This window comes from Collinsella ihumii, assembly GCF_900046475.1.
GTDB lineage: Bacteria > Actinomycetota > Coriobacteriia > Coriobacteriales > Coriobacteriaceae > Collinsella > Collinsella ihumii.
This window is the reverse complement of the sequence record NZ_FCOU01000003.1, coordinates 230,687-288,357: the sequence shown is the minus strand read 5'-3', so window position 1 is coordinate 288,357 and position 57,671 is coordinate 230,687. Positions and strand designations below refer to the sequence as shown.

Below are 57,671 nucleotides of genomic sequence, written 5' to 3'. Positions count from 1 at the left end.
CTAATCCGTTGCGGCTGCAAGCGGGGTGCCTGCCTAGCTAACATAATGGACTCTCATGCCCTTGGGCAGCTTGCCGGGGTCCTTGCATCTGCCCGTGACGAGCGTCTCGCGGATAGTGACGATTTTTACGAGACGGTTACCGGCTCCGTAGTGCTGCCTTCTGGTGTGAGCGCGCCGTGTGTAGGGGGCGCTTATCGATTCGCCTCGGTGCAAGCGCGTCGATGGGGCAGCCGTGCCGCTAACGGTGCCGCTCGCGACCCTGTGCACCCGGTCGCTCGACTTGGTGCTCTGACCGTGCGGAGCACCGTTCCTTTGCGGCAGGCTCCTGTAATCCGTCGTCCCGTCGTCGTGCGGGCGCGGCCTGCAGAGGTTCTCGACGTAGGCGAGCATGTTGCGCGCGATGTCGGTAAGTCCTCTGCTGCCGATGGTGACGAGGATGATCTCGTCCCCGTCCTGCAGCGCGGCGACCCCCCAGCTCTCGCCTTCGTGGCCGGGTATGCGGACGAGTGTGGTTTTATAAGGGATATAGGTGAGCGGATCCTCACAGGCTGCCGCCTCATCTATGCACGACTCGGAGAAGACGAGGGTATGCTCGCTCTCCGCGAGGATGCAACGTGCCGCGTGACGCTTGGGGCCCGCAGTGTCCTCGCAGTGGTCGAGGGCCCAAGTGAGCGGTTCCGTCCCGTAGGTTGCGCCCATGTCCCCTGCGCGCTCGATCAGGCCCGCTAGGAAGTCGAAGCAAAACGTGCGAATGAAATTGCTTTGGCAGTAGAAGTTTCTCAAGCGGGCGGGGTCGGCATCGGGGGAGAACCCCCTCGGAAGGGTGAGCCCCGGTTGGAGCCCGGCGACGGTCATCACCCTAAGCACAACTCCCTCCATGGTTTTTCTTTTCAGAAGCTCTGCAACCTGTGCGCAGGCACCCTCCTCGTGGCGCTCCGTGACGTGGGCGAGCAGCTCTTCATCGCGGAGCCTAGCGTCCTTGCGAGACTCTTTTTTGACAAAGGGGACGGGGCCATCAACGGCGGGCGAAGAGACGGTGGGGCTTTGCGGGGTTGCCTCTGGGTGGAGCTGCCTGATTCTCTTCTCGCGCTGTGCCCGCTGCTTTTCCTTCTGCTTCAGCTCGCGCTTGCGGGCCTCCTGCATCGCCCCTTGGGAGTTGACTTCCCTCCACTGGCCATTCATGGGAGCGGGCCGCTTCTCCTGACGGGGTTCCTTGCGGGCAGTACCGGTGCGTTGGGCGCGCACCGTCTCCTGCTGGCTATCACCGGTTTTTTTCGCCTTTTGTTCGCGACGGCGCGCAAGGATCTCCTGGCGCTCGCGCTCCATCTCGGCGCGCAGCTCTTCGCTCGCCCGCTCTCGCTTCTCCAGCGCTTTGAGCTCGCTTTCGCTCAGCTGACGCCGACGTGACCTCTTAAGGCTGGGCTGCTTGCTAGGGTCTCCCAGCGTGGAGGTAGAACTGGTCCCTCGGCTTTGTTCGTTCCGCATCTGAGAGGGGCGTTCCCTGACGGTCTCTCGCTCGACATCGTTCCATGTTGGGGATTCGGATCCGGTGACGAGTCGTTGGAATCGCGACTGAAGCTGGCGCTTCCGTGCCCATCTGATGTCCTCGCGGCGGCGGATGGTCGAGTCGAGCTCGACCCCGAACTCGCGTTCGAAGGACTCGCCGTCCCAGAGACTGTAGGTGCCGTCCGTGTTCCTTATGTACCTCCAGCCGTTTTCGACGGTCATGTCGGCAGCCACTTCGTCTTCGACGAGGATCTGCGGGAGGTCGATGCACATGTGCCCGGCGAAGAGGCGCTCGGCCTCCTCGATACTGTAGTATCCGATGAATCGCCCAGATTCCGTGACCGCGGGATGCATTGCTCCTCCTGATATGGCGAATTGTCGTCGTCAACCATTCTAGGGACGTTGGAGGGTGACCGCTGCTACTTGTCGGCGAGCGCCCCTATGATGGCTCTCACTTGAGGTCCCCCGACGCGAGGCGCGAGGTCAACTCCTCGTCCGTGGCTGCGTCTAGTAGGCAAAGCGCTGCTGAAGGGCTCCGAAAAGATCTTGGAGAAGGCTGAGTCTCAGACCCGGATGCTGTGAGAAAACGGCGTTGCAGAGTGCCCCTTGGTCAAGGAGAGAATTAGGCCAAGAATCCCGGTGCCACCGCTACGCGCTGCGGTCGAGTCAAGCCGGTCATGCCGTTTGCGAGGTGAAGGAACCTTCTTACCATCTCAAATCGGATTTCTCGGGCCCAGTGGTTCCGAAGAGGTCGAGTGTGCGCTCGGGTACGTCGACGATGAGGAGGGCGTCTATCGCGTCGGTGCTGATTCAAAGATGGGCTATTAAGGCCTTGGTACAATGGTACAGCCATCAAGCAGCTTATGGAGAAGGGAGATCAGGTTGAGGACTTCGACGGCGTCCCGCTCATTGATGTCCCAATGGATTCTAAGCTCGTGTGCCGTTGGGTTGCGAAACAGGTGCATCACGCCGTTGAGCATTTCCCTGAGGCCATTTTGCTGATTACGTTCCGATTCAGTCCGCAGAGTGTTCAAGGCTATATACGGATCCTTGACGTTCAGCGCTTTGTCAAACAGTCTTGATCCATCGAGGTCGAGCGTGGACATTGCTTTTATACGGGCGCAAAGGCTCTTCGACGCTTCTAGGACGGCATGGAAGTAGTCATCAACGAGAAGTTCTTCGCGGCAGCAATTCAGGACCTCAGAATGGGCACCGGCTGCGACAAGCGCTTTCCTGAGGTTTTTAGTTCGGCGCCCAACTTCATTCAGCGTTTTCGCCACTTGGACTTTGTGCAACTTGCCGTCATCGCGCACTTCGATGCCTAAAAGCATGAGGACTTGATTCACTTCGTTCATCATCCATCTGTATCGCGTGCCGTTGTCGATGCCACGCGCAGGATCGAAACAATATTGTACGAGGCCATACACGGCAGTGGTCTTTCCGGTGCCGTTCGCTCTGTCGGCGAGCGCATTGTACAGTCTCTTCCATTTCGTATTGGAAGGGTCTGTATCCGCGATACTTAGTACGGAAAGCATTCTTCCAATTTCAGATCCAGTGAGGCCGTTGTGTGTATCGCCGAGAACTTTGCATATTTGCTCCACTTGGGCCGAGGTCGGTGCGGGCGCTATGGACATCGCAATCCCTTCTCTCGTCGGATGTTGGGGACAGGTTGCTCCTTCGTCAGAAGATTATCCCAGCAACCCGATGCCTTGATGCCGTTTTCATAAGCGTGCCGTACACAAAGACCTGGATGAGAACTTTGCATCCGAAGAGTTCGAGCAGTTTGGCGATGTGGTCGTGCTAATCCGTTCTGGTGCTTTTTCATGCGCCCCCGCGAGCATGCCGCCGCCTCCGCCTTCGCCGCCTCCCGCTCCTCGACGGGATAGGGCTCCCCGAACAGCCGGGAGCGCGACCCGCCCCACCTCCCGACGGCGACGAGCGCGATCAGCGCCGACAGCCGCTCCCGCGCCGCCCCCGGGCCCCGGAACCCCGAGTGCCAGGAGAACCAGTCGAGGTAGAGCTGCGCCCTGCGCGACGAGAGCCCCCTGAACCGGGCGAGGAACCCCTTCATCGCGCCGTGCACCGCGTTGAGGGGGTCGGGCCTCCGCTCCCCGGAGTAGCTCCTCGCCACCTCCATGCCGAGGGCCGCGGCCGCCGACCCGACGGACGACTGCATCTCGCACTCGATCCTCGCCGACAGGGGGACCGCCGAGCCGAGCTGGCGCATCGCCTCCCCGCGCCTGTCGCCGCGGACGAGGCTTGCGTAAGACCTCTCCGCCGGCGCCTTCCCCTTTCTGGCAATCCCGGCCCCCTCTCTCAACCTGCAAATCAAGTCACGAAGAGGCATGAGCCCCGCGATGCGTCTATCCTGTCCTTACCCGAGCAATCGGCTGATACAATGGAAGCGGTCAGATGGGTCCATTGCGATCAGGCACGAGGGGAGGCGCTCAAATTGACGAGGATTATCCCTAATCCCGAGGTAATTGCTTGGGCAATGGAGCGCGTCCGCAAAGAGCCGCGCGATTTCATTGGCATCAGCAAGTGCGCGGAGCAATGGGTTACCGGCGAGAAGGTTCCGACCGTAAAGCAGATGCAGAAGTTGGCGGGGAAAACGCATGTGCCGCTTGCGTACTTCTACGATGACACTGTTCCGAGCATGTCCCTGCAGATACCGGACTATCGCACCACCTATTCCGGCAGTGCGGAAGAGCCGAGCCCCGAGCTCTACGATACCATCAATCTCATGCAGTCCCGACAGGACTGGCTCAGTGCGTATCTGGAAGACTCCGGCAACGAGCCGGTGAGCTTCATGGGAACATGCGCTGGCGATCGAGATGCCAAGAGAGCCGTGTCTATGATTCGCTCCATCCTCTCCCTTGAGGACGGTTGGGCACGTTTCCTAAAGGCGGACGAGACGGTGAGGCTTCTGCGCAGGAAGATTGAATCCACCGGGGTGTACACGTGCGCCGGCAGCTTCTTTCATCATGGCAGCAGACCCTACGACGTGAACGAGTTCCGAGGCTTCGTGCTGGCGGATGATTACGCGCCTATCATCTTCCTCAATACCCAGGACGCAAGATCGGCCCAGCTCTTTACCCTCGTCCATGAGTTCGCGCACCTTCTCTTCAATGAGACGGGCGTAGACGACATGGTCTACGAGATGCCGGAGAAGGAGGATCTGTGCGACTCCGTGGCGGCGGAGGTGCTCGTTCCCGCCTCCCTCGTCTTCACCTTCTTCGATCAGGCGCCGACCGAGGAGGCGGTCGCCTCTCTCAGGAAGGCGACGAAGGCGAGCGAAATTGTCTGCCTGCGTAGAGCGCACGAGCTTGGATGCATAGCCCGTGACGATTTTTTCAGAATCTACGGCGCCTACAAGCGTAGGCTGGAGGATATCGGCTCTGCGAAGCAGAAGCAAACCGATCGAGGGCCTTCCTACTACATCGTTCAGAAGAGCATGTTGGGTGACCTTTTTGCCGACACCGTGTTCGAGGGTGTCAAGTCCGAGTGTCTGCTGTTTTCCGATGCCTACAGGCTCACCGATATGAATGCGAGCAGTTTCAAGAAGTTCTACGCCGAGGGAGGCAGGTACCTGTGACGCCATCATCCGAGGCGTTTCTCCTCGATACGAACGTGTTCATAGAACCCAAGAATACTTGGTACCCGTTTGACGTGGTTCCGGGGTATTGGGACTTTCTGCGGATGGAGCTCGGCAGTAAGCGCGTTCGGAGCATAGTTCCTGTCTATGAGGAACTCCAAGGGCATAAGGATGAGCTATCAGAGTGGGCGAAGGAACTGGGGAGGAATCGCTTCGAAGATTGCGTGGAGAACACAGCCGTCCTCGAACGCTACCTGGCGGTTGCTGCGTATGTTCGCTCGCTAGAAGGCAATGATCAAAGACAGAAGCGCCGCAGCGCTATCGAAGGCTTCCTCCATGAAGGCGTGGCTGACCCATGGCTCGTCGCACATGCAAGTGTTTACGGGGAGACGGTTGTCACCCATGAGGTCTCGCGCGCTTTGCGACCCACTAAGGTCTCGCTCCTCGACGTCTGCGATCACTTTGAGGTGCGGCATATCGAAGTGGTGCCTTTCCTGAAAAAGATGAGCGCTGCATTTGAGCTCAGGAGAACCGCGTGACGGATCCACCGCCGGAGATCCGCTCCCGTCAATCGGAAAGCAACTCGGCCTCGCCCAGGTAGTCCACGAACGAGTCGATGATCTCCGCTGTGCGCGCCTCGATATTCTCCTCGGTGAAGTCGTCGCGCGTCCCTGCCAGCTCGGCGAGCTCGCGGCCCTCAAGTACCAGGGCGAAGTGTCCGCAGCGGCCGACGAGAAGTCTTTCGGTGGCTTGTTGCAGTTCAAGAAGGTTCCTCTCAGAGAAGTGAGGGGCAAGCACATGTTCTTCAGGTAAGAAATCGACCCCATTGGTACCAGAAACCGCGATTCCCGAAGAGTGTGTCTCCTTGACCCGCGAAAACAAGATCGCCAGAACCAGAGCGGGCAATCGAGTGGGATTATTGTTCGGAGCGCGCCTCATAACAACTCCGCCACTGGTGCACTCGGATCGCAGCTGTCGCGCCTAATGACGTTGAGCAGGCCGTACGAGCACCAGCCCCGTTAAGTTTCTCGACTTACTGTGTGAGGAAATATACTTACCCTGAAGGACATGCGTCGAGTAAGGCGCCAAGCGCTCACAACAGGGCCGCCGGATGCAATTTGGGCGCGTAGCAGCATTGAAATATGAAAGGAGCGGGCACATGGGCCTGAGGACATTTATAGAGGAGAACAGTCTTTCCTCAGAGCAGCTGCACCGCTTCTTCAGGGGCGTAGGACGTAAGTTTGCCGAATTGCCTCTTGAAGAATTCGACGACAATTTCAGCGTTTTCAAGATGAAGCTTGCGAGGCATGCCGATACCGAGCTTTGCGGCGATGATCGCCTGGAGCTTTATCGTGAGGTGTATGATTTAGTGGTTGCCTTGCGTGGCGAGCGGCGTGGGGGCGCCGGCTCGACAGGACGACTCCGCATCAAGGCTACCTACGACTTGGAGAAGTCGTTTTTAAACGATGCCGAAATCAATCTGGCCATTCTGAAGGCTCTGCATACACCTATGACACAGGAGCAGATTGCACATGGTGTCCTGCGATGCACCCGGAACGCTATCGGAACCCGCCTCAGCGCGTTGCAGAATGGTTTTCGTCTGGGAGATATGCAGGTCAAAATCGCGCCCCCATGCCATAGACAATATGGGTCAACCGTGCACCCGATATTGCTGCCGCTTAATCTTACCGAGGTATATGTGCTGCTCAGCGTGCTTGGTGAGGCGTGGAGCGGAAGGGACAGTCTGGATCCGCATGCGGTCATCGCGCGCGATCTCGCCGAGAAAATATACTTTCAGCTCACCGACTATGCGCGTGGAAAGATCGATGCGCGCCTGGAGGAGCGCGGGGCAAAGCCGGAGAAGGGGGAGGCACCCTGGTATGACTTCGAGACGCATCGCGTTGGCGACAGAAAGAAGATGACAAAGGTCCGTCGTTCGAGAAATTGGATGTATCTCGAAAAAAGCAGGAGGCGTGTTTGCATTACGCTGGCTTGTGGCGATGCCGAAGCAGGGGATGATGAGCATGGCGAGAAGAGTACGGAGGCACCTAAAGTCTATGGTCGCCTTGCACCTGGGAAGGACCCTGCCTTCTATCTTAAGGACAAGAGCAAGAACCCTGCATTCTGTTTTGTCGTGGAGCTCGATGACGGTTCCCTCGTTTCGCTCAGCTGGGAGGACGTTGTCGATATCGAGGAGGCTTCTGAATAGGAGCCCTGTCCTGAACCGGACGGCTTGCCGGCGCGTGTGCGGGTGGAATCTGGCTGTACCCGCACGCGCGCCGCATGCAATGTCTACTTCAAATGCTCTGCAAGCAGAAGCTCCGGATCCTCGGCGCTGGCATAGCCGGGGAACGCTTCGCTCATGCCGAGGCGCATGGTGCTGAGGTACGCCTCGCTTGGAGCGTTGTGCGGACGCTTATCGGCGCTGGTAAACGTGAGCATGGGGATGCCTGCGCGCGTGCCCAGCTCCACCTCACGGCCATACCACTGGTCGCTGCGTCCCTCCTGGTCACGAACCTGCTCGTATTGCTCACGCGAGATGAGGTATGCGCGCGCGTGGGTGAAACCGGGGTTGTCGACGTCAAGAAACGCTACTCCCGCGCCGCCCCATGAGCGGCTTTCGTTGCCGAAATACACATCGTGGAAAAGGGGCATAGAAGCGGTGCAAATCGGGGGCGTAGGGTCACTGCATCCCTCATAGGTCCGACCGTTGTCCTTGCAGGTTCCGCCCGCAAGGTAGCACATAAAGCGCTCGTAGCTCATGCACGACCCGTACGCAACGTACCAAACATGTGTTTTGCGCAGGGCAATCGTACGGGACCACGGTTGCAGCTGCTCGGGCACGCGGGACGCACTCTCTACTTCACCGAGGTATTCGTAGGTCCAAGCCTGACATTTGTGGTCGTGCGCGTGGAGCATGCCCTGCATGACGACTTCGACCCCCGTTCGGCGGTACAGCTTGCCGTTATCCTCGAGCTCATCAAGCTTTTCCAGCGTGCGGGCGTCCACCATACGAACCTCACCAAGCGTGCATCCTCCGTCATCACTTGGTTTGATGCCGGGGAACGAGCCAAGGCTGTAGAGGGCGTATCCGTTCAGGCGCGCAGGGCCTCTGTGCGCGCAGCCTTTGAGTGTGCCCGCATTTCGCATCCCTTCCATAAGCGAGCCGTACACAAAGACGGGAATGAGGGCTTCGCGTCCGAAGAGTTCGAGCAGCTCGGCGACGCGGACGGTTATGTCGGTCCCAAACCCCACGATAGTGCGGCATCCCGACAAGCGCTGCTCGTATCCGGAGATAATCGATGCGACCATTGTGCAGAAGTCCGGGCATATGTCGGAGAGGCGGTCGGCGAATTCTGGATAGCCGGCGCTCGCGAAATTGCGGAGATCATCGATCTGTTGGACCTCGCTATCAAATCCGTGGCCCGCAAGTCCGCGCCCGCAGCAGAAGGTGAGCCCGCGCCGCAGCGCGTCGTAGAGGCCGGACTCAGGGCTCGGCGGTTCGTGCATAGCAAGAACGGCACGCATGAGAATCTGGCAGCACGCGTAGCTGGGACGGTAGACGAAATCGACGCGGCAGTCAGAATCCATACGGTAATCGCTGAAGTACGAGAAGCTTCCGTCTTCACGCTGGAAGTCTAGGATCTGGTCGAGTGCGGTCGCAAAATCATCGGAGTTCACGGGCTCGCTATCACGGAAATGGGCGAGCGCGGCGTCCATGCGGTCTATCTGCTCGGTATCGGGGCGGCGGTACATCTTTTCCTGGGGGCCAGCGGAATTGACTTGAATGAAGGGGTCGCGGATGAGCTTGAGTTCCATGGTGAATCCTTTCAGTCTTGGGGTGATAGCCGGCGCGCCTTTGCTGATTACATTTTCTGGCAGATGCGCGTTTGTGGCTGCCAAGCGGTGCTTGGCAATTTGAATAACGAGCAAATGGGTCTCTGTTGGTGACTGTGCGGTGCTTGTCGCCTTCGGTATGTACACCGCATTGCTTACGAGAAGGGGCGTACTGCGAGTAGGGATGCGTCAGGCGAGGGGCGATACTTGCCGTTTGGTCAGCTAGATGCATCAAAGAGATGGAATGCATAGGCTGATATGACATGGTTTTGTTTCTGTTGCGATAGAGGGTAGAAGGATCGCGCACAGCGATGAGTGCTAGGGGCGCTCCAAGTTCCTTCAGAGCTTTTCGGCTGGACGGTGGCTGGGCGGGTACTTGTTTTTAGCAATTGAGTTTTTGCGCCTCGCGGGGTGGGGACGAGGGTTGTTAAGCTGATCCTGCCGTGGTGGCGCCGCTATTCGTTGGACGTCTTGCGAGGGCGACAGACCTGCGGGAGGGGGCATTCCCGGACCCATCGCGCGCATCTTGCCCGCTTACGCAGGATTTATATGGGAGCTCCTGGGGCGCAAGGATGCGCGCCTGCTGTGCTCCAGCACTTCCGATGCGGTCGCAAGTTGCGGCGAGGGGCATGGAGCTCCTCCCGCCCAGGGAAGCGCCGTTTTACTGGCCAATACGGCGTGCGGCCTTCCGGGGGCGCGCCTTTCGCGCCTCGACAGCGTGACGGGCTGATCTCGAGGCTCCGTATACGCGGTGGGAAGACCGCGCCTCGCCTACAGCAGAATGGAAATTTCTAGCCACTTTCGCCCGGGAGGACGGTGCCGTTGGTCGGCGCTTGCCCAGCAGGTTACCCGCTAACGGTACCCAGAACTGCGAGGGAGGGCTTCAAAATGGACCCTCTCTCGCAGTTCTGGGTACCGTTAGCGGGTGTTCAACACTGTGGCATGTCACGGGCGGGAGGGCGTCCGTGATGTGCCACCTTTCCTCAAACTCGCTATAACGCGCTCAGCAGATCGTATAGAGCGGTCGAGCTCGACGATTTCCAAGCATTGATGATTCCGACTGTCTGTTCAAAAGGCGGTTCATGTGCCATATATCCTCCTTTTACCGCCATTATTTAACCGCCACTGGCGGTAAAGATGGCTCCGAGCAGCCGTCCCTGGTAGTGCGGAGCTGGCGCCCGCAATGCAATGTGCCGCGCATCATCGGGCGGGCTCGTCATGAGATGGAAACATAGCGCGTGTACACTAGCACCCTATGGCTTCGCCCATGACCTGCATAACGGGACCTGCCGAGGGGAAATACATGTTCGATTCCATCATGTCCGTACTCGCCACGCTGAACAACAATGTGCTGTGGGGCATCCCCATGGTTGTGCTGATGATCGGAACAGGCGTGTTCCTGCTCGTCGTCACCAAGGGCGTCGTCTTCACGCGCTTCAACGTCGTGATGCGCTACACCACCAAGACGCTTTTCCATCGTCCCAACAAGGACGAGCTGGAGCACGGTGCCATCTCGCCGTTCCAGGCGGTGTGCACCGCGCTTGCGGCGACGCTCGGCACGGGCAATATCGTGGGCGTGGCGCTCGCGGTGGCGACGGGCGGCCCGGGGGCGATCTTCTGGCTGTGGCTGAGCGCGCTTGCGGGCATGGTCATCAAGTACTGCGAGGTCACGCTTTCGGTTGCCTATCGGACCCGCAACGAGCGCGGCGAGATCGTCGGCGGTCCCATGTACTACATCTCCCGAGGCCTGGGAACCGGCTGGCTCGCGGTGCTCTTCGCCATCTTCGGCTTCCTGGCGTCGTTCGGAATCGGGGCGAGCGTGCAGGCGAACTCGCTCGCCGGCAGCGTGAACGCGACGTTCGGCATCCCGCTGCCCGTCATCGGCGCCGTCGTGGCGGTGCTCGCCGGACTCGTCCTCATCGGCGGCATCAAGCGCATCTCGCATATCACCGAGGTGCTGGTACCTTTCGCCGCCGTGTTCTACCTCATCGCGGCCTTCGTGGTGCTCGTCATCAACGCGGCCGAGATCCCGGCGGCCATCGGCATGATCTTCCGCGACGCCTTCACCGGCACGGCGGCCACGGGCGGCTTCGTGGGCGCCACGGTCATGTACGCCTGCCGCGTCGGCATGTCGCGCGGCGTGTTCACCCACGAGGCGGGCATGGGCTCGGCGCCCATCGCGCACGCCTCCGCCGACACCGACCATCCTGCGCGCCAAGGCCTGTGGGGCACGTTCGAGGTGTTTTTCGACAGCATCGTCATGTGCACCATCACCGGGCTGGTGATTCTCACCTCGGGGCTCTGGTGCGCCGACCCCATGATGTCCGAGGGCGCCATGAGCTCTGCGGCCTTCGGGCAGAGCATCCCGGGCGGTCAGTACGTGGTGACGGTGGGGCTGATGCTTTTCGCCTTCGCGACGCTCATCGCGTGGTACTACTACGGCGAGAAGTGCGTGGAGTACCTGCTCCGCGGACGTCGGGGCGGTCGCGTGGCGATCCGCATCTACCAGGTCGCCTATGTGGCCATGGTGTTCGCGGGCTGCGTGGCGAACCTCGATGCCGTGTGGGAGTTCGCCGATTGCTTCAACGGCCTGATGGCGATTCCGAACCTGATTGCGCTCATCGCGCTTTCGCCCGTGATCAAGCGCCTCTCGCAGGATTTCTTCCGCGATCCCGACCTCCGTCGCCCGCGCAACGAAGACTACAGCGATCTGCTGACGTTCCGCGAGAAGTAGTGCGGGTGCGCCGGGTGCGGCGCCCCTCGCGTATTCCTGAAGAAAGGGCAGGGGGTTAATGACACAGAGCGGGCCGCTTGGCACTCTAAGGGCTTTTACAGACCCCCTTTAGCGTGCCAAGCGGCCCGCTCTGTGTCATTAACCCCTCATCGCTCACCATGCTCGGTAAGCTCGGAGGGCGACTATAAGGCTCCCAGCCAGAGCGCCTTACATGACGCATACCGTTATTCTGCCTGCTCAAAGCCCCTTCCATATCCTGGTCAACAGGGTAGCCTTGTTCTTGAAAGTCGAAGGAGGGCAAGGCTTCATGTCAGACAGGTTCGAGCGATTCGAGAATCTTCCCGAGGACCGCAGGCGCGCCGTCGTTGACGCCGCTGCCGAGGTGTTCGGTGACGAGGATTACGCCCGCGCGTCCACGGCGGACATCGCCAGGCGCGCCGGCGTGTCGAAAAGCCAGCTCTTCTTCTACTTCAGAAACAAGCGCGATCTCTATCTCTACGTGCTCACGGCGCTCACGAGGCGCGTTGCGGACGCGGTGGTCGACGATCGCTGGTACGAGATCGACGACTTCTTCGAGATCATGCGCTACGCCGCGACGCGGAAAGCCGGGCTCGTGGGTTCGAGCCCGCGCATCATGGACTTTTTCGTCCGCGCGTTCTACCTCGGCCATCGCGACGTCTCGGGGGTGCTCGACGCGTTCATGACGGATGCGGTGCCCGCTATGGTGCAGACGTATCTGGGCCACGTGCGCTGGGAGCGCTTCCGAGAGGACGTCGACCCCATGCGCGCGGTGCGCATGCTCGTGTGGTGCGGCGACGGCTACCTGCACGAACAGCTGCGCGGTGGAGGCGAGTTTGACTTGGAGGCGATGCTTTCCGAATTTCTCGTCTGGCTCGATTGGCTGAAACGGGCCACGTACAAGGAGGAATACCTATGACAGCGAACGGCACGGCGCCCGCGATCAGCGTGCGCGGGCTCACGAAGGATTACGGCCGCGGCCGCGGCGTCTTCGACGTCAGCCTCGAGGTGGCGGCGGGCGAGGTGCTCGGCTTTCTCGGCCCCAACGGGGCGGGGAAGACGGTCACGATGCGCCATCTCATGGGGTTCGTCAGGCCGCAAAAGGGGACGGCCGAGGTCCTCGGGTACGACTGCTTCCGCGAACGGCCGTCGGTGCAGACGCATCTGGGCTACCTTCCAGGGGAAAGCTCGTGCATGCGGGAGATGACCGCGCAGTCCTTCCTCGACCTCATGGCGGGTATGCGGGGTATGCGCGACCGTTCCCGGATGCTGGAACTCGCCGATATCTTCGGGCTGGATCTCCGTGCGCGGATCGGCGGGATGTCCAAGGGGAATCGGCAGAAGGTTGCCATCGTGGCGGCGTTCATGGCCCGTCCGGACGTGCTTCTCCTCGACGAGCCCACGAGCGGTCTCGATCCGCTCATGCAGGAGCGCTTCCTCGATCTCGTGGAACAGGAACGAGCGCGGGGCGCCGCCATCCTGCTCTCTTCGCACATCTTCGAGGAGGTCGGGCGGGCGTGCGACCGGGTTGCGTTCATCCGTGCGGGGCGCGTGGTCATGACCTGCACCATGGACGAGGTGCGCTCGATGCGGGGCCGCGGCTACACGGTCGAGTTCTCGAGCGCGCGGGAGCGTTCGCGTTGGGAGCTCGCTCACGGGGATGGTCCCGCGGAAGGGGAGGCCCGCAGCGTCGAGATCCGCGACGTGCGCGACGTGAACGCGCTCATCCGCGAGCTCTCCTCATACGACGTGGCCGCGATCACGTCCCGCGAGCAGACGCTCGAGGAGCTGTTCTTGCACCTGTACGAGGGCGGCGAGCCCTCACGGCACAACTAGGGGGTTTCGATGATCCTTCCTCTGTTCAAACACGAGCTCCGCTCCTGCTTGCTCCCGACCTCCATCATCGCCGCAGTGGTCGTCCTCTACGCCGTCGTCATCATCGGCATGTACGATCCCGAGCTCGGGGAGTCGCTCGCCCTTATGCGCGACGCCATGCCCGAGCTCTTCGCGGCCTTCGGTATGGCCGACCAGGGGACGACGCTGTTGGAGTTTGTCGTCAACTACCTGCACGGCTTTTTGCTTGTGGTGCTCCCCCTCGTTCTTGTGGCGGTCCTCGTCAGCCGGCTCGTGGTCCGACACATCGAGCGCGGCAGCATCTCCTACCTCCTCGCGCAGCCCGTAAGCCGCGCAAGGCTCATGCTCTCGCAGGCGGGCGTCCTTGCTCTCTGCCTCGTTCTTCTCATGGCGGTGCTGACCGCGTCCGAGCTGGCCTGCGCCTACGCCATGTTTCCCGGCGAGCTCGGTGCCGCCGATCTCGTTGCCGTCAACGTGGCGACGCTCTGCCTGTGGGTGTTTCTCTCGGGCGCATGCTGGGCGGGCGCCTGCGCCCTGCCGGGTGTCACGGCCGCGCGATGGGCGGGCGTCGCCGTGTGCTCGCTGTTCGTCCTCGTGCAGATGCTCTCAGGGGTAGGGGACGAGCTCTCATGGCTCGGCGACATCACGCCCCTTGCGCTTCTCGACCCTCTTGGGGTGGCCTCCGGGGAGGCCGGGGCCGTTGCGGGCGCGGTCGCGCTCGCCATGTCGGGGGTCGCGCTTTTCGCGTTGGGGATAGCCGCGTTTGCGCGCCGCGACCTGAGCGTGTAGAGGGCGTGCCGCCATCTTCCCGCCATGTCGGTTTTGCGTGCGGAAAAGTCGCTCTCTGTTGGTGGCTTCGGCATCCCCTCGGCTGGGATAATCCTTTTGGCAAACGATGAGGTCAAGCCGCATCGCGCGCTCCAAGGTGGTCGCGCGGCACGCGGAGAGGAGAAAACCACATGGTGCTCGGCAACAGTCTGTTTCACGCTCGAAAGAAGGCCGGCCTTATTCAGGAGGAGGTGGCCGAGCGTCTGGGTGTGTCCCGTCAGACGATTGGGAAATGGGAGGCCGACGAGACGCTGCCCGATATCCGCCAGTCCAAGCGCCTGGCCACGCTCTACGGCGTGACGCTCGACGAACTCATCGAGTTCGATCTCGACGTGAGCCAGGTTGAGGAGGCCATCGAGCGCTCGAGCGAGGAGCTTGAGGAAAAGATCGATTGGACGAGCGCCTGGGCAAAGAAGTACCCCATCCTTGCCAAGTACCAAGGTGAGGTCAACATCCCTCTGTACGCGCGCCGCATCCGCCAGATGCTCGACGAGCTCAAGGCGGAACACGGCTACAGCGAGCTCGATGCCATGCTCGCCTTGAAGGATATTCTCTATGGGGTCTGGAAGCAGGCCAAGGCGGCAGGGGAGAAGTAGGCCCCGCCTTCGCGTTTCGGCGGCGGGCGTCGCCGCCTCTTCGTGGCGGTAGGCTTCTCTATTATCCTATGTAAATGCGCAATCTCAGCACGTTTTATCCTCGGAATGCATCTGCTGCTGGCGAGATGCCCATTCGCTATTGGGTGAAATTTCGGTATAATTCAACCATAATTAGGAGGTAATTATGGCGACTTGCGTACCGATTAGTGAACTTAAGGACAGTGCGGCGTTTGCTGAGAAGGTAGCACGAGCGGGCGAGCCGGTCATCGTGACGAAAAACGGCTATGAGAAATTCGTCGTCATTGATGCTGACTTGTTTCGCGAGTATCGCCGAGAAACACCTGAAGAGCATCTGGAGCGTTTACTTCAAGAGGCGGATCGCGACATACGTGCTGGTCGCGTTTCCGATATGCGCGAGGGCTTAAGCGAGATTCGAGCCAAATATGGCCTGTGATGTTCTATGGACCGAGCGGGCTCAGCAGGACGTTGATGACATCATCGGCTACATCGCGGTCAAGCTGGCGAGTCCCCACGCTGCACGCGAGCACCTGATTGCGTTTGAGGATGCTGTAGATCGCATCTCGAATAACCCTAAGCTATACGCCATCTCTCGACAGCTGTCATGCGTTGTGCGCGGTCTACGTGCATGCTTTGTGAGGCGGTATGTCCTGCTCTATTCCTACAATGATAAAGATACCGTTTTTGTATATCGCGTGTTTTCTACCCTGCAAGACTACGGTTCGATTGTCGAGCGCGGCGACAATCGGCATGGCTCCGCGCTTTGACGGAGGTTTTGGAGGTTACCGCCTGCTTTTGAATTGCCCCCGCGACGCGGTTCTCGCCCAAGAACCATGACTCTCAGCTGGAATGCACCATATGCGACGTGCTCGTTTGACGTGACTACGGTGTTTCCGTCGGTGCTTTGCGAGCAGGTGAAGTCGACTTCGTGGCAAATGGACACGCGGGCAAGCTGCACGTAACGCAGGCGTACGAGCGCCACTCCAGTACAAAGCGGACCGTTTGGCGCGCTAAAGGGGGTCAATAAAAGCTCCTAGCGCGCCAAACGGTCCGTTTTGTGTCGCAGCCCTCCGTCGCATGTCATTCCCGGCGCAACGTCTCGCCCTCGTCGAGCGACGGGGCGGCGAGGGCGGAGATAGCGCGCCCGAGGCGTGCGAATCGCTCGGGGGCGAGCCGGTAATGGGACCAGCGCCCTTCTTTGCGCTGGAAGACCAGGCCCGCCTCGACGAGGATCTTCATATGGTGTGAGAGCGTGCTTTGGCTTACGGCGAGATGTTCGAGAAGCCTGCAGGCGCACAGCTCCCCCTCCCGCGAGAGGGCGGCGACGATTTCAAGGCGGGTCTCGTCCGCAAGCGCGCGCAGGACCGCCACGCTGAGCGTCCGGGACGCGAGCTCACCGGCTCTCAGGCGCTGGGCGAGATCGTCGACCCGTTCCTGAATGGCGAGCATGCACGCCTCCATCGCCGCATCCCCCTTTCCCGTCGGGTCGTCGAGCCCCCAGTCCTCTCGATGTTTGCACGGCAGGGTGGGGCAGCTGACGCCGCAGCCCATGGTCACCACGATATCGACTGCGGGAATCTCACCCAGCGCCTTGCTGCGAAGGCCTGCGGTGTCGACGCCGCGTGCGGCAAGCAGACGCAACGCATCGGGATGCGGGGCGTCCACGGGATCGGTTCCCGCCGAGTACGGCTCGATGATGTCCGAAGCGCGCAGGCGCGCGAGCGCCTCGGCTATCTGGCTTCGGCATGCGTTGTGCGTGCAGATGAACGCGACGCGGGTTCTAGCTGTCATGGTGCGCTCCTCCAAGACGGTTGGGTCAGCCAGATTGTATCCTATACATTGACGGACATCGATCTGACAGATAGGCTGACAGACATCGATATGAAGATGAGAGGGGCTGATCATGGAGCATAACGGGGCGTCGTGGGCGAAGGAGATCTGCCTGCGCAGCACGTCGACATGTCCTGCCGATCTGCTGGAGGAGCTGATGGCGGCGTCGGAGTGCCCCGCCTTCGGCCCCGTTCACCACTATCTTACTGGCGCGGCGCTGCTCGCCTGCGCCAAGCGCGCGGGAGCGGACGGAAGCCTCGAGGCCCAGCTCGACGAGCTGGAGGAGCGCTCCTCGGGTGTGCCGGGAGGGGCCTGCGCGCGCTGGGGCGTGTGCGGCGCGGCCGCCTCATGCGGCATGGCGCTCGCGATCGCGCAGGAAAACGCGCCGCTCAAGGAGGCGGGGTGGAGCGAGACCCAGCTCATGGTGGCAGATCTGCTCGAGAAGATCGCGCGTGCGGGGGCGCCGCGCTGCTGCAAGCGCGACTCCCGCATCGCGGTGCGCGAGGCGATACCGTGGTTCTCGCGCGCGATCGGCGTCGAGCTGGAGCTGCCCGCGTCGCGCCCCGTCTGCACGGTCTCGAGCAGCAACACCGTCTGCATCGGGAGCTCCTGCCCGTATTTCGGCTAAGCGCTCCACAGGGGCGTCGATTGGTTCGTTTTGCGCCCAGATGGGCACTTTTGGAACGGGGCGGCTTTCGCTCATCGTAAGGGCGAAAGCTGCCCCGATTCGGGATAATCCGTCCATCCGAAACCTGACCGATGGGCGCTCGTTCCACCTCGCATATGTTAGAATTAGCTAACTTTATAAGCGCCGAATCCGGGAGACCACCATGACGTCCGCAATTCCGCTCCTCGCAATCGGCCTCGTCGGTTCGCTCGTGATGTTCGCCGGCGACATGCTGCTGTACTTCACGCCCGGCGCCTACGACATGGATGGCACCTTGAGACCCTATGCGAGAATCATGCGCGACCTGCCCGAGGGGCGCGTGCGGCTGGGCGGCATGCTCGGGCCGGTCGCCTCCTTTTTCTATGTCGTCGGGTTCGCAGGGCTGCCGATGCTCGCGACAGGCGGGTTCTCTTGGCTGACCTGTGTGGTTGCCGCCCTGCTCGCTTTCGCGCTCATCTGTGGCGGCGCCTACCACGCCCAGTATCCGTATCTCGCCATTGCCGCGCGTACGGGGGATGACGGACTTGTCGATCGGGTAGCCGGCAACATCATGGCGCTCCAGCGTCTGGCCACCATCCCGATGTACGCGGCATTCGTGCTCCTCGGCATGCTCGTCGTGCTTGGCCAGACGCAGCTTCCGCCGTGGATGGTCGTGACCACGCCCCTTGTGACGTCGTTTCTCGGTTTCGCGTGGCTGCGTGTGCCCCAGCCGGCCCGCTGCGTACTGTTCGGCGGTTGGAGCAACCTCGTGTTCACGATCATGTTCGCGGCGATGATTGCCTTCGTCCTGCTGTAGGAGGGGGCGGTGCGCATGGAGTGCTTCGATGTCGGGCAAGACGGCTTTCACGGGTTCCTGCATACGCCTGCAGCAGATAGCGATCGTGCCACCCGCTTCGCCGGCAAGGCGCTCATCGTTATGGGCGGCAGCGAGGGCAACGAGAACATCCCGCGCGACCTCGGGGCGCGCTTCGCACATGAAGGCGTGACGGCGCTCGGGCTCTGCTATTGGAACGCGCCCGGTCTGCCGCGCGAACTCGTGGAGGTTCCCGTAGAAAGCGTCGAGCGCGCCGCGGGGCTCTTGCGGTCGCGGGGCTTCGAGAGGATCGGCGTCTACGGCATCTCCAAGGGCGGGGAGCTGGCGCTGCTCGCCGCCTCGCTTATGCCCGATATCTCATGCGCGGTGGCGCTCTCTCCGCTCGACCACGTGATGCCGGGTATCACGGGCAGCGGCAGTCTGCTGTCGAAAGGCGTGGCCGCGCGCTCAAGCTGGACGTGGCGCGATGAGCCGCTGCCCTGCGTCCCCGGCGGGATGCGTCTGCCCTACGCGAGCATCGTCCTACGGTCGCTTCGCGGGCGTCAGCTCGACATGCGCTTTGTGTACGAGCGGATGCTCGGCGGCGCGACGGAGCAATCCGCCATCAAGGTCGAGCTGATCCGCGGTCCCGTGCTGCTGGTGAGTCCTGCGCGCGACTCCATGTGGCCGAGCGACGAGGCGTGCTGTCGCATCGAGCTTCGCCTTCGCGCCCACAGCCATCCCTGGGAAGTCGAGCGCCTTTCCTATGGGCATGCGAGCCATATCATCGTGCCCATGGACACCGGCATGCTCAAGCTGTTTCGAGAGGAGCGGCAGTTTCCCCTGGAGTGCGCAGCCAGCCGCGAAGATGCGTTCAGCCGCGTCCTCGATTTCCTGGAGCGGTGGCGGTGATTCGGCCCGCATCATAATGGGTCATTTGGGGACGTGCTTGTTTCAACCCATCGGCGTGCAAGCGGCCACGTCCCAAAACGTGCTGCGCGTTGTTTCGGAGTCCCTACTTATCCATCGAGTGCCTGGGCGCCCCCGACGTTTACCGCCTGCAGGCGCGCAAGCTCTTTGAACTGCTGGGGCGACACACCGTACGCCCGTGCGAACGCCGCCGCGAAGCTCGTGGGGGAGCGATAGCCCGCAAGCTCCGCCGCCTCCCTGACCGTGCGCCCCGACGTGAGCAGCGACCGTGCCTCCTGCAGGCACATCTCGGTGAGGTACGCGCCCCATGAGCGCCCGGTCGCCCGCCGAAAGAGGCGCTTGAACTTGGTGAGGCCCATCCCCGCGACGGTTGCGGCCTCCTGCTGGTTCGCGCCGTCGCGCCACCGCGCGTGCGCGAGCTCGATGGCGGTGAGGATGCCTGCCCGGTCGCCTTGGTCTCTTGGCAGGGCCGCAGCCGTCGTTCCGACGAGCGCGCCGAGCAGCATCTTGGCGGCGCCCTCGTAGACGAGGGAGGCGCCGGGTGCCATCGGATCGGTACGGGCTATCTCGCCGAGCGCGGAGAGGACTCCCGGAGCCCAGCCCACGCTGCGGTGCATCTCAGCGAGAAGCGATGATATCTCGTCGATGGAGTCTCGGCCGAGCTCGGCGAACGCGTCGCGAAGGGCGTCCTCGAAGTACTCCACCTCCGTATAGGAAAAATGAGATCCCGCCAAAACGGGGGAGGTGACCCATCCCTTGCGCGTCTCGATGTAGGCGATCGCGGCGGCCTCCGTCGAGGCTTCGCGGTCATAAGGGCGCGCCATCGGGCCGCGCACGGTGAGATAGCGGCGCGTGTCGATGGCGAACAGCGTGTCCTCGAGAATGGTGAAATCGCAGGTGGCCACTGTGAAGTCCCCACAGGTCCAAGCGCGGTACCAGCCGTCTGCCCGAACCCCGTCGCCCGAAAAGAGCGTGCCGGCCCCCTCATCTTGCTTTGCGGGCAGCATCCCCATGCGCTCGAGCTCTGCCGCCTGGAAGAGCTCCGGCTCTCCGTCCGGTCGCACGGCTCTCGCGTTGGTCGTTTTCCCCATGGCCGTCTCCCCGTTCAACGCATCAGTTCAGAATGACTGTAAGTCTAATCTAACTTGTTGCGCCTGTACGGGGACTTCGTCCAGCCGCGACGGAAAGGGGGCCATATGGCACATCGGAAGGAGGATGCGGGCAAGGAGACGTCCTGGGTCGCCCGCGTCATCGGGTTCACGGGAGGCGGGAGGTGGCTCATCTACCTCTCCATGGTGCTTTCGGCGCTCTCCTCCCTCTGTTCGTTCGTGCCGTTCATCGCGGTGTACCTCGTGGTTGCGGATGTCGTTGCGATCTACCCCGATTTCGCGGCGCTGGACGCGGCGCGCATGGCCGGTTTCGGCTGGATGGCGATCGCGGGCGTGGTGGGGAACATCGGGCTCTACCTCGCCGCCCTGCTCTGCGCGCATTCCGCCGCTTTCGATGCCGAGTACAACCTCAAGCTGCAGATGGCCGAGCATCTGGCGCGCATCCCGTTGGGGCGGCTCGAGGCGCTTGGCAGTGGGCGCGTGGGCAAGGTCATGGACGAGAGCGTGGGCGCCATAGAGGGTTTCTTGGCCCATTCGCTGCCGGACACGGTGGCGGCGTTCACGGCGCCTGCGGCCATCGCGGTGCTGCTGTTCGTCTTCGACTGGCGCTTCGGCCTTGCCGCCGTGGCGTGCGTGGTGGCGGCTTTCGGCGTGGAGGCCGCCGGCTTCTCCAACAAAGCGGTCACGGAGAAGATGCGGCGCCACCTGGTCAACCAGGAGCACATGACCAACGCCACGGTGGAGTACGTGCGCGGCATGCCCGTGGTCAAGACGTTCGGTCAGACGGCGGAGTCGTTCGGGCGCCTTTCCGCCGCGGTGCGCGCCTATACGGACCTGGCGCTCGACGTGGCGCTGTTCTGGCAAAGCCTCATGCCCGCCTTCACGGCCATCATCAACAACGCCTACCTGTTCATCCTGCCGGTGGGCATCATCCTCGGTACGGGGCTTGCGGGCTCCGACTTTCGCGCCTTCGCGCTCGACTTCATCTTCTACCTGCTGTTCGTGCCCTCCATCGCGGGCGCGCTCAACAAGATGATGTACATCTCCGAGGACAGCATGATCATCGGCGCGCAGCTCGCGCGCATCGACGAGCTGCTCGGCATCGATCCGCTTCCCGCGCCGCGTCCCGAGGCGGTGCGCGCGCCCGAGCGTTTCGGCGTGGAGCTCGATTGCGTGTCGTTCGAATATGGCTCCGGTGGCGAGGAGGGCGAGGGCAGCGGCGCGCTCGCGCTCGACCGGGTGAGCCTTGCCGTGCCCGAGGGCACGACGCTCGCCATCGTAGGGCCTCCCGGCGCGGGCAAATCGACCGTGGCGAGCCTCGTGGCGCGCTTTTGGGACGTGGATGCCGGCGCGGTGCGCATCGGCGGCGTCGATGTGCGCGACATGGATCCCGACGACCTCATGGGCTGCGTGAGCATGGTGTTCCAGGGCGTGCACCTCTTTCGGACGAGCATGTTCGAGAACATCCGCATGGCTCGCCCCGACGCCACGCGCGAGGAGGTGGTCGAGGCTGCGCGCGCCGCGCAGGCCGACGGCTTCATCCGCGCGTTGCCCCAAGGCTACGACACGGTGTACGGCAGCGCGGGCGTGCATCTCTCCGGCGGAGAGGCGCAGCGCGTCTCCATCGCCCGCGCGATCCTGGCGGACCGTCCCATCGTGGTGCTCGACGAGGCGACCGCCTTCTCGGATCCCGAGAACGAGCATCTCATCCAACGCGCTTTCGAACGGCTCATGGCGGGCAAGACGGTCATCATGATCGCGCACCGGCTCTCCACCGTGGTGGGGGCCGACCAGATCGCCGTGATCGACGGCGGGCGCGTGGTGGAGCGTGGTCGCCATGGGGAGCTGCTCGCCGCGGGCGGCGCCTATGCGCGCATGTGGAAGCGCTACACGCAGGCCCTCTCGTGGGGTATCGGCTCGGATGTCAAGTCGGAGGGTCTGGACGCGCCGTGCGTTTCGGCCGACAAGGAGGTGGTCTAGATGATGGATGCGAACGGAAAGCCGCGGGTGCAGCGCGCGCTCGCGCTCACCGACGAGGGATACCGCAGCCTCAAGGGAGCCGTCGCGGCATGCACGCTCACCAACCTGGTGCTCATGGTGCCGTTTACCATCACGGTGATGGTTTTCGGCACGGTGCTCATGCGCCTCACGGGGCAGGATGTGGATTGGCAGGCGCTCTGGGGACTTTTCGCGGCTGGTGTTGTGGGGCTCGTCGCGGTCTTCCTTTGCGCGCGCAACGACTACCGACGCACCTATGTGACGGCCTACCGCGAGACGGAGGCCACGCGTATGGGCTTGGCCGAGCATCTGCGCCGATTGCCCATGTCCTTCTTCAACCAGCGCGACCTCTCGGAGCTCACCGAGAACCTTATGGGCGACGTGTCGAGCCGCGAGTCGCTCATGTCGAGCACGGTCCCGCAGCTCGTTGCAAGCTGCGTCTCCACGGCGGTCGTCTGCGTGATGCTCGCGTTCTTCGAGTGGCGGCTCGCGCTCGGCGTGTTCGCGACCCTGCCGGCGGCGCTTCTCATCGTGCTCGCCGCGCGCGGACGCGAGCGCAGGCTTTTCGAGCGGCAGACCGAGGCACGTCTTGCGGCCTCCGCGCAGCTCATGGATTACGTCGAGGGCATGCGCGACATCCGCGCGTGCCGGCAGGTGGGGGCGCAGTCGGCGCCTATGCGCGCGGCGCTTCGGGCCCTGCGGGACATCGCGATGAAGGTGGAGCTCGCGGTGGACGTATGCGTCTCTGCTGCGACCACGGTGCTCCAGGCGGGCGTGGGCATCACGGTTTTCTCGGGCTGCGCGCTCCTTGCGGGCGGTGAGGTCGACTTCCTCACGCTGCTCATGTTCCTGCTCATCGCCTCACGCGTGTACGGACCCATCACGTCGATCCTCTCGCAGCTGCCGAATCTTTTGCAGCTGTCCGGGCGCACGGCGCGCCTGCGGGCGCTCGCCGACGAGCCGGTCGCTGCGGGCACGGGCGATGCGTCGGGTTTGGGCGTAAAGCCCATTGACCTGCGCGACGTGCGCTTTTCGTATGCCGGCGGCGACGATGAGGTCCTGCGCGGCATCTCCTTCCGCATGGAGCCCGGCACGGTGACCGCGCTCGTCGGCCCTTCCGGTTCGGGCAAGTCGACGGTCGCCAAGCTCGTCGCGCGATTCTACGCTCCCTCGGCCGGCTCGATACGCGCGGGCGGGGTGGACCTGGCGGGGTTGGACGAGGAGTCGTGGCTGCGCAACGTATCCGTGGTCTTCCAGGACGTGACGCTTTTCGACGACACGGTGATGGAGAACATCCGCATGGGCCGCTCAGGTGCCACGGACGAGGAGGTGCGCGCGGCGGCGCGGGCAGCCCATTGCGAGGAGTTCATCGAACGGTTGCCTGAGGGCTGGGCCACGCGTCTCGGTGAGAACGGCGCGCGTCTTTCCGGGGGAGAGCGGCAGCGAGTATCCATCGCCCGGGCCCTGCTAAAGGACGCTCCCGTCGTGCTGCTCGACGAGGCGACGAGCTCGCTCGATCCCGAGAACGAGACGCTCGTGCAGGACGCCGTGGGACGGCTTTGTGCAGGCAAGACGGTTCTCGTGATCGCACATCGCCTGCGCACCGTGGCCGGTGCCGACCGGATCGTGGTGCTCGATCGCGGTCGCGTGGCCGAGCAGGGCACCCATGCCGAGCTTATGGCCGCAGGCGGTCTCTATGCGCACCTTGTGCGCATCCAGCAGGAGAGTCTCGGCTGGACTGTGGCTCGCCCGTAGCTTTTCGGGGAGCGCCGATGTAGGTTTCGCGCCCGTTGGCAGCTCCGAAAAGGCATGCATACGAGTTTGTCATTGTTTTTCGGTGCCCTTTTCCCACACGCGCTGCACCCGTTTGCATTTCCGCAGGATTCAACTGGGGAAATGCTAGAGGGTACGGCGCATGTGGCGCGGGGGCACCAAAAAACAATGACAAACTCGGTCCCTCCCTTTTCGCGCTGCCCGCAGGCCCCCGAATTCCCCGTTTTTTATGCAAGATCGTCACGAGAATATGCGGTTTGCGCCACGAGGGCGCATTGACAGGCGCTTCTCCAGGGACGCGCCCGGTCACCGAGCGTGCGCGGCGAGCTGCTACGGTAGGCTCGGAATGCGAGCGCCCGCGCGCAGGGGAGCCGTTTCCCTCTGCGCGCGGGCGCGTGCTTTACTGCCGTTTGCCGAATCTCGAAGCGATCGCGGCGCCGGCAAGGGAGAGGACGCCGCCTACCGCGGCGACAAGAGGTGCGAGGAGGGAGGGGTCTCCCGTCTTGGCAAGCGTCTTGTCCGAGTCGCCTGCCGATGCGGTCGATCCGCCTTGGGGTGTGCCGGGCTGCTGCCCGATGTCCCCTGAGGGGGCGCCCCCATCAGAAGGATCGTTGCTGCCGTCTCCAGCGGATCCTTCGTCGTCCTGGCTCGGGTTGCCGGCAGCGGGGTCGTTTTCCTCGCCGCCCTGGCCCCCGTTCGAGCCTCCGGCATCTTCTCCGTCTTCGGAATCGTTGCCGTCGTCGCCATCGGGGCCGCCGTCATCGGGCGCGTTCGAGTCTCCGGATCCGTCGCCGTCCTCGGGCTTGCTCTCCCCGGAGTCGTCGCCATCGCCGCCTTCGGGCTGCTCCTCTTCGGAGCCGTTTCCGGGCTCTTCGCCCGTGCCGTCGTCTCCGGGTTCGCCGTCGTCACCTCCGGGCTGCTCGCCCGGGTCGCCGCCTTCGTCCGGCTCGCCGTCGTCCGTGCCGCCGCCGGGCTCTTGGTCCGTATCGCCGTCCGAGCCGTCTTCCGGCCCCTCTGTGCCACCTTCGCCACCGGGCTGGTCTCCGTCACCGGCGTCTCCGCCCGTGCCGTCATCGCCGGGGCCAGTGTCTCCGCCGTTTCCGGGCTCCCCGCCGCCGGTGTCGCCGCCATCGGTGTCCCCGTCGTCGGCGTCTCCGCCCGTGCCGTCATCCCCGCCGCCCGGCTTCTCGTCCGCACCGCCGGAACCGTCGCCGTCTTCCGATCCGTCTCCGGGCTGATCGCCCCCGGTGCCGCCGCCATCGCCGGTAAACTCCGTGCTGGGGTTCAGCCGCACGTCGTAGGCCACGACGCTGAACGAAGCCGGGTCGCCGTCTCCCACGTCGCCGGTGAGCTCGAAAGCGCCGTCGCGCGAGAATCCCGCGAGCTCGCCGTCCCGGTAGAGCTCCCATGCCGTCGTGGCGCGCGCGAGCTCGTCGCTGGGCATCGATGCCGTCACGCGCAGCGCGTTGCCCACGATGGCGACCTCGAGCTCGGGCTCGACCGCGCCGCCGGCCCCGACGATCTCCTCGTAGGTCTTCGCCCCGTTGACGATCGCGGCGTCGGTGTTCAGCGAGAAGTAGCGTACCTTGCGCGGCATCGAGGGGTAGCGCGCGCACCACTCCAGCACCTGGGGCGCCAGGTCGCGCTCGCCCAGCTCGTAGAGGTACTCGGCGAAGTTGTAGCCCGTTCCCATGGTGAACGCCACGGCCATACGGTTGTACTTCACGCCCGTCGAGGCGTTCGAGGCGAGGTCCTCGATGGTCTTCACGGCCGCCGGATCGCCGCGCAGGATGCGCAGCGTCGCTCCATAGGCTCCGTAGCGCTCCACATCGGCTGCGGTCTTCTCGGAGTAGGGGCTTGCCGAGAAGGCGTAGCCCGAATAATCCCAATCGTCGAAGAAGTGCAGGCCGTTCCACCAGGTAGTCACATGCGTCCAGATGTAGGTGCCCCAGTCTCCGCCGCTCATCCAGTCGGGCACGTACTGTGGGTCGGTGGCCATCTGCGCCAGCTCCGCATCCCTGCGCTTCGTGGCGTTCATGGCGTTCACGTGGTAGTGGGCTGACGGGTTGAACGCCGTGCCCGCCGCGCGTGCGGCCTCGATGCCGCCGTGCCGCGCGCCCGCGATGGAGTACAGGTTGTTGGTCTCCTCGGCCACTGCGATCACGTTGTTGTCGAGCATGTGCCCGTATTCGTGCGACATGCCCCAGCCGTACATGCTCTCGCCCGAGAGAAACGTTGCGGCGCTGCTCTCGGGCATGTGGAAATACCGTCCGTACGCGTACATGGTGGAGGGGCTGGACACGGTGCGGGTGAAGGCCGTGTGCACGCGCGCCGTCGTGATGGCGTTGGGGCCGGTCGCCTCGCCCGCGTCAAAGCCGTCGAACGCCCAGTAGAACTCCAGGCGGTCCTGGATCGCCCGATTGGACTTCTCGATATAGGCGACGGCGTCCGCCTCCGACGCGATGCCCGCGTACGCCTTCGCCATGGCGGTGGCGCTCACGGCGAACTGCGCGTGCCCCGCATCACCCATCTGGATGAGCGTCATGTCCGCCGCCTCGCCCGCCTGCGCCCGTGCGGCATGGGCGCGGACCTGCTGCACGTAGTCCCAGAAGCGCTCCGGATGCGTGGGGTCGTGCTCGTAGAACGGGTGGGCGCCCAGGCTGGTGCCCAAGATGGGCTCGCTCCCGGCGTCCGGCGCGTCGGCCGACTCGATGCGCACGCGGGCCTTGTTGTCCGTGGAGTCGTTGCGCAGGTAGAGCATGGAGCCGTAGGTCTTGCCCGTCAGGTCGACGGTGATCTGGTTCGCGCCGTTCACCAGCCGGGATCGCTGCTCCAGGTTGAGGGAGGGGTAGTTGTTCGTGTCGGTGACGCCCACCTGGCGCCATGCCACCGAGAGCTTGCTCGGGTCCTCGGCATCCACATAGACGGTGATGCGCCTGGCCTCGCCCGGCTTGAGGTAGAGCCCGGTTGCGTCCAGGTTGTCGAACTGGTAGCCCTGCTGGGTCCGGCGCGCCTCGGCGCCCGGGTCGCCCAGCTGGGAGAGCTCGCGCACCGAATCCTCGAGAACATCCCCGTGTTCGGCGAGGTAGGCGGCGTAGCGCTCGGCCTGCTCGATCTGCTGCAGGCGAAGGCGATGCTCGGGCGTGTCGATGCCGCCGAAGTGCGCCTCCACCGCCTCGCGCATCCGATCGAAGGCGCCCGGCTCGTCGAGCTCCTCGCGCATGGTGAGGCCGAGACGGTCGGCGAAGGGGTTGTCGAGCACGTCGAACAGCGCCGTCACGTCCGACGGGGCGAGCGCGAGGTTGCGCGCGTCGGACTCGTCGATGCTCACCGAGGCGATCTTCTCGGGGGTGCCGCTCGTGCGGACGGAGAGCCGGGACAGCGTGTCGCGGGCGACCTCGGGGGAGGGGCTGGACGCCAGCAGCGTCCCCGGGTCCCATGTGCCGGAGAGCACCACCTCGATGGGATCGTCGGCGGTGTGCTTTTCGGGCGCGTCGGCAAAGCTGAGCGAGCCTCCCTGCGCCAGGTTGATGCGGTCCGCGCCGTCGAAGCGCGCGGCTTTGCCCAGCTCGAGCGAGCCGCCCGCGTCCACGCGCACGCCGAAGGTGTTGTTGGGGGCGTTGTCTCCGATGGTGCCGCCCGTGAAGGAGAGCGTTCCGCCGTCCAGCACGTGGACGACGCCATCTGACGACACGTTGGACGAATTGCCGGCGATGACGCCGCCCGTCATGCGCACCGTGCCCCGCGTCCACACGATGGATTCCGAGTAGCTGGTGCGCATGCCGCGGATGGCGCCAGCGCGCATCTCGAACGCCGCGCCGCGCTCCACCGCCACGGCCGCGTTGCGCATGGCGAAGCCGTCGAGCAGCTCGCCGCCGTCGAGGACGAACGTGCCGCCGTGCACGTAGACCGAGGCCCACGGCTTCCAGGAGCACAGCGCGCCCTCGATGGCCGTGCCCGCGCGCATGGTGAAGGTCGACTGCTCGCGAATGGCCACCACGGCCTCGTTGGAATCGACATCGGCGCCGTCGAGCACGAGCCTGCCGGAGGCGGGGTCTGCCGCCTCGAGCGTGAGCGATGAGCTTCCGAGCAGGCGGAACATGCCCGCCGTCTTGCCGCCCTCGAGGGGGAAGCCGGTAGCGCGGGAGATGGTGGCCGCCCCTGTCGCGCGTAGGGTGATGGCGCGGCCCGCGTCGAGCGCGACGGGTTCTGCGATGGCGATGTCGCCGGCGACCTCCACGACGTCGCCGGTCTGGGCCGCCTGCACGGCGGCGTTGAGCGTCTCGAACGCGATGCGCGCACCGCCCCGGACGATGGCGATCGGAGCCTGCGAGGAGTCGGCCGAGCCGTCAGATGCGGTGCCGTCTGAATCCGAGGGCGTTGTCGGAGCCGCCGGCGCGTCGTCGGTGTCCGCGGCGCCTTCGCCGTCCGTCTCGTGCTCGGCGCCGGCTGCAGGGGAGGCCGCGTCCTCGGTATGGGCCGTGTCGGGAAGGGCGGGCGCGGCCGGTGCGGCCTGCGCCTTGGCTCCCGGGAGCGCAAGACTCGCGGCGAGGACCGTTCCCAGAACGGCGGGTGCTATTGGGTTGGGCATTGCTGTGTCCTTTCGATCTCGCGCCCAAAGGGGCGTGGGGTCGTTGCAGGCAGGGACGTTCGTGAAATAACCTACCATCAAAGTAGGTTAACCGATGACCACGTTCGTCCCCCAAGAATCCACAGATGTGGACATGGGTTCGTTGGGTGGGTTCATGGGGGACGGGTCCGTTCAAACCCATTTCCAGTGCTAAACAGTCTTCCTTCCGATGGACATGCGGTGCCTGACCGGTACCGACTTTGGGGAATCGGCGACCGGTTCATGCCGTGCACGGCGCCCGTCGTGAGACGGGTCTGCGGAGGCGATCGATCGCCGTCTTCCTAGTATTCCCCGTCAGGCGCGCGCGGGACCCAGCGGAGGGCGATGCGGTGCGCACTTTTGGGAAGCGGGCTTGTACCGCAGGGTGTACACGGTGCCGTGTCGCGGGCGCCCAGGGCCCTCCTCGCTGTGGCGGCACGGACCGTCCACCGATGAAATCGACCGTTCACGGGCGGTTGGGAACAGGCAGATTACCTGTCGAGATGCGGGAAATAATCGAAGTGAGCAAAGAGCTCGAAGGATCCAAAAGGGGATCGGACGTATCGAGTAAGGGGGTGAGTCCAACGGGCACAGAAGAGACATCAGCCTTTGGGCCCGCTCTCCACGCTACTGAGGTTCGATAGCATTTGGGGCGAGCGGACTCGCCCAACGCAGAACGGCGCGTATCCGTGAAAGGCCGTTGAAGGGCGCCAGCGGGCCCAGGTTGAACAAGTGAATTCGCATCTGTTCCTACGGTAAAAGGTTTGAGGCGAGTCCAAAGTACAGAGCATGCGGGCGGGACGAAGGTCCCGCCCATTTTTTATGCGCATGGGTCATGTGGGGACGGGTTCGTTTTGACCCATCAGGAGCGCGGTGCTTTGGACGTGAGGTGCCAGCCGTTGCAGTAGGGGCATTTGTACACATGGAGGTCGCGCGTACCGTGGTTCGCGCAACGGGCGGCGGCGTCGAGCGCGTCGGCGCGCGTGGCGTAGCGGTTTTTCGACGCGCAGGCCTTGTCGTACAGCGCCTCTTCGCGCTCTGCCGCCAACTCGTCGCGGCGTGCCTGCTCGCGTTCGAAGAGGTCGCCCATGTCGCCCAGGGATGCCCTGAAGGCACCGAGGCGCTTGGCGTTTGCCGATGGCTTCCTGCTCGACATGAGGATCCTTCCTTCTTGGCGCCGCGACGCGTTGTGCGACGGGCGGCATGTTGCGCGATCTTCTGCTAGTGTACTGTGGCGGAGGTGCCGGATATGCCCAGGGCCAAGGACAACATGATGATGCCAACAACGGCGGTGGACCCGTCCGACCTGCTGGTGGTCGCTGCCGCGCCGGAGCATCTTGCGGCGGCGCGACGTCTTGCCGAGCACCTCGGTGCGCGCCTGGGGGCCTCTGCCGACGAGCTCGCCGATGCCCCCTTGGGGCTGGTTTTCGATGAGGAGGGGCTTGCGCTGGCGGGGGCGGGAATGACGCTGCGTGCCGACCTGAACGACATGAAGCCGCGCCTGAAGCCCGCGAACCTCAATCGCGAGCTGCTGGTCAAGGCGGCAAAGATCAAAGGGGCCGTGCAGGCTCCGCTGGCGATCGATGCCACGGCGGGGTTCGGGCAGGACTCCCTGCTCTTGGCGGCGGCAGGGTTCAGGGTCAGGCTGTACGAACGCGATCCGGTGATCGCCGCGTTGTTGGCGGATGCGGTGCGCCGCGCATCGTTGGACCCCGACCTTGCCGAGATCGTCGCGCGCATGCAGGTGGTCGAGGGGGATAGCGCATGCGCCCTGAGGCAGCTGCCCGAGCCGCCCGATGTCGTCTACCTTGACCCCATGTTTCCCGAGCGCCGCAAGAGCGCCGCGGTCAAAAAGAAGTTCCAGCTGCTCCATCTGCTCGAACGCCCTTGCATGGACCAAGACGAGCTCATGGGGGCGGCCATGGCTGCCGCTCCGCGCAAGATCGTCGTCAAGCGCCCGCTGAAGGGTCCCTACCTGGCAGGCGCCAAGCCGAGTTACAGCATTTCGGGCAAGGCAATCCGCTACGACTGCCTCGTGATGAGCCGTCCGGCGGGGTAGAGAGCCGCCTGCCATGGGCATGCGATTTTGGCGTGCATACAGTCCCAGAAAAACCGCAGGTAGCGAAAATCCCTATGCTTAAAAATCCGGCCGAAGTAAAACCCATCGATGAGGTAGGCTGAGTTTGTCATTGTTTTTGAGTGCCCGATTCCCACAGGCGCCATACCCCTCAACAAAACCGCAGGATTCAACTGGGCAAATGTCAGAGGGTATGGCTCGTGCGAAGAAATGGCACCCAAAAACAATGACAAACTCGTATGCATGGATTTTCAGGGTCCCGCGGGGAGCCTATCGTAGCCGATCTGCCTCCGCGGCCGGGTCGTGCGTCGAGCGCCGTCCGGGCTCCTATCCCATGGCCGCCTGGGCAACCGCGATGATCAGGGCGAACAGCGGGGTGACGGCGCTCACGACCACGCCGGCGATGGAGCAGATGAAGCCGACCGTTGCGGGCATGTCCTTGCGGTAGTCCGCTTTGCGCGCCCGCCGCGATACCACGATACCCGCGATGCCCGCCGCGACGCCGATGAGCTGCAGAGGGACGATGGGGGCGAAGCCCAGCAGGATGGCGAGGGCTCCCAGCAGAATCGATGCGTACTCCAAGGGCATGGCGATCTCCCAGATTGTCGTTATTGGCCACGTTGACGTGCGGCGATGGCATCTATCATACGACGCGGCAGACGGGGCGCCACCATATGTCGCGTTCCTCTATATCCGCATCGCGTCGCGCAATATCCGCCGTAGGCAAGCCTTAAGAATTAAGGAACTTTCAAGGCTCCGTGCGCCGTGCGGTCATGAGCGCCCTGCATGATGGGAATACACAGCAATATGCGAGAGGCGAAAGGATCGACGCATGCGCGTGGTGGGCAACATCATCTGGATTCTTCTGGGCGGCATCTGGACCGCATTGGGCTGGCTCCTGCTCGGCTTGGTGTTCTGCATCACCATCATCGGCATCCCTCTAGGGCGGCAGTGCCTGAAGATGGCCGGCCTGACGCTTGCGCCGTTCGGCAAGCAGATCGTCTATGGCGGAGGCGCGCCCTCGTTGGTCGCCAACGTCATATGGGTACTGCTCGCCGGCATCCCGATGGCGATCGCATACTGCATTGCCGGTGTGCTCAACTGCATCACCGTCATCGGCATCCCGTTCGGTCTGCAGAGCTTCAAGATGGCAAAACTTTCGCTGCTGCCCTTCGGTGCCGAGGTGAGATAGCGCGCGGTCGTCCCGAGGCGCCGCGCGCTCGCGTAAACAAGGAGCGTGACAGTCATGAAAAAGATCCTGTTGATTTCCGGTTCCCTGCGCAGGCAGTCGTTCAACACGCAGATGGCGCATGAGGCAGCCAAGCTGCTTGAGGGGCGTGCACGCGTCAAACTGCTCGATTTCTCCGCGCTGCCGTACATGAACCAAGATCGCGAGCAGCCGGTGCCCGAGGTCGTCGCGCGCGTGCGCACAGAGGTCCAGTCCGCCGACGGCCTGTGGTTCTTCACGCCCGAATACAACTACAGCTATCCAGGCGTTCTCAAGAACATGCTCGACTGGATGAGCCGACCGGTCAAGCCGGGGGAGACCGCAACAGCCATCGCGGGCAAGAAGGCGGTCATCTGCGCCGCGGCGGGCCGCTCCGCCGGTGCCGGCGCCCGCGCCAAGCTCAGCGAGCTGCTACAGGCCATAAAGGTCGACCTGATGGCGGAGCCCCAGCTCGGCGTGGTGCTCGACCGCGAGGCGTTCACGAGCGACGTGCTCTCGCTGACCGACGAGCAGCGCGCCGAGCTGGCAGAGCAGGCCGATGCGTTCCTGTCGTATTTGGGGGAACACTGATCAATTCATTCCGCGCCGGTCGGCCCCGTGCCGGGCGCCTGCGGGCTCAGGCCTGTCTCTTATACCCACCATGCCCGCATGTTGCGGCTGTGGCGGAGAGGGTGGGTGGGCGCTAGTGTCCCACTCGTGGTCTTATCGAGAGCTGGGTGGGGATGAGAGGCAGCCGGCTGCGTCGGCGCAGCGCAACTGCGCCTTCCTCGCCTTCGCCCGCATCCGCCTCGCCACGGAACCGACCGCCGCGAAAGCAATTGACCAGTGTTCCCCTGGAAGAGTAAGGCGTAAAAGCCCCTCTACGCCTCTCGCACCTTCGGCGCCCTCGTCGGCACAACATGCCGCCGAGGGCGCCTCGTCGCGTGCCGCGGGAGTATACTGGCGAGTCTGAATCGAGAGGGAGGTTGCTTCGTGGCGGCGACGGAACAAGGTGCGCGTCCAAGCGTGGGCGTGGTGCTCGAGGGCGGCGGATTTCGCGGGATGTACACGTCGGGCGTGATCGACGTGTGGATGGAGCGCGGGCTGACCGCCGATGCGACGGTGGGCGTGTCTGCGGGCGCGACCTTCGGCTGCAATTTCAAATCGAGGCAGATCGGGCGCGCGCGGCGCTACAACAAGAAGTACTGCGCCGACCCGCGCTATGCGAGCCTTCGCAACTGGATACTCAAAGGCGACCTGTTCAGCCGGGATTTCGCCTACGGCGAGCTGCCGTGGAAGCTCGATGTGTTCGATAGCGCCACGTTCGCGGCGGACCCCATGCGCTTCACGGTCGTCGCGACCGACATCAACGCCGGCTGCGCCGTCTACCACGATCTTGGTCCGGGCGATGTCGGCGATATCGAATGGATCCGCGCGTCGGCCTCCATCCCCATGGTGTCGCATCCGGTCCAGCTCGAGGGCCGAGAGCTGCTCGACGGCGGGATCGCCGATTCCATCCCGGTGGCCTGGATGCTCGAGCAGGGGTATGACCGCACCGTCGTGGTGCTGACGCAGCCGGAAGGGTACCGCAAGGAGCCCAACAGCCTCATGCCGCTGCTGCGCGTCTGGCTGCGCCGCTACCCCAAGCTGATCGAGCTATTGGCCGACCGCCATGTCCGCTATAACGAGACGCTGGACGCGATCGCGCGCCTCGAGCGGGAGGGCGCCGTGTTCGTCGTGCGGCCGAGCGAATCGGTCAAGATGCCGATGATGGTGCGCGACCCCGAGATCCTTGAGCATGCGTACCAAGTCGGCCGCGCGGATGCCCAGAAGACGTTCGACAGCCTGCTCGATTATTTGTCATAGAGACCATGGCGCGAAGGGCTCCGGGAGGGTACAAAGGGGCTGGCCGCATTCTGGTTCGCGCAGGTGCGGCGCACTCGATATATCCAGGTGAGGAGGAATCCCATGTCTGATTTCGTGACGACGCAGCGCCATGTGGTGACCCTGGCGAACGGCGACCGCGTGCCCGCGCTGGGTCAGGGCACATGGTATCTCGGCGACAGCCGCTCGACGCACGACCGCGAGGCCCAGGCGCTGCGCGCCGGCGTCGCCTCCGGCATGACGCTGATCGATACGGCGGAGATGTACGGCAACGGCCGCAGCGAGCGCCTTGTCGGCGATGCGCTCGACGGCGTGGCGGTAGCAGGGGGCCAGCTGCGCGAGGCCGACGGCACGCGCGCCAAGACGCTCGACCGCGACGAGCTGTTCATCGTCTCCAAGGTGCTGCCGTCGAACGCCGGGGAGCCCGACATCTTCGACAGCTGCGACGAGACGCTCGAGAACCTGGGCGTGGACTATCTCGACCTGTACCTGCTCCACTGGCGCGGCATGGTTCCGCTGGCCGAGACGGTGGCCTGCATGGAGGAGCTGATCGCTGAGGGCAAGATCCGCGCGTGGGGCGTCTCCAACTTCGATACCGACGACATGGAGGACCTCTGGCGCGTGCCGGGCGGGCAGAACTGCCAGGTGAACCAGGTGCTCTATCACCCCGGTTCGCGCGGCATCGAGTTCGACCTGCTGCCGTGGATGCGCGATCACGGCGTCGCCCTGATGGCGTATTGCCCGCTCGCGCAGGCGGGCACGCTGCGCGGGCGCCTGTTCCGCTCGCCGGAGCTCGCCGAGGTCGCCCGTCGCCACAACGTCACGGTGCCCCAGGTCATCTTGGCATGGGACATCCGCGGCGGCGATACGATCGCCATTCCGCGCAGCTCGCGGCCCGAGCACACGCTCGAGAACGCGGCGGCCGACGCTATCGAGCTGACCGAGGAAGACCTTGCGCTCATCAGCCGCGCGTTCCCGGCGCCTTCCTACAAGATGCCGCTCGACATGGAGTGATCCGCCGCGCTTCGTGCACGCATGCAAGTACGTTCGATCGCGCCGCGCCCGGGCCCGTCTGCCGGTTTTCGCCGACAGGTGGGCCCGTTTTGGGATACGTCGACCGACTCGTTCCGCCCCACGGAGAGGCCCCTTCCCGCACGCTCGCATAGTGAGGCGCCCCGTTGACAGATGTTGTGCTCTGGGAAGCACTTTTAGCCCATACAATGATTTCGGATGGTGCTAGTGCAAGGAGGAGCCATGGCCGAGAATCTGGGACCCGCCCTAATTGATCCGGAGGGCTGCCGTCACAACCTGAGCGTGCGCGAGTATCAGCTCCTTGTGTCGTTTGCCGCGCATGCGGGGGTGAGGTTTGCACCGTCCGGCGAGGCCGACGCGGTGATCACCACCGGTCAGGCGGCGGATATCCTGGGCGTCTCGCGGCGCACGGTCACGCGCATGCTCGACCGTGGAGAGCTCCCGGGCATTCGGCTGGGCCTCAACCATCATCGAAGCGTTCGTCTGGCCGACGTCCTCGCCTTCAAGGACCGCGGGGTCGCCAGCAGGGAATCATAGGGGCGTCTCGGACGCAGGGCTTGAGCGAATCGCCATGTCGCCGCCCGTGCCTGCAGGTACGGGCGGCGTGTTGCATGGGTGCACGTTGCGCGCAGGAGATGGAGGCGGGGGATCATGAGGGTTTTCATAGCGCTTGAGCTGCCAGAACCGTTCGTCGACGACCTCGCCGCCGTGGCGCGCCAGCTTGCTGTCCACGTTGCGGGCCGGTACATGAAGCGCGACACCTACCATGTGACCTTGGCGTTTTTGGGCGAGATCGACGAGGGGACGCTGCGCGCCGCCCTCGATGCGGTCGACGAGGCGTGCGCCGGCGCAGGGCCGATCCCGCTTCGCGCGTCGGGTCTGGGACGGTTCGGCGCGCCGAGCGATGCGACGCTGTGGCTCGGTCTGGATCCGGTGGGCGAGCTCACGAGGCTCGCGGAAGGGGTGCGCGAGCGCTTGGGGTCTCACGGGGTCCCGTTCGACAAGAAGGCGTTCCGCCCGCACATCACGCTGGCGCGCCGGGCGAGGATCGCCGGCCGTCCGCTGCCTGCCCTCGCGTTCCCGTGCTCTGACGAGGCGTCGCGCGTCACGGTGTTCCGCAGCATATTGGATAGCTCGGGGGCGACGTACAAGCCGCTCTACACCGTCGAGCTCGCATAAGGTCGCCCGCATCCGCCATGGCGGATGCGGGCGAGATCTTAGAGGGGATCGGTCGGGGGCTTCCCTTAGCCTTCCAGCAGCTCCTCGATGAAGCCGACGCGGTAGTTTTTGAACACCGCCTCGCCCTCTTCGGCCGTGGCGTCCAGATCGAGGTCGGCCATGATGCCGAAATCGTGATCCCCGTCGCTATCGGAGAAGATCTGGTGGACGTGCCAGACGTGCTCGGTCTTCTCGTCGCGCTCATCGATGGCGATGAACGCGGAGGAGCGGGCGTCGGCGTCCAGCAGCAGCTCCTCGTGCGCCTCGAAGAACGCATCGAGGGCGCGCTGCCAGCGCGTCTCGGTCATGCCCCAATCGGCATCGAGGGCGCCCAGCTCGTCGACGTTGCCGGAACAGGCCAGCGAGACGCGGCGGATGAGCGCGTTGCGGACCAGAAGCGTCATGCCGCGACGGTCGGAGACGACCGCGTCGGCGTCCGTCGGGGGAGCGGCGTCCAGGGCGACCGGGTCGCCCGCCGCCTCCCATTCGTCGACCAGGCTCGAGTCGACGGACCGCACGACGAAGCCCAGCCAGGAGATGATGTCGGTGAGCTGCTCGTTGCGCTTGTCGATGGGGACGGTGCGGTCGAGCGAGCGGAAGGCCTCGGCGAGGTAGCGCAGCAGGATGCCTTCCGAGCGCGCGATGCCGAGCTTTTGGATGTAGCCCTTGAAGTCGGCGGCGCTTTCCAGCATGTCGCGCAGGACCGATTTGGGGCTCAGTGCGTAATCGTTCGCCCAGGGCACCTTCTCGCAGTAGCTCGCGAACGCGGCGTCGAGCATGTCCTCGAGGGGCTTGGGGTACGTGATGTCGGCGATCTTCTCGAGACGCTCCTCGTAGTCGATGCCGTCCGCCTTCATCTCGGCCATCGCGTGGGCGCGGGCCGCGCGCTCCTGCGCGCGCAGCACCTGCTTGGGGTCCTCGAGCGTGGCCTCGACCATGGAGATGAGGTCGAAGGTGTAGGTCTCGCTCTCGGGATCGAGAAGCTCGAGCGCGGCGAGCAGGAAGGGGGAGAGGGGCTGGTCGAGGGCGAAGTCGTCGGGCAGGTCGACGGTCAGCGAGTAGTCCAGGCTGCCGTCATCGAGCTCCTCGCGCACCACGACGCCCGAGTCGATGAGGGTGGCGAAGATCTCGTCGGCGCGCGCCGAGAGCGCAAGCTTCTCCTCGGGGGTCTGCAGGGAGCGCTCGATGAGCTCCTCCACATGCGCCCGGGCGTCGCCGCCCTGCTCGACCATGGAGAGCACCATGGAGTGCGTGATGCGCAGGCGCGGCCTGAGCGTCTCGGGGGCCGATTCGATCAGGCGGTTGAAGGTCTGCTCGTTCCAGGTGACGAAGCCCTCGGGCGGTTTCTTCTTCTTGATCTTGCGCAGCTTCTTGGGGTCGCCTCCCGCCTTGGCGACCAACTTGGCGTTCTCGATGTCGTGCTCGGGGGCCTCGGCGATCACGCAGCCCTCGGTATCGAAGCCCGCACGGCCCGCACGGCCGGCGATCTGATGGAATTCGCGGGCGCGCAGGCGGCGCATGCGGCGGCCGTCGAATTTCGTGAGCGCCGTCAGCAGCACGGTGTGGATGGGTACGTTGATGCCGACGCCCAGCGTGTCGGTGCCGCAGATGACCGGAAGCAGGCCCTGCTGGGCGAGCTTCTCCACAAGCAGGCGGTAGCGCGGCAGCATGCCGGCGTGGTGCACGCCCACGCCGTTCGACAGCAGGCGCTTCAAGATCTTGCCGAACGCCGTGGTGAAGCGGGTCCCCTTCGACGCCTCCTTGATGGCTTCGCGCTGCTCCTTGCTGGCGACGCCGAAGTTGGCGAGCGAGCTTGCGGTCGACAGCGCTGCATCCTGAGAGAAGTGCACGATGTACAGCGGGGCCTCCCCGCGCCGAAGCGCGAGCTCCACCGTGCCCTCGAGGGCGGTGTCCACGTACTCGTAGGCGAGCGGCACCGGCCTGGGGGCGTCCGCCACGATATCGACGTCGGCGCCGGTCTGCGTGCGCAGCGCGTCGGCGATGGCGGTGACGTCGCCCAGCGTGGCACTCATGAGCATGAACTGCGCGTGCGGCAGCGTGAGCAGGGGGACCTGCCAGGCCCATCCGCGGTCGGGGTCGGCAAAGTAATGGAATTCATCCATGGCGACGCATCCGACGTCGGAATCTTCGCCCTCGCGTAGGGCCTGGTTGGCCAGGATCTCCGCCGTGCAGCAGATGACGGGCGCCGCGGTGTTGATGTGCGTGTCGCCGGTGATCATGCCCACGTTGTCGCGGCCGAGAACCTCGACGAGGTCGAAGAACTTCTCGCTGACCAGCGCCTTGATGGGAGCGGTGTAGTACACGCGCTTGCCCTGCGCCATGCCCATGAACAGCATGCCGAGCGCGACGAGCGACTTGCCCGATCCGGTGGGCGTGCCCAGGATGACGTGGTCGCCGGCGGCGAGGTCCATGAGCGCCTCCTCCTGATGAGGCCACAGCTCGATGCCCTGCTCCTCGGCCCAGCCGAAAAAGCGCTCGAACGCCTCGTCGGGCGTAAGCCATGGTTCGGGCTCGCTGCCGTCCTCGGGCTCCCACCAGCTGGGCGAAAGGGTGCCGAGGGATCCCGCCGCGAGCTCGCCGGTGCCCCCGGCAAATGAACTCGCCGAGGCGGTCGGTGCGGATGTCGTTGCGTCTGTCACATCGTCTTCTTTCGTGAGGTCCTTGTCTGCGTGTCCACCATTATGTCGCAAGGTCGCATCTGAGGGAAACGCCGAGCAGCCCATTCCTTGGCGGGCGACCCCGGCGCCAACATGACGGGCATGGTTGCGACTTTCTACATAACCGCAGGTAAACGGTTTGCCCAGCGGTGTGTGCGGTGCCTGGTTCTGCGTGAAGTCGGGTGTAGTGCCGGGAATCCCGGCACTACACCGCCGATGCTAAATAATACGATAAACAGAACATATACTATGCTGTTGCTCAAACGGATTTGGGGCTTTTGGGTACATAGTTTCGGAGCAGCCCAGTAGCCCCTATTTCGTTTCGCCGCTGCGCCCGGGCGTGGTCCTCGCGTCGGTTTGCGGCCCGCGCTCGCAGCGGAGATCATGCGTGAGGTCGCAGAGCATGATGGCGGGAATGCATAGGGCCATCGAATCCGTGCCATATGGCACAAGCCGAATCTGTGCGTCGCGCTATCGAGGCGATCGGCGCTATCTGGTCGCTTGGGGGATGCGCGACTTGCCTTTGAGCTGACGGTTCTTGAAGTTCTCGACGGCCGCCTCCATGCCGAGGGGCACGTAGTCGAGGGCGAACAGGTCGTCGGGCAGGTACAGCATGAGGCTTTGCTCCGCGTCGCGCCCCGCTTGGATCTGCGCGGTGTCGGGCTGCGCCCCGGGCGTGGCGCAGATTCCGTAGACGGCGGCACCCCGTTCGGTGAGCCGCTCCTCGTACTCCGTCTGGGGATAATCGGGATGCTCGGCGCGCGTATCCGACGAGATCCAGAGCACGTCGTAGCCCGCGGCGGCAAATTGCAGCTTGGCGTATTCCCACAGCGGCAGGCTGTCGGTCCGCAGCGTGAGCGTGGCGCCGTGCGCGAGCAGGGGCCGATACGCCAGCAGGTGGTCGACGTTGACCAGGCGCTTTGCGGCGTGGTGGCGCTTGGGGTGCGGAGTCGGGAAATTCAGGGTGATGGCGTCCAGCTCGCCGGGCGAGAAGATCGCGGGGAGCGCCGCGGCGCCGCGCGGCACGATGACCACGTTGCGCAGATGCTGCTCCACGACGCGTTGGGCGGCGTAGGCGATGCAGACCGGCTCGGCGTCCATGCCGACGTACAGCGTATGGGGGTTCCGCTCGGCGCAGCACGCGATGAAGGCGCCCTTGCCGCATCCGAGATCGAGATGGACCGCGTCGAACGTATCGCGCCCCACCGGCTCCGAGGACGGGCCGCACGGCCAGCACGCGTGCGCCCATCTGCCCGCGAACGTCTCGGCGTGCTGCTCGATGGCGTCCGCGTAGCGCATCAAGCGCTCGTCGAGGTCGAAGTTCTTGGGGAGGCGGATGTGCGTGAGGCCCATGATGTCCTTACGGTCGGCAACGGTTGACGACCGTGGATTGTAAACGATTGGACGGGCCGGCCCTCGTGCGTCACGCGCCGGTCACGAGGTATGCATCATACGCATGGTCGAGGCGGTAGCCGAGCTGGCCCGCAAGCGCGAGCGAGGCCGGCGTATGTGCGTCCCAGTTGGGATAAAGGTCCCGGTCGAGGCAGGCGAGCATGAGGGCGGCGGAGCAGGCGCGCGCAAGGCCGCGCCTGCGACGGTCGGGGCGGGTGTCGACCTCGATTTCGATGGCGCCCGCACAGCGCGCATACGTCGACGCGCCCGAGACGACGACCCTGCCCTCCAGGGCGATGACGCCGACGCCGAGCTCGGCAAAACGGGGATAGGGGTCGAGCTGGGCCACAAGGTCGCGGCTCCAGTCCTGGTCGAGGCACGCGTGCCACAGGGGCTCGTCGATGGCGCGCAGGGCGACGCCGGCGGGCAGGGCGGAGGCGAGCCGGTGCAGGTGCATGCGATCGAATGCGTCTGGATCCTTGGACGTCGCGTAGCGCGTGTGCGGTTTCGCGCGCCGTCCGGGCATCCGCTCGATGAGCCGGCTCCATGCGGCATCCTGGGGAACGACGATCGAGAGGCCGGACGTGCTGCGCGAGCACGCGGCTTCGAGAAGTGCGGGGTCGGGCTCTCCTCCTGTGAAGACGAAGTCTCCGACCATGGCGACAGCGGATGTGGGGCGGTCGGCATCGTTGGCCATGATGGCGCCCATGGTGCCCTCGAGGCATGCCCGCACGCTCACGTCATCGCGCCCGGAAAACAGCGCCGCGGTGCGTGTGGGATCGGAAAGCACGGCGTTCACGAGCCCTCCTTTCTGCAGACGAGGTAGCGGTTGAGCGCATGGGTGCGGCCGTCTGCCGAGAAGCGGGCGCACTCGTGCATGCCGTGCTTCGCCAGGTGACCGGCGAGCGCGTCGATCTCCGTCTCGTCGAAATGATGGCAGTAGCGTCGCGCCTGTACATCGTCTTGCCAGCCGAGGAAATGGTCGCCCGCCTCGAGCTCGTCTGTGGGCCACCCGGCGCGGCGCGCCCCTTCGTCGGCGACGCGCGCCTTGGCCGATAGCCTCGCATCGTCCATGAACTGCCAAAACGAGAGCACGAGCAGGCCCGAGGGGGATACGCGCGCGGCGAGGGAATCGAGAAGGGCGCGGCGCAGCGAGCCGCCGGGGACGTGGTGCATGAAGCCGAACGAGACGACCAGGTCGCATGTGGGGATGTCGCCGAGGGGGTCCGTGCCGTCGAGCAGGCCGCCGAGGATGTCGCGCTCGACGAAGCGCACGCTTCCGTCGCCGGGGAGGTTCGCGGCGAGCTGGGGCGCGTTGTCGACTGCGACGCAGCGCCAGGACTGCTGCGGCGTTCGAGAGAACAGAAAGCGCGGGAACCGGAGATTGCCGCACGCGACGTCGAGCACCGTGCGCTGCTCGGCGCATGCGAAGGTGTCCTGGACGATTTCGGCGACGCGCTGCCAGCCGTCCCACGGCGCGGACCTCGTTGCCGAGAACGACGCGGCGTGGTCGCGGTAAAACGCGCTGTTGCAGGCGATGAGCCGTCGCGCGAGCTGTACATCCATGGAGGCGCCCCCAGACCATATGCAGATGGATCCGCTGCTTCCCGAAGCGTCATTGTACAATGCGGGGCATGGAAGACATCATTGTGAACATACTCGCTATGCTGCGTCGCGGCGAGGCGGTGGATGACGACGCGCTCGTCATGCTCGTGCACGCGCAGGCCAAGCGGACGGGTGGCGACAAGCGCGCGTTCGCCAAGCGCCGCCTGCTGCCGTTCTATCAGAGGGTCAAGCGCGAGGAGCCTGAACGCTGGGAGGCGTGGGGCGTCACGCCCGAGCTCGAGGAGGGGCTGCTTCGGGTCTTGCGCATGAAGCCGCGCCGCTCCGCATCGGGCGTGGCCACCATCACGGTCATCACGAAGCCCTGGCCCTGTTCGAGCGACTGCCGGTATTGCCCCAACGACGTACGCATGCCCAAAAGCTATCTGCACGACGAGCCTGCCTGCGCGCGGGCGGAGCAGAACTGCTTCGACCCCTATCTGCAGGTCTCGACGCGCCTGACGGCGCTCACGCAGATGGGACATGCGACCGACAAGATCGAGCTCATCATCCTGGGCGGCACGTGGAGCGACTACCCGCGCCCGTATCAGATCTGGTTCGTGAAAGAGCTGTTCCGCGCGCTGAACGACGGCGCGGTGTCGGGTGTGGCGGCAAACCCCATGCTCGCGGAGCCGGGGCAGGATAAGGGGGCCGTGCTGGCGAGCACGACGCACGTGCCGGCGGAGGTTGCTCGGCGGCGCGCGTGGTACCGCTCGTGCGGCATCGCGTCGGATCCACAGGAGCTCGCCGCGTTCGCGGGCGAGGCCCAGCGTGCGGTGGATGCGGGCGAGACCGGCTACAACCAGGCCGTGCGCGCCCTGTTCGGCTCGAGCGACGCGTGGTCGCGTGCGGCCGCGGGACAGACGGCGACGATGGAGGAGCTTGCCCGCGAGCAGCGCGCCAACGAGACCGCGCGCCACCGCGTGGTCGGCCTGGTCGTGGAGACGCGCCCGGACGCCATCACCCCCGAGGCGCTGACGCTCATCCGGAGGCTGGGCGCCACCAAGATCCAGATGGGCGTGCAGAGCACCGACCAGCGCATCCTCGACCTCAACGAGCGGCACATCACGGTCGGGCGCATCGGCGAGGCGTTCGACCTGCTGAGGGCGTTCGGCTTCAAGATCCACGCGCATGCGATGGTGAACCTGCTCGGCTCCACGCCCGAGTCGGACCGGCGCGACTACGAGCGCCTCATGACCGATCCGGCGTTCCAGCCCGATGAGATCAAGCTCTACCCGTGCGCCCTCATCGAGGGGGCGCGCCTGTGCCGCGATTTCGATTCCGGGGCATGGGTGCCGTACGCGGAGGACGAGCTGCTCGGCATCCTGGTCGACGACGTGCTCGCCACGCCGGCGTTCTGCCGCATATCGCGCATGATCCGAGATTTCTCGACCAACGACATCAAGGCGGGCAACAAGAAGCCGAACCTGCGCCAGCTGGTCGAGGCTCGCCTTGCCGCGTCGGGCGCGGCGGAAGACGGCCGCGCTGCCGTGCGTGAGATCCGCTACCGCGAGGTCGGCACCGCGGACATCGATCCGGACGACCTGCGCATGGAGACGGTCGCCTATAAGACGACGAACACGCGCGAGCGCTTCTTGCAATGGGTGACCGCCGACGGGCGCATCGCCGGCTTCCTGCGCCTTTCGCTGCCCGACGCCGCGTACGTGCGGGAACATGCCGGAGAGCTGCCCATCGCTGCGGAGGAGGCCATGATTCGCGAGGTGCACGTGTACGGCATGGCGACGCGCGTGGGCGAGGAGGGCCATGCCGCCCAGCACCTGGGGCTCGGCCGCCGGCTTGTCGAGCGCGCATGTGCTCTGGCACAGGATGCGGGCTATCGCCGCATCAACGTGATCAGCGCGGTGGGGACGCGGGAATACTATAGGCATCTTGGTTTCACCGATTGCGGACTCTATCAGCAAAAGGAGCTGTAAATGGACGAGCGATGGACGCCGCGGCCCACGGCCGAGCACAATATGTCGGGCGCCTCGTGCCCGCGGCCTGCGCGCGGCGGCATGCCGGAAGAGGCCGTCGACGTCGTCGTGATCCTGGCGATCGCCATCGCGTGCACCATCGGCGGTGCCTCCGGCGACGCGGCCGGCCTCGCCATGGCGATCCTGTTCGCCCTGGCATCGGTGATCGCCATCGTCTACCTGCGGTTCGATCCGCACATCACCCATACCGCGAACGGTTTCGCCCTGATTCGCACCCGCCGCATGCGCGACGGGTCGCTCGCCCGCGTCTTTCGCCAGGGCGGGGTGTACCAGTCGGCGACCTATCTCGATGGGCGCAGGTTCGAGCCCGTATTCGCCTACCAGCGCGCGTTCGATATCGTCTTCGACCTCGAGGGGCAGAAGTTCGAGCGCACCGACCGCGGCGTCGTCGACGTGCTCGCGCTTGGAGGGGGCGGCTACGCATGGCCCAAGCACGCGCTCATGAGCCATGACAATCTGCATATGGACGTGGTCGAGATCGACGAGGCGGTGACGCGGGCGGCGCGCCGCTGGTTTTTCGTGGACGAGCTCGAGGCGCGGGCAGGCGACCGCCTGCATATCATCACGGCCGACGGGCGCGCCTATCTTGAGGGCGAGCGGGATGCCGGGCGCTACGACGCGATCGTGAACGACACCTTCTCCGGTCATGAGCCGGTGCTCGCCTTGGCGACGGTCGAGGCCGCGCGCGCCGTGCGGAGCCTGCTTGCGCCCGGCGGACTGTACGTCGCCAACGTCGTCTCCCATGAAGGCGGGACCGAGCTGACGTTTTTGCGCGACACGGCGGCGACGCTCAGGCAGGTGTTTGCGCGCGTCTGGATCGTCCCCGCGACCGATGAGCAGTTCGACGGCGAGGACAACTACCTGGTCATCGCATCAGATGAGCCGTATGCGGTCGTCGGGTCGATTCCGTTCGACGAGGAGTTCCTCGGCACGCCGATGACCGATGCCTAGGGAAGCACCGACAATTCATTCCGCGGCGGTCGGCGTTTCCCTAGCCCATCCCGAAAAAGCACCGGCTCCCCCTAAAGCACGGCGCGGCCCCAGCGATCGCGCCATTCGAGGACGCGTGCGCGCATGCCGGAGATATCCAGCACGCCCTCGGCGAACCCCTTGCGCACGAGCTCTGCAGGCAGCAGCTCGTCATACTTGTCGAAGTAGGGCACCTCTCCGGGGTACACGAGCTCGATGGGGTCGAAATCGGCCTCGGCCTCGGCGGCGACCACCTGGTAGAACGTGTCCTCATCCGCCTTCATGCGGAACTGCATGAAGTAGGGGCGGGACGGGTCGAGGCCCTTTAGGCCGAGCTCGCCGGCGCATTTGATCTTGAGCAGGCGCTCGAGTGCCAAAAACGCGTAGCTGCCCAGCCAGGGAAGCAGCGCCCACGTGTCGCCGCCCAGATTGATGAGCGGTCGCTCGGTCAGGTGCGCGTTGGCGGCGACATGGCGAGCCTGGAGCAGGCGAGCGCGCGCATTCACCATAAGGTAGGGGTAGTCGCAGCGCTCGGTCAGCACTTGGCGCATGCGCTCGAGCACGCGGGTGTCGATGTCGCCCGGGCAATCGCCGAAATACGCGGGCACGCGTCCTTTGACCTGCGTGCAGTACACAAGGTGGCGCTTCCAGTCGACTTCCTCGACGATCCAGCAGTGTCCGGCGATGGCGATGCGCTCGCCTGCAGGCGGCGGATTCACGATGGTTCCGAGCTCGGCAGATTCGGAGCGCACCGTGAACTCCTCGTTTTCCTGGAACACGGCGTAGAACTTGAACGAGTTGGTGACGCGTTCCCCGGCGATGCCCACGATGAGCCCGCCCGCCTCGGTCTGTTCGACGTGATCGATTTCGATGAGATGGCGCAGCAGCACGCGCAGGTCGTCGGCGCTCACGCGATGGAAGTAAGACAGCGTGAGCACGCGCCCGGCGAGCTCTGCCGGCGTGAGTTCGCCGCAGCTTGCGAGCGTGGCCATGACCTGGTGGTAGAGCAGGCTGTAGGGGAGACGGTCGAGCCGTGGGGGCTCCACCCACTTGTCCTCTCGGTAGAGCTGGACGAGCGAGATGCCCTGCAGGAGCTTCCAGGGGATGGTCTCGGGCAGCATGGCGCGCGGCTCGGGCTGCTCCTCGCGCATGACGAAGTGCATCTCGGGCGGGAGGTCGCGCCGGCCGGTGCGGCCCATGCGCTGCAAGAACGACGACACGGTGAACGGGGCGTCGATTTGGAAGGCGCGCTCGAGCCGTCCGATATCGATGCCGAGCTCGAGCGTGGCGGTGGTCACCGTGGTGAGCGCCTGCTCCTCGTCGCGCATGAGCTCTTCGGCGGTCTCGCGGTAGGATGCGGACAGGTTGCCATGGTGGATGAGGAATCGGTCGGGTTCGCGGTTCGCCTCGCAGTACTGGCGCAGCACCGTGCAGACGGCCTCGGCCTCTTCACGGGAGTTGACGAACACGAGGCATTTTCGGCCCCGTGTGTGCTCGAAGATGTAGCCGAGTCCCGGGTCCGCATCGCGCGGAGCGGTGTCGGTTGCGGTCATGAGTTCGGTTTCCGCCACGGGAGGGATGCTGACCTCGGGCTCGTCGGCGGGCGTAGGGTCCTCCGAGGAGCCCGACGCCCGGTGCCCGGCCTTTGCGAGCGCCAGCGCGCGGTCGCCAGGGGTGCTGTCGGCGCGCTCCAAAAGCTCGTCGAGCGTGGGCGCCGCGGGCCCGATGCGCTCGCAGCTCACCACCTCGGCCTCGACGGTGCCTGCGGTGACCGTGGTGCCGGTCGCCTGCGCGACGCGCTCTGTCGCCTGGGGGCCGGTGATATAGAAATGCTCCATGGAAAGGCGCCACGTGCGCCGGGGCTCCTCGAAACGCGGGATGATGCATCCGCGCCCGGTTCCCGAAGACAAAAACTCGCCGGTTCGCTCCGGGTCGCCGATGGTCGCCGACAGCCCGATACGGCGGGGGTTCACGCCGGCCATGCGGGATAGGCGCTCGATCAGGCAGAGCGTCTGCCCGCCGCGATCGCCGCGCAGAAGCGAGTGGACCTCGTCGATCACCACGAAGCGCAGGTCGCCGAAGAGCCTCCCGATCGCCGAATGCTTGTGGAGCAGAAGCGCCTCGAGGGATTCCGGTGTGATCTGCAGGATTCCGGATGGCTGCTTGAGCAGCTTGCGCTTATGGGACGAGGCGACATCGCCGTGCCAATGCCAGACGGGGATGTCCGCTTCCTCGCAGAGGCCGTTGAGCCGGTAAAACTGGTCGTTGATGAGGGCTTTGAGCGGTCCGATGTAGAGCGCGCCCACCGAGGCGGGCGGATTCTCCCAAAACAGCGTGAGGATGGGGAAGAACGCCGCCTCCGTCTTTCCCGAGGCGGTCTGGGCGGTGAGCAGCACGTTCTCGTCGGTGTTGAAGATGGCGTCCGCTGCCGCCACCTGGATGGATCGCAGGTTCTCCCAGCCGTGCCCGTAGATGAAGTCCTGCACGAACGGCGCGTAGCGGTCAAAGACGTTCACGAATCCATCCTCCTCACATCCTCGGGGCGCTTGTCGTCGCCCAGCATGCCCGCGCCCTGCCTCGCCATCCATATCCCTCTGCCCTCAACGTGTCACGAGGATACGGGGCGGTGGAGGGCGTTGCCCTTTCGGCAGCGTCATTGTATCATAGAATCAGAACATATGTTCGTATGTTCTCGCCTAAGTTGCGCAACAGGTTCGGCTGCTTCTCTGTCAGCATACAATACAAGGGGAACCACCTGCGTCAGCGAGGCGAATGGAGGAGTGATGGGTATGCTCAAACCTTTGCATCGAGGTGCGCTGCATCGTTTGGCGGCAACATGCCTGGTGCTCGTAGTACTGTTCGGCTTGAGCCCGATGACGGTTCGCTCGGCATGGGCGGATCAGCCGTATCAGTCGAGCAACGCCGGGGACCAGGACTACTTCCGGTGGGCATCGCCGGTATCAAGCCATCTGGTCGAGACGTCGGCGGGCGATCTCATGCGCGTCGAATACGACGAGGGCGCTGACGTGCTGCGTATCGAGGAGTATGCAGACGACGGCACGCTGTTGTCCGCGCGCACCATGGGCGCGCTCGAGCTCGCTCCCGAGGGCGTGACGGCGGCGCAGGACGTGCTGTGGGGCGGCTTCCTCGCCGGATCGCAGAACTATTTCGTGGCGACGGGTCAGGCGAATCCCACCGAGAGCGATGATGTGCACGTGGTGCGCGTCTCCAAGTTCGACCATGCGTGGAACTACATCAGCGCTGTCGACCTGTCCGGCATCAACACGCGCGTTCCGTTCGACGCCGGCTCGCTGCGCATGCTGGAGGCCGGCGGCGAGCTCTACATCCGCACGGCCCACACCATGTATGCCTCGGATGACGGGCTGAACCATCAGTCGAACATGACGTTTGTCATCGACGAGGCCACCATGCAGCCTGTCGACGGCTTCTGGGACGTTATGAATATCGGCAACGCGTTCGGATATGTGAGCCATTCGTTCAACCAGTTCGTGACCGAGCTGAACGGCACCGCGTACGCGCTCGACCACGGCGACGCCTATCCGCGCGCCGTCGTGATCAAGCGGCTGGGGGCCACCGGCTCGAGCTCGTATACCGAGGTGCTCGACATCTACGGCGAGATCGGAGACAACAGCACCGGGGCTACCGTCGGCGGATTTGCCGCTTCCGAAACGAGGGGGACGTTGCTCGCGGTGGGCACGAGCGCGCCTCAGGACGGCAGTGTCCGCCCGGGTGCGGGCTCGCGCAACGTTTGGCTGAGCGTGACGCCCTCTGATCTCGGGACCACGAGCTTCACGTGGCTGACCTCGTTTGCAGCGGATAGCACCGAGGAGGCGCTCAACCCGGTTCTCGCCAAGGTGAACGACGATCTGTTCATGGTCGCGTGGAACACCTCTGCGGGCCAGCTCAACTACCTGTTCGTAGACGGTACGGGCGCGCGTCTGGGCGATATCGCGACTGTCGAGGGCAGCGTGTCGGATTGTCAGCCGATCGTTCACGATGGCGCGCTCGTGTGGTATGCCACCGGTTCGGGCTACAGTTCGACGGCGCCCGTGTTCTATCGCATCGACACGGCAACGCGCGAGCTCACGACGGTGGACACCACGCCGGGCCTGAGCGTGGGCGGCATCGAGCCCTCCTACACGTATACGGGCTCCGCGATCGAGCCCAAGCCCGTGGTGACGCGCGGGGATGCGACGCTTGCCGAGGGTGCGGACTACACGCTTTCCTACGAGAACAACGTGCACGTCGGACGCGCGACCCTGAAGGTCACGCCCTCCGACGGAAGCGAGGCGGCCGTCGTGCACTTCACCGTCATGCCGGCAAGTCTTGAGGATGCGCAGATCTCCGTTCCCGAGGCGTATTACACGGGGCGTCCCCTGGAGCCCGCGCCGTCGGTGTCGTTCAACGGCATGGCGCTGGTGGAGGACCGCGACTTCGTCATCGTGTCCTATGACGACAACGTCGAGATCGGGGAGGGCAGCGTGCGCCTGCGCGGGACCGGTGACTTTACGGACACCGTCGAGGTGGCGTTCACCATCGCCGAGGAGCCGAGCGACTACGGCTTCCCCGATGTTACGCCGGGTGACTGGTACGCGACCCGAGACGTGCTGGGATACGCGCTGAGCCATCGTCTCATGAACGGCTACGACAACGGCCTGTTCGGGCCCTACGACTTCATCACGCGCGGACAGGTGGCCTGCATCCTGTACAACATGGCCGGTCAGCCCGCGGCGACATCGCCCGATTTCGCGGACGTCGACTACAGCGAGTACTACGGAGGCGCGATTCGCTGGGCGCGTGCGCACGGCGTGGTCAACGGGTACGGAGACAATACCTTCGCGCCCGAGCGGATCGTGTCCCGTCAGGAGCTGTGCGCGATGCTCGCGAACTACGCCGAGAAGATCGGCGGCATGACCATCGAGTCGGATTGCACGGCGCTCGACGCTATTAGCGGAGCCGACCAGGTTGCCGGATGGGCGCGCACCGTGGTCGGCTGGGCGGTCGACCACGCCATCATCAGCGGCGAAGTCGTCGACGGGGTGGCCCAGGTGAACCCCGAGGGCGGCGCGTGGCGCGCATCGGCGGCCAAGATGGTGAGTGTGCTGCACCGCGACGTCCTGTAGGCCATGCAGAGCGGACGCGCGCAATGAAAAGGGCGCCCCAAGGGGGCGCCCTTCGTTTTGATGCCCAGTTGCGGCATCCGCCGGGTTCTTCGCATGCACGGCAGCGGAAGCGTCCGTTCGCATTCCTCAGCGGAGGTTCCGGGGTCAGAAATTGCTGAAAAATCGACGTTGTGGACGGATGGTTTCAGGACGCCCGGAAAAGCGCACGTGCCGCACGGGTGTTACCTGCGGAAACGCCGGCGCTCCACGTGCCGTTTTGGGCGGGTTCGGAATCAAGCCATCCACAACGTCGATTTTTCAGCAAAACTGCGGCTCGGAACCGCCGCTCTCCTATGAGATGGCAAGAATCTTGCCGCCGAGAGCCAGGGCGTCCTGCTTGTCATGGGTGCTGATGATGAGGGGTCGCCCGTCGAGATGGCGCGTGACGAATGCGAGCGCCTCCTGATGCGTCTTGCCGTCCAGACCCGTAAACGGTTCATCGAGGAGCACGACGTCGGCGTCGGCGGCAAGGGCGCGCACGAGCTCGACGCGGCGGCGCTGACCTCCTGAAAGCTCCCGGACGGGTGATCCAAGAGCGTCTTGGGGCAAAAGCTCGGCCAGCATGGCGCGCGCGTTGCGCTCGCGCGGCGCGAACAGGCGAACGTTCTCCTCGGGCGTCAAATCGTCCACCAGGCGCGTTTCCTGGAACACGGCGGCAAAGCGGGTCTCATCCGGTATGGACAGGTTTCCCGAGACGGGAGAAAGCAGCCCCGTGATGGTGGAGAGCATGGTGGTCTTGCCGGCGCCCGAAGATCCCATCAGGCAGAGGATCTCCCCCGGAGCGACCTCAAAATCAACGGCTCTGCATGCGGCCGTGCCGGCGTGGCCGGCGCGCAGCTGCCGCGCGACGATGGGAGGCATAGGTGGACGGGTGTGTGGTTGGGGGCTAGGGGTGGAGGGCGGATCCCTGCCGCGAGTGCCTGTCTCTTATACACATCTAGATGTGTATAAGAGAGTGCGCCTGTCCTGATGCAGGGCCGCCCAGCGCCCGGCGGCGGGCCAGCATGCGTTGAGCGCCGAGAGCACCGCGCGCTCGAACACCCAGGCGACCAGCACGACCACGATGGTCCAGGCAAACAGGTCTGCCGTCTCGAGCAGCAGCTTCGCCTGGTAGATGCGCTCGCCGATTGATCCGTCCGGCACGCCGATCAACTCGGCCGCCACGCCGGCCTTCCAGCTCATGGGCAGCACGGTGGCGCTCGCCGCAACAAGATAGGGCATGACCCCGGGTACGACGTGCGCCAGCAGGCGCGTGCGCGCGTCGGCGCGATAGAGGCAGAACAGCTCCTCCATCTGCGGATCGAGCTCGTCGAGCCCTTTCAGCACGGGGAAGTAGATGCCGGGCAGCGCCATGAGGAACACGGCGATGGCGCTCACGTTGCGCGAGCCGAACCAGATGAGCAGCACGACGACCACGCAGGCGACGGGCGTGCTCTTGATGGCGGAGAGCGCGGGCGCGGCAAGCGTGCGCACGAGGGCCCACCGCCGCGCCGCGGCGGCAAGCGCGATGGCGAGGGCGTAGGCGACTGCGGTGCCTGCGGCGATCCGGAAGAATGAAAACGCGATCTGCCCCCAGAACGCCGCGGTGGGCGCGAGGCGCGCGAGCGCGCGCAGGGCATCGAGCGGGCCGGCCAAGATGAACTCGCTTGCGACCGCCATGCTCGCAAGCTGCCACACGACGATCCAGAAGAGCACGGCGAGCATGCCGGAAAGCCTTCGGGGCAAGGTGTTCTGCGTGGTCGTGCGGCTCAAGGGTCGATGCCTCCAAATGGCTTTGGGATAGAGAGAGGGGGCCGGTGGTTCCAGCCCCCAAGCAAGGCGACCGCCCCTGCACGGTTCGGACGGGCGGCCTGCGGGTTTGTGCGGTTACACGTCGATGGAGAAGTAGAAATTGTCCTCCGGCATGGTGCCGCCGACCGCCTCGGGGCTCGCGGCGTGAAGCACCTCGAGGTATCCGGACAGCGCATCTTTCATCTCCTCGCCGGTGAGGCAGACGAGATGGCAGTTGGGGATGGCCGCCTCCGCGACGGCCTCGGACTCGATGATGCCCGCTTCGACCACGAGCGGAGCCGCGGCGGCAGGGTCGTCGTTGACCGTGGCGACAGAGGCCGCCTGCGCGGTCAGGAACTCGACAACCGCCTGCTCGTGCGCCTCGGCGAACTCGCGGCGCACCACGGTCACGCCGGTGACCATCTGGCTGCCCTCGTCGGCGTACCGTGCCCACACGTCGGTCAGGTCGACCGGCGCGTTCAGCGCATCGTTCTTGGCGAGCGCGGCGGTCACGAACGGCTGGGGCAGCACGCCCACGGCGGATGCGTCGGCGGCCAGCGTGCTGACGACCTCGGTCGCTTCGCTCTTGAACTCGAGCGTGACGGAGTCGGCGATGCCGGCGGCGTTCAACAGGTAGTTCATGGTGTACTCGGGGGTCGTCCCCTTGCCGGTGAGATAGACGGTGCGGCCGGCAAGATCCTCGAAGGAGGTGACGGACGCGTCTCCGGTCACCACGGACAGCACGCCGAGCGTGTTGATGTCGATGCACGCGATGCCCTGCTCGGTCTTGTTATACAGGACGGAGGCGGCGTTCGCCGGGATGAGGGCGATGTCGATATCGCCCTTGATGACTTGCGGCAGGATCTCGTCCGCGGCCTTGTAGATATTGAACGTGTAGGTGTTGTCGTAGCACTCGGCGTCCTTGGCGAGCTCCATGAAGGAGACGAGGCCGATGGACGTGGGGCCGGAGAGGGACGCGACGCGGACCTCGACGCTCTCGACGGGCTCTTCCTCGGCGCTTCCTGCGGCGCTCGAGGAGCTTCCGGTCGATGTCGAGCCGGCGCCGGCCGTGGAGTCGGAGCACCCGGCGAGAGCGGCGACGGCGCCGGTGACGCCCATGCCCGCTGCAGCGAGGAAGGTTCGGCGGCCCATCGGAATCCTGAGCTGCTCGGATATGCGTTTCATGGTGAGACCTCGATTCTTTGCATATGGTACTTCGGCACACACGATACCCGTGCGCGTGCATGTTGCGTGCACTATTTTGCGAATCCTTGCGTCAAAGTACGGACAAAACGCAGGGTTCAATTATAAAATATGGGCACGCCTGACAAACGTCCGAGAGGGGACAACTATATGAGCAACTCCATGCGAGGTGTGTACACGAACATCACCAAGATTCGTCGTACCGTCTTCAAAGAGGTCGCGCGCATCGCCTACCAGGGCGGCGTCGACGTCGATGGCGACGGTGTGGTCGATACCGATGATTACGGCTGGGTCGACAACCTGCCCTACGAGATCATTCCGGGCGATGTCGCGACGTACCGCGAGAGCGTGTTCATCGAGCGCGCCGTCGTGGGCGAGCGCATCCGCTTGGCGATGGGCCTGCCCCTGCAGGGTGTCGATAAGCCCGCGATGCTTTCCGAGGGCGTGGCCGAGGCCGCGAAGCCCGAGACCTATTACGAGCCGCCGCTGATCAACGTCATCAGCTTCGCGTGCAACGCCTGCGAGGACAACGTCTACCGCGTGAGCGATGCGTGCCAGGGCTGCATGGCGCATCCCTGCCGCGAGATCTGCCCCAAGGGCGCGATCTCCTTTGTGGACGGCAAGGCCCACATCGACCAGTCCAAGTGCATCAAGTGCGGCCGCTGCGCCTCCGTGTGCCCGTACTCGGCCATCCACCACTACGAGCGCCCCTGCGCCGCCGCCTGCGGCATGAACGCCATCGGCTCCGATGAGCAGGGCCGCGCCAAGATCGACTACGACAAGTGCGTCTCCTGCGGCCAGTGCCTCGTGAACTGCCCGTTCGGCGCCATCGCCGACAAGAGCCAGATCTTCCAGGTTATCCACGCCATCCGTGAGGGCGAGGAGGTCATCGCCGAGGTCGCCCCGGCCTTCGTCGGCCAGTTCGGCGGCAAGGGCAACGTCGACAAGTTGCGCCAGGCGTTCAAGGAGCTCGGCTTCTCCGGCATGGAGGAGGTCGCGCTCGGCGCCGACCTGTGCGCCGTGCAGGAGGCCGGCGACTTCATCGAGGAGGTCCCCGACAAGATGCCGTTCATGGGCACCTCCTGCTGCCCCGCCTGGTCGGTCATGGCCAAGATGGAGTTCCCCGAGCATGCCGAGTGCATCTCGATGGCGCTCACGCCCATGACGCTGACCGCGCGCCTGATCCGCAAGCAGCACCCCAACGCCAAGATCGTGTTCGTCGGCCCCTGCTCCGCAAAGAAGCTCGAGGCGCAGCGCAAGTCCGTCAAGTCCGAAGTCGATTTCGTCCTCACCTTCGAGGAGATGGCGGGCATGATGGAGGCCAAGGACATCGACTACACCAAGCTCGCCGGTGAGGGCTCGAGCGACTTCGAGGTCGCGTCCACCGACGGCCGCAACTTCGCCGTCGCCGGCGGCGTCGCCAACGCCGTGGTGAACGCCATCCATCGCGACGACCCGTCGCGCGTCGTCAAGGTCGCCAACGCCGAGGGCCTCGACAACTGCCGCAAGATGATGAAGGACGCCGTCAAGGGCAAGTACGACGGCTACCTGCTCGAGGGCATGGCATGCCCGGGCGGCTGCGTGGCCGGTGCCGGCACGCTGCAGTCCATCACCAAGACCGCGGCCATGGTGAAGGCCTACGCCAAGAAGTCCCCGCACAAGAACGCGCCGGACGACCAGTACATCGATTGGATCCCGGAGCTCGAGCGCCCCGAGGACGGCCAGCATGTCGATGCGGTCGCCGAGGCCCACGACGCGCTGAAGCCCGTCGAGTAGCCTGTAATCCGTCGCTGGATATGAACGCGGCCGGTCCCTCGGGGCCGGCCGTTTTTTTGCGGCCTCACTCCGTGCAAGCCGGGGACGCACCTTCCGCGTGCATGCATGCACGCGGAAGGTGCGTCCCCGGCTTGCACGGAGTGAGGCGATCGGTGTTTCCCTAGATGGTGAACTCTGCGAAGGGGGCGTCCCCGCCTGCGTCTGCGGGCTTTCCCGCATCCGTCACGGCGCCCTCGTCTCGCAGGAGGTTCGAGATGTCCATCTCCGGGTTCTGGAACGCGATGTCGAGCAGCTCGATGAAGTCGCGAATGACCTCGCGCGGCGTCAGGTGCGAATCGGCGCCCACGCGGCCGAACTCGATCTGCAGAAACGCGGCGAGGTCCTCGTCGGTGATCGTGCTCGTGTAGCCAAAGTACCCGGCGTGGATCTGCCCCAGCTTCTCGATCAGCACGAGCAGCTCCTCGTAGGTGAGCGGGTGCAGGCGGATGATGGGCGCCAGCATGTCGCGCATGTCCTCGCGGGCGAACCGCCCCTGGGTGAGGCGGCTGCGCAGCGCCTCGTAGGAGAACACGCCGCGGCGCCGGTCCTCGATCGACGTCGGCGTTCCGCCCATGATGATGCCCAGGTAGTGCGCCTTGCCCTGCAGCGTGTCGTTGTACATCGTGAGGATCTTCTCGTAGTTGTACTGCCGGGTGATGGCGTTCGGGATCTTGTACAGGTTCACGAGCTCGTCGATGAGCACGAGCATGCCGCGATACCCCGCGCCGCGCAGGAACGCGGCGATGAGCTTGATGTAGTCGTACCAGTCGTCGTCGGTGATGATGACGGAGGTCCCCAGCTCGGATTTCGCCTCGGTCTTGGTGCGGAATTCCCCGCGCAGCCACCGCGAGACGCTCGATTTCGTCTCCTCGTCGCCCTCGATGCTCGCTCGGTAGTAGCGCACGAGCATACGGGCGAAATCGAACCCGTGGACGAGCTCCTCGAGGCCGGCCACGGACGCGCGGGCGCGCGCCTCGCCATCCGTCTCACCCTCGGCGTTCACGTTCGCGACCCAGCGGTCGAGGATGAGGCCGAGCGCGCCCCCTTCGGGTCGCGTCTTGGTCGAAAGGTTGCGGATGAGCTCGCGGTAGGTGGCCAGACCCTGGCCCTGGCCGCCCTGAAGCCGGCGCTCGGGCGACAGGTCCGCGTCGGCGACCACGAAGTTCTCGCCCATGGCATGGGTGCGGATGGTCTGGAGCAGAAAGCTCTTGCCGGCGCCGTAGCGGCCGACCAAAAAGCGGAACGAGGCCCCACCGTCGGCGATGAGGTCGAGGTCGGTCAGAAGCGCGCGGATCTCCACCTCGCGGCCCACGGTGATATAGGGCAGGCCGATGCGCGGTACGACGCCGCCTTTCAGGGAGTTCAGGATGACGGCGGCCACGCGCTTGGGCACGCGCGGGGCAGATGATGCGGTATCGCTCATGCGAGCAACTCCTCCAGGTCTTCTCGGTAGTCTTCCACGACGGTCGGGCCGGATTCGCCGAATTCGACGACCGTGTCCCCGATCAGGTCGAACGCCGTCTCGTTGATGGCGTCGACGAGCAGGTCCTCAGGGGTCTCGCGCACCGCCTCGGCGCGCGCTTGGGGATCGTTGGCGAGCAGTGCGCGCAGGTAGGCCGCCTGCGCAGGCGGGAAGGGGGAGGAGCCGTCCGCCGCATCGTGCGCCGCCTGCGCGGGGGCAGGGCCCGCGACGGGCGCGCGGGGCGCCGAGGGCACCTCTCGCGTTGCGACCGGCTCCGTGGCCGGCTCGGCTTGGGCTGGCTCGGCCGGCGGGACGTCTTCGCGCTCCTCGTCGATCAGGAGCGCCTCCCTCGTCTCGGCCGCCGCGCTGCGGATGCCGGAGAGCTTCGTGAGGTCGATGTCGATGCGACGGGGCGCATGCGAGCGCTCCCACAGCTCCCAGGCGTCGATCTCCCGCTCGATGATCTGCTCGAGATACCTCGGGATCTTCTCGTCTTTCAGCTGGTGCGCGCATCCCTTGCGCACCCGCATGAGCCGGTCGACGGCGCGCATCGCCTCGCCCAGCTTGCTGCTGCGGGAGCGGCTGCCGTGCACGCGCTCGCAGGTCCACAGTCCACCCTCGCAGGTGAAGCGGGACAGCGGGGTGAGATCGACGACGACGTCGGGATGAGGGGTTTTGGCAAAGAACACCGCCGAGGCGAACATGGTGTAGGGCAGCCGGGCGCGCGACCCGAAGAGGCTCTCGATGAGGCCGCACTTGCGGTGCTTGTCGTAGTAGCGGACCAGCTGGACATAGGTGGCGCAGGCGACGTGGCGCAGGCCTTCGGGCTGCTCGCGGTACATGCGCGATGTTCCGATGCGGTAGGTCGACAGCGCCTCGACGGCGCGAAGCATCCGGTCCTCGAACCCGGCATCGACGGGCAACAGCGCGCCGGACGCCTTGGCCGACTTCTTGCCGCGCACGGCGGCTTGGGGCCGCGCCAGGGCGATCTCGGTCACGGCTTGGAGCTCGATGAGCAGGCGGTCGAACGCCACGTTCTTCTGATCGGCGACGAGCTGGGGGTCGAGGCCGTGGTAGACGACGTAGTCTTGCAGCCAGACGCGCGCATAGCGGTCGATTTCGGGTGCGAAGGCGCGGTAGGCGTCCCAAAACGCCTTGAACTTCCCGAACCCGTCGAGAGGGTCCGCCACGCCGATGCCGCACAGCAGCTCGTACAGGTAGACATAGGCGAACGAGAGGGAGGTCTCCTCGATGCTCCCGCGGCGCACGGCGGCGCGCCAGGTGAAATAGCCGCGTAGCTGCCGATCGCTCATGGCGTTGTAGGTGGGGTAGAACGACTTGAACGTGCCGTGGTAGGGGCAATCGTCCTCGAAGTCCTCCATGAAGATGCCCTGGCGATAGAACAGCTCGGCTTCGGAGAGCCAGCGTCCGCGCGAGCCGTCGCCGTCCTGCTGCCACCGGGAGATGGCGCGCATCTCGCGATACCGGTC

At 64.9% G+C, this 57,671-nt stretch carries 45 protein-coding genes (1 of these 45 cut by a window edge); 26 read left to right on the top strand and 19 right to left on the bottom strand.

The window, feature by feature from the left end:
- Positions 1–33 precede the first annotated feature (33 nt).
- Positions 34–1,860, bottom strand: coding sequence for a hypothetical protein (locus tag BN3789_RS02545; RefSeq protein WP_066829533.1), 1,827 nt, complete (start codon positions 1,858–1,860; stop codon positions 34–36).
- Between the two features lie 470 nt (positions 1,861–2,330).
- A complete protein-coding gene (locus BN3789_RS02540) occupies positions 2,331–3,140 on the bottom strand; it encodes a TIGR02391 family protein (RefSeq protein ID WP_066829526.1) in 810 nt (269 codons plus the stop codon).
- Between the two features lie 818 nt (positions 3,141–3,958).
- Here BN3789_RS02540 and BN3789_RS02530 point away from each other — a divergent pair.
- The gene (locus tag BN3789_RS02530) at positions 3,959–5,101 is read left to right on the top strand and encodes an ImmA/IrrE family metallo-endopeptidase (protein ID WP_158095785.1); all 1,143 of its coding nucleotides are present in this window, start codon (positions 3,959–3,961) and stop codon (positions 5,099–5,101) included.
- Positions 5,098–5,640, top strand: coding sequence for a DUF4411 family protein (locus tag BN3789_RS02525; protein ID WP_066829523.1), 543 nt, complete (start codon positions 5,098–5,100; stop codon positions 5,638–5,640). The genes BN3789_RS02530 and BN3789_RS02525 overlap by 4 nt, the downstream gene beginning before the upstream one ends.
- Positions 5,641–5,668: 28 nt before the next feature.
- Here the strand turns inward: BN3789_RS02525 and BN3789_RS02520 are convergent, their stop codons facing one another.
- On the bottom strand, positions 5,669–6,040 hold the full coding sequence (locus BN3789_RS02520; protein WP_066829522.1) for a hypothetical protein: 372 nt from the start codon (positions 6,038–6,040) through the stop codon (positions 5,669–5,671).
- A 220-nt stretch (positions 6,041–6,260) separates the two neighbouring features.
- Here BN3789_RS02520 and BN3789_RS02515 point away from each other — a divergent pair, with 220 nt between their 5' ends.
- Positions 6,261–7,310, top strand: a complete 1,050-nt coding sequence (locus BN3789_RS02515; RefSeq protein ID WP_066829518.1) for a hypothetical protein — start codon at positions 6,261–6,263, stop codon at positions 7,308–7,310.
- Between the two features lie 83 nt (positions 7,311–7,393).
- On the opposite strand, the gene BN3789_RS02510 is transcribed toward BN3789_RS02515, so the two are convergent.
- A complete protein-coding gene (locus BN3789_RS02510) occupies positions 7,394–9,085 on the bottom strand; it encodes a gamma-glutamylcyclotransferase family protein (protein ID WP_147569509.1) in 1,692 nt (563 codons plus the stop codon).
- A gap of 1,156 nt (positions 9,086–10,241) precedes the next feature.
- Between BN3789_RS02510 and BN3789_RS02505 the strand changes: the two genes are divergently transcribed.
- From BN3789_RS02505 to BN3789_RS02475, 7 genes are all read left to right on the top strand, one after another.
- Positions 10,242–11,672 carry an alanine/glycine:cation symporter family protein gene (locus BN3789_RS02505; protein WP_066829515.1) on the top strand — a complete coding sequence of 477 codons (1,431 nt, stop codon included), beginning with the start codon at positions 10,242–10,244 and terminating at the stop codon, positions 11,670–11,672.
- A 307-nt stretch (positions 11,673–11,979) separates the two neighbouring features.
- Positions 11,980–12,609 carry a TetR/AcrR family transcriptional regulator gene (locus BN3789_RS02500; RefSeq protein ID WP_066829512.1) on the top strand — a complete coding sequence of 210 codons (630 nt, stop codon included), beginning with the start codon at positions 11,980–11,982 and terminating at the stop codon, positions 12,607–12,609.
- Positions 12,606–13,526: an ABC transporter ATP-binding protein gene (locus BN3789_RS02495; protein WP_066829510.1), complete on the top strand. Its 921-nt coding sequence runs from the start codon at positions 12,606–12,608 to the stop codon at positions 13,524–13,526. The genes BN3789_RS02500 and BN3789_RS02495 overlap by 4 nt, the downstream gene beginning before the upstream one ends.
- Positions 13,527–13,535: 9 nt before the next feature.
- Positions 13,536–14,333, top strand: a complete 798-nt coding sequence (locus BN3789_RS02490) for an ABC transporter permease subunit (RefSeq protein ID WP_066829508.1) — start codon at positions 13,536–13,538, stop codon at positions 14,331–14,333.
- 170 nt (positions 14,334–14,503) lie between these two features.
- Positions 14,504–14,968 (top strand): helix-turn-helix transcriptional regulator, encoded by a 465-nt coding sequence (locus BN3789_RS02485; protein ID WP_066829507.1) that lies wholly within the window; start codon positions 14,504–14,506, stop codon positions 14,966–14,968.
- Between the two features lie 184 nt (positions 14,969–15,152).
- Positions 15,153–15,422, top strand: a complete 270-nt coding sequence (locus BN3789_RS02480) for a type II toxin-antitoxin system Phd/YefM family antitoxin (protein ID WP_066829506.1) — start codon at positions 15,153–15,155, stop codon at positions 15,420–15,422.
- Positions 15,412–15,753, top strand: a complete 342-nt coding sequence (locus BN3789_RS02475; RefSeq protein ID WP_066829505.1) for a type II toxin-antitoxin system RelE/ParE family toxin — start codon at positions 15,412–15,414, stop codon at positions 15,751–15,753. The genes BN3789_RS02480 and BN3789_RS02475 overlap by 11 nt, the downstream gene beginning before the upstream one ends.
- 313 nt (positions 15,754–16,066) lie before the next feature.
- Here BN3789_RS02475 and BN3789_RS12890 read toward each other — a convergent pair whose 3' ends face one another.
- Positions 16,067–16,777 (bottom strand): metalloregulator ArsR/SmtB family transcription factor, encoded by a 711-nt coding sequence (locus BN3789_RS12890; protein WP_066829504.1) that lies wholly within the window; start codon positions 16,775–16,777, stop codon positions 16,067–16,069.
- Between the two features lie 112 nt (positions 16,778–16,889).
- Between BN3789_RS12890 and BN3789_RS02465 the strand changes: the two genes are divergently transcribed.
- The 3 genes from BN3789_RS02465 to BN3789_RS02455 all read left to right on the top strand — a co-directional run bounded on the left by BN3789_RS02465 (position 16,890) and on the right by BN3789_RS02455 (position 19,188).
- The gene (locus BN3789_RS02465; protein WP_066829503.1) at positions 16,890–17,444 is read left to right on the top strand and encodes a DUF5714 domain-containing protein; all 555 of its coding nucleotides are present in this window, start codon (positions 16,890–16,892) and stop codon (positions 17,442–17,444) included.
- Positions 17,445–17,646: 202 nt separating this feature from the next.
- A complete protein-coding gene (locus BN3789_RS02460) occupies positions 17,647–18,279 on the top strand; it encodes a DUF6796 family protein (protein ID WP_066829502.1) in 633 nt (210 codons plus the stop codon).
- Between the two features lie 15 nt (positions 18,280–18,294).
- The gene (locus BN3789_RS02455; protein ID WP_066829498.1) at positions 18,295–19,188 is read left to right on the top strand and encodes an acyl-CoA thioester hydrolase/BAAT C-terminal domain-containing protein; all 894 of its coding nucleotides are present in this window, start codon (positions 18,295–18,297) and stop codon (positions 19,186–19,188) included.
- A 107-nt stretch (positions 19,189–19,295) separates the two neighbouring features.
- On the opposite strand, the gene BN3789_RS02450 is transcribed toward BN3789_RS02455, so the two are convergent.
- Positions 19,296–20,297, bottom strand: a complete 1,002-nt coding sequence (locus BN3789_RS02450; RefSeq protein WP_066829494.1) for a helix-turn-helix domain-containing protein — start codon at positions 20,295–20,297, stop codon at positions 19,296–19,298.
- A 105-nt stretch (positions 20,298–20,402) separates the two neighbouring features.
- Here BN3789_RS02450 and BN3789_RS02445 point away from each other — a divergent pair, with 105 nt between their 5' ends.
- Together BN3789_RS02445 and BN3789_RS02440 are read left to right on the top strand one after the other, a co-directional pair.
- Positions 20,403–22,295, top strand: coding sequence for an ABC transporter ATP-binding protein (locus BN3789_RS02445; RefSeq protein WP_066829493.1), 1,893 nt, complete (start codon positions 20,403–20,405; stop codon positions 22,293–22,295).
- A complete protein-coding gene (locus BN3789_RS02440) occupies positions 22,296–24,068 on the top strand; it encodes an ABC transporter ATP-binding protein (RefSeq protein ID WP_202615054.1) in 1,773 nt (590 codons plus the stop codon).
- 418 nt (positions 24,069–24,486) lie between these two features.
- Here BN3789_RS02440 and BN3789_RS02435 read toward each other — a convergent pair whose 3' ends face one another.
- Complete coding sequence (locus BN3789_RS02435) at positions 24,487–28,677, bottom strand: M60 family metallopeptidase (protein ID WP_066829492.1); 4,191 nt, start codon at positions 28,675–28,677, stop codon at positions 24,487–24,489.
- An 880-nt stretch (positions 28,678–29,557) separates the two neighbouring features.
- Positions 29,558–29,851, bottom strand: coding sequence for a hypothetical protein (locus BN3789_RS02430; RefSeq protein WP_066829490.1), 294 nt, complete (start codon positions 29,849–29,851; stop codon positions 29,558–29,560).
- A gap of 93 nt (positions 29,852–29,944) precedes the next feature.
- Here BN3789_RS02430 and BN3789_RS02425 point away from each other — a divergent pair, with 93 nt between their 5' ends.
- Positions 29,945–30,754 (top strand): class I SAM-dependent methyltransferase, encoded by an 810-nt coding sequence (locus BN3789_RS02425; protein WP_147569507.1) that lies wholly within the window; start codon positions 29,945–29,947, stop codon positions 30,752–30,754.
- 345 nt (positions 30,755–31,099) lie between these two features.
- Here BN3789_RS02425 and BN3789_RS02420 read toward each other — a convergent pair whose 3' ends face one another.
- Entirely contained in the window at positions 31,100–31,360 is a 261-nt protein-coding gene (locus tag BN3789_RS02420; RefSeq protein WP_066829488.1) for a hypothetical protein, read from the bottom strand.
- A gap of 244 nt (positions 31,361–31,604) precedes the next feature.
- On the opposite strand from BN3789_RS02420, the gene BN3789_RS02415 reads away from it, so the two are divergent.
- The 6 genes from BN3789_RS02415 (at position 31,605) to thpR (ending at position 36,074) form a co-directional block, all read left to right on the top strand.
- Positions 31,605–31,964, top strand: a complete 360-nt coding sequence (locus tag BN3789_RS02415) for a YccF domain-containing protein (protein ID WP_066829487.1) — start codon at positions 31,605–31,607, stop codon at positions 31,962–31,964.
- Positions 31,965–32,018: 54 nt separating this feature from the next.
- Positions 32,019–32,570 (top strand): NADPH-dependent FMN reductase, encoded by a 552-nt coding sequence (locus BN3789_RS02410; RefSeq protein ID WP_066829485.1) that lies wholly within the window; start codon positions 32,019–32,021, stop codon positions 32,568–32,570.
- Positions 32,571–32,972: 402 nt separating this feature from the next.
- A complete protein-coding gene (locus tag BN3789_RS02405) occupies positions 32,973–33,845 on the top strand; it encodes a patatin-like phospholipase family protein (protein WP_229254140.1) in 873 nt (290 codons plus the stop codon).
- Between the two features lie 102 nt (positions 33,846–33,947).
- Positions 33,948–34,877 (top strand): aldo/keto reductase, encoded by a 930-nt coding sequence (locus BN3789_RS02400; RefSeq protein ID WP_066829483.1) that lies wholly within the window; start codon positions 33,948–33,950, stop codon positions 34,875–34,877.
- Between the two features lie 240 nt (positions 34,878–35,117).
- Positions 35,118–35,432: a helix-turn-helix domain-containing protein gene (locus BN3789_RS02395; protein WP_066829482.1), complete on the top strand. Its 315-nt coding sequence runs from the start codon at positions 35,118–35,120 to the stop codon at positions 35,430–35,432.
- 114 nt (positions 35,433–35,546) lie between these two features.
- Positions 35,547–36,074, top strand: coding sequence for an RNA 2',3'-cyclic phosphodiesterase (thpR, locus tag BN3789_RS02390; RefSeq protein WP_066829480.1), 528 nt, complete (start codon positions 35,547–35,549; stop codon positions 36,072–36,074).
- Positions 36,075–36,139: 65 nt separating this feature from the next.
- On the opposite strand, the gene BN3789_RS02385 is transcribed toward thpR, so the two are convergent.
- The 4 genes from BN3789_RS02385 to BN3789_RS12595 form a co-directional block, all read right to left on the bottom strand.
- Entirely contained in the window at positions 36,140–38,773 is a 2,634-nt protein-coding gene (locus BN3789_RS02385; RefSeq protein ID WP_202615053.1) for a DEAD/DEAH box helicase, read from the bottom strand.
- A gap of 507 nt (positions 38,774–39,280) precedes the next feature.
- Complete coding sequence (gene trmB / locus BN3789_RS02380) at positions 39,281–40,144, bottom strand: tRNA (guanine(46)-N(7))-methyltransferase TrmB (RefSeq protein ID WP_066829472.1); 864 nt, start codon at positions 40,142–40,144, stop codon at positions 39,281–39,283.
- A 70-nt stretch (positions 40,145–40,214) separates the two neighbouring features.
- Positions 40,215–40,982: a GNAT family N-acetyltransferase gene (locus BN3789_RS12600; protein ID WP_066829471.1), complete on the bottom strand. Its 768-nt coding sequence runs from the start codon at positions 40,980–40,982 to the stop codon at positions 40,215–40,217.
- Positions 40,979–41,749, bottom strand: a complete 771-nt coding sequence (locus tag BN3789_RS12595; RefSeq protein WP_066829470.1) for a class I SAM-dependent methyltransferase — start codon at positions 41,747–41,749, stop codon at positions 40,979–40,981. Before BN3789_RS12595 ends, BN3789_RS12600 begins: the two co-directional genes overlap by 4 nt.
- Positions 41,750–41,817: 68 nt before the next feature.
- On the opposite strand from BN3789_RS12595, the gene BN3789_RS02365 reads away from it, so the two are divergent.
- Both BN3789_RS02365 and BN3789_RS02360 read left to right on the top strand, forming a co-directional pair.
- The gene (locus BN3789_RS02365; protein ID WP_066830291.1) at positions 41,818–43,719 is read left to right on the top strand and encodes an elongator complex protein 3; all 1,902 of its coding nucleotides are present in this window, start codon (positions 41,818–41,820) and stop codon (positions 43,717–43,719) included.
- A complete protein-coding gene (locus tag BN3789_RS02360) occupies positions 43,720–44,730 on the top strand; it encodes a spermidine synthase (protein WP_229254139.1) in 1,011 nt (336 codons plus the stop codon).
- A 71-nt stretch (positions 44,731–44,801) separates the two neighbouring features.
- On the opposite strand, the gene BN3789_RS02355 is transcribed toward BN3789_RS02360, so the two are convergent.
- A complete protein-coding gene (locus BN3789_RS02355) occupies positions 44,802–47,264 on the bottom strand; it encodes a DEAD/DEAH box helicase (protein ID WP_066829469.1) in 2,463 nt (820 codons plus the stop codon).
- Positions 47,265–47,537: 273 nt separating this feature from the next.
- On the opposite strand from BN3789_RS02355, the gene BN3789_RS02350 reads away from it, so the two are divergent.
- Positions 47,538–49,892, top strand: a complete 2,355-nt coding sequence (locus tag BN3789_RS02350) for an S-layer homology domain-containing protein (protein ID WP_161938966.1) — start codon at positions 47,538–47,540, stop codon at positions 49,890–49,892.
- Positions 49,893–50,222: 330 nt separating this feature from the next.
- Here BN3789_RS02350 and BN3789_RS02345 read toward each other — a convergent pair whose 3' ends face one another.
- The 3 genes from BN3789_RS02345 to BN3789_RS02335 all read right to left on the bottom strand — a co-directional run bounded on the left by BN3789_RS02345 (position 50,223) and on the right by BN3789_RS02335 (position 52,886).
- Complete coding sequence (locus tag BN3789_RS02345; RefSeq protein ID WP_079989031.1) at positions 50,223–50,792, bottom strand: ATP-binding cassette domain-containing protein; 570 nt, start codon at positions 50,790–50,792, stop codon at positions 50,223–50,225.
- Between the two features lie 66 nt (positions 50,793–50,858).
- A complete protein-coding gene (locus BN3789_RS02340) occupies positions 50,859–51,683 on the bottom strand; it encodes an ABC transporter permease (RefSeq protein ID WP_147569502.1) in 825 nt (274 codons plus the stop codon).
- Between the two features lie 114 nt (positions 51,684–51,797).
- Positions 51,798–52,886, bottom strand: coding sequence for an ABC transporter substrate-binding protein (locus BN3789_RS02335; RefSeq protein WP_066829464.1), 1,089 nt, complete (start codon positions 52,884–52,886; stop codon positions 51,798–51,800).
- Between the two features lie 168 nt (positions 52,887–53,054).
- Between BN3789_RS02335 and BN3789_RS02330 the strand changes: the two genes are divergently transcribed.
- The gene (locus BN3789_RS02330) at positions 53,055–54,680 is read left to right on the top strand and encodes a 4Fe-4S dicluster domain-containing protein (RefSeq protein WP_066829462.1); all 1,626 of its coding nucleotides are present in this window, start codon (positions 53,055–53,057) and stop codon (positions 54,678–54,680) included.
- Between the two features lie 160 nt (positions 54,681–54,840).
- Here BN3789_RS02330 and BN3789_RS02325 read toward each other — a convergent pair whose 3' ends face one another.
- Together BN3789_RS02325 and BN3789_RS02320 are read right to left on the bottom strand one after the other, a co-directional pair.
- Positions 54,841–56,142 carry an ATP-binding protein gene (locus BN3789_RS02325; protein ID WP_066829460.1) on the bottom strand — a complete coding sequence of 434 codons (1,302 nt, stop codon included), beginning with the start codon at positions 56,140–56,142 and terminating at the stop codon, positions 54,841–54,843.
- On the bottom strand, positions 56,139–57,671 hold the 3' portion of the coding sequence (locus tag BN3789_RS02320) for a TerB N-terminal domain-containing protein (RefSeq protein ID WP_066829457.1). It continues 135 nt past the right edge of the window; only the last 1,533 of its 1,668 coding nucleotides appear in the window; the start codon falls outside the window, past its right edge — the gene reads right to left on this strand; it ends in the stop codon at positions 56,139–56,141. The genes BN3789_RS02325 and BN3789_RS02320 overlap by 4 nt, the downstream gene beginning before the upstream one ends.

Coding starts and splice junctions, on each gene's coding strand:
- BN3789_RS02545 (WP_066829533.1), bottom strand. CDS start 1,860: ATGCATCCCGCGGTCACGGAATCTGGGCGATTCATCGGATACTACAGT.
- BN3789_RS02540 (WP_066829526.1), bottom strand. CDS start 3,140: ATGTCCATAGCGCCCGCACCGACCTCGGCCCAAGTGGAGCAAATATGC.
- BN3789_RS02520 (WP_066829522.1), bottom strand. CDS start 6,040: ATGAGGCGCGCTCCGAACAATAATCCCACTCGATTGCCCGCTCTGGTT.
- BN3789_RS02515 (WP_066829518.1), top strand. CDS start 6,261: ATGGGCCTGAGGACATTTATAGAGGAGAACAGTCTTTCCTCAGAGCAG.
- BN3789_RS02505 (WP_066829515.1), top strand. CDS start 10,242: ATGTTCGATTCCATCATGTCCGTACTCGCCACGCTGAACAACAATGTG.
- BN3789_RS02500 (WP_066829512.1), top strand. CDS start 11,980: ATGTCAGACAGGTTCGAGCGATTCGAGAATCTTCCCGAGGACCGCAGG.
- BN3789_RS02495 (WP_066829510.1), top strand. CDS start 12,606: ATGACAGCGAACGGCACGGCGCCCGCGATCAGCGTGCGCGGGCTCACG.
- BN3789_RS02490 (WP_066829508.1), top strand. CDS start 13,536: ATGATCCTTCCTCTGTTCAAACACGAGCTCCGCTCCTGCTTGCTCCCG.
- BN3789_RS02485 (WP_066829507.1), top strand. CDS start 14,504: ATGGTGCTCGGCAACAGTCTGTTTCACGCTCGAAAGAAGGCCGGCCTT.
- BN3789_RS02480 (WP_066829506.1), top strand. CDS start 15,153: ATGGCGACTTGCGTACCGATTAGTGAACTTAAGGACAGTGCGGCGTTT.
- BN3789_RS02475 (WP_066829505.1), top strand. CDS start 15,412: ATGGCCTGTGATGTTCTATGGACCGAGCGGGCTCAGCAGGACGTTGAT.
- BN3789_RS12890 (WP_066829504.1), bottom strand. CDS start 16,777: ATGACAGCTAGAACCCGCGTCGCGTTCATCTGCACGCACAACGCATGC.
- BN3789_RS02465 (WP_066829503.1), top strand. CDS start 16,890: ATGGAGCATAACGGGGCGTCGTGGGCGAAGGAGATCTGCCTGCGCAGC.
- BN3789_RS02460 (WP_066829502.1), top strand. CDS start 17,647: ATGACGTCCGCAATTCCGCTCCTCGCAATCGGCCTCGTCGGTTCGCTC.
- BN3789_RS02455 (WP_066829498.1), top strand. CDS start 18,295: ATGGAGTGCTTCGATGTCGGGCAAGACGGCTTTCACGGGTTCCTGCAT.
- BN3789_RS02450 (WP_066829494.1), bottom strand. CDS start 20,297: ATGGGGAAAACGACCAACGCGAGAGCCGTGCGACCGGACGGAGAGCCG.
- BN3789_RS02445 (WP_066829493.1), top strand. CDS start 20,403: ATGGCACATCGGAAGGAGGATGCGGGCAAGGAGACGTCCTGGGTCGCC.
- BN3789_RS02440 (WP_202615054.1), top strand. CDS start 22,296: ATGATGGATGCGAACGGAAAGCCGCGGGTGCAGCGCGCGCTCGCGCTC.
- BN3789_RS02435 (WP_066829492.1), bottom strand. CDS start 28,677: ATGCCCAACCCAATAGCACCCGCCGTTCTGGGAACGGTCCTCGCCGCG.
- BN3789_RS02430 (WP_066829490.1), bottom strand. CDS start 29,851: ATGTCGAGCAGGAAGCCATCGGCAAACGCCAAGCGCCTCGGTGCCTTC.
- BN3789_RS02425 (WP_147569507.1), top strand. CDS start 29,945: ATGCCCAGGGCCAAGGACAACATGATGATGCCAACAACGGCGGTGGAC.
- BN3789_RS02420 (WP_066829488.1), bottom strand. CDS start 31,360: ATGCCCTTGGAGTACGCATCGATTCTGCTGGGAGCCCTCGCCATCCTG.
- BN3789_RS02415 (WP_066829487.1), top strand. CDS start 31,605: ATGCGCGTGGTGGGCAACATCATCTGGATTCTTCTGGGCGGCATCTGG.
- BN3789_RS02410 (WP_066829485.1), top strand. CDS start 32,019: ATGAAAAAGATCCTGTTGATTTCCGGTTCCCTGCGCAGGCAGTCGTTC.
- BN3789_RS02400 (WP_066829483.1), top strand. CDS start 33,948: ATGTCTGATTTCGTGACGACGCAGCGCCATGTGGTGACCCTGGCGAAC.
- BN3789_RS02395 (WP_066829482.1), top strand. CDS start 35,118: ATGGCCGAGAATCTGGGACCCGCCCTAATTGATCCGGAGGGCTGCCGT.
- thpR (WP_066829480.1), top strand. CDS start 35,547: ATGAGGGTTTTCATAGCGCTTGAGCTGCCAGAACCGTTCGTCGACGAC.
- trmB (WP_066829472.1), bottom strand. CDS start 40,144: ATGGGCCTCACGCACATCCGCCTCCCCAAGAACTTCGACCTCGACGAG.
- BN3789_RS12595 (WP_066829470.1), bottom strand. CDS start 41,749: ATGGATGTACAGCTCGCGCGACGGCTCATCGCCTGCAACAGCGCGTTT.
- BN3789_RS02365 (WP_066830291.1), top strand. CDS start 41,818: ATGGAAGACATCATTGTGAACATACTCGCTATGCTGCGTCGCGGCGAG.
- BN3789_RS02360 (WP_229254139.1), top strand. CDS start 43,720: ATGGACGAGCGATGGACGCCGCGGCCCACGGCCGAGCACAATATGTCG.
- BN3789_RS02350 (WP_161938966.1), top strand. CDS start 47,538: ATGCTCAAACCTTTGCATCGAGGTGCGCTGCATCGTTTGGCGGCAACA.
- BN3789_RS02345 (WP_079989031.1), bottom strand. CDS start 50,792: ATGCCTCCCATCGTCGCGCGGCAGCTGCGCGCCGGCCACGCCGGCACG.
- BN3789_RS02335 (WP_066829464.1), bottom strand. CDS start 52,886: ATGAAACGCATATCCGAGCAGCTCAGGATTCCGATGGGCCGCCGAACC.
- BN3789_RS02330 (WP_066829462.1), top strand. CDS start 53,055: ATGAGCAACTCCATGCGAGGTGTGTACACGAACATCACCAAGATTCGT.
- BN3789_RS02325 (WP_066829460.1), bottom strand. CDS start 56,142: ATGAGCGATACCGCATCATCTGCCCCGCGCGTGCCCAAGCGCGTGGCC.